The organism is Brevibacillus sp. NPDC003359, from assembly GCF_042878995.1.
In the GTDB taxonomy this organism is placed as follows: Bacteria; Bacillota; Bacilli; order Brevibacillales; family Brevibacillaceae; genus Brevibacillus.
Genome location: NZ_JBIAOR010000001.1, coordinates 1056298 through 1113968 on the forward strand (window position 1 = coordinate 1056298; position 57671 = coordinate 1113968).

At 45.9% G+C, this 57671-nt stretch carries 61 protein-coding genes, 1 tRNA gene, 3 pseudogenes and 1 riboswitch (2 of these 66 only partly in view); of the genes and pseudogenes, 19 read left to right on the forward strand and 46 right to left on the reverse strand.

Annotated features, from left to right (window positions below; translation table 11 throughout):
• Positions 1-1345: the 5' portion of a class 1b ribonucleoside-diphosphate reductase subunit alpha gene (nrdE, locus tag ACFYU8_RS04625; protein ID WP_390295381.1), read on the reverse strand. It extends 740 nt beyond the left edge of the window; only the first 1345 of its 2085 coding nucleotides appear in the window; its start codon is at positions 1343-1345; the stop codon falls past the left edge of the window.
• A complete protein-coding gene (gene nrdI / locus ACFYU8_RS04630; protein ID WP_390295379.1) occupies positions 1332-1691 on the reverse strand; it encodes a class Ib ribonucleoside-diphosphate reductase assembly flavoprotein NrdI in 360 nt (119 codons plus the stop codon). Before nrdI ends, nrdE begins: the two co-directional genes overlap by 14 nt.
• Positions 1692-1852: 161 nt before the next feature.
• Positions 1853-2050, reverse strand: a riboswitch (cobalamin riboswitch).
• Between the two features lie 170 nt (positions 2051-2220).
• Here nrdI and ACFYU8_RS04635 point away from each other — a divergent pair.
• On the forward strand, positions 2221-3042 hold the full coding sequence (locus ACFYU8_RS04635; protein ID WP_390295377.1) for an alpha/beta hydrolase: 822 nt from the start codon (positions 2221-2223) through the stop codon (positions 3040-3042).
• Between the two features lie 31 nt (positions 3043-3073).
• On the opposite strand, the gene ACFYU8_RS04640 is transcribed toward ACFYU8_RS04635, so the two are convergent.
• From ACFYU8_RS04640 to tlp, 4 genes are all read right to left on the reverse strand, one after another.
• Entirely contained in the window at positions 3074-3586 is a 513-nt protein-coding gene (locus ACFYU8_RS04640) for an ACT domain-containing protein (RefSeq protein WP_390295375.1), read from the reverse strand.
• Positions 3587-3624: 38 nt separating this feature from the next.
• Positions 3625-3954 (reverse strand): hypothetical protein, encoded by a 330-nt coding sequence (locus tag ACFYU8_RS04645; protein WP_390295372.1) that lies wholly within the window; start codon positions 3952-3954, stop codon positions 3625-3627.
• A gap of 22 nt (positions 3955-3976) precedes the next feature.
• Positions 3977-5089, reverse strand: coding sequence for a tRNA 2-thiouridine(34) synthase MnmA (gene mnmA, locus ACFYU8_RS04650; RefSeq protein ID WP_390295370.1), 1113 nt, complete (start codon positions 5087-5089; stop codon positions 3977-3979).
• A gap of 140 nt (positions 5090-5229) precedes the next feature.
• Positions 5230-5448, reverse strand: coding sequence for a small acid-soluble spore protein Tlp (gene tlp, locus ACFYU8_RS04655; protein ID WP_390295368.1), 219 nt, complete (start codon positions 5446-5448; stop codon positions 5230-5232).
• A gap of 125 nt (positions 5449-5573) precedes the next feature.
• Here tlp and ACFYU8_RS04660 point away from each other — a divergent pair, with 125 nt between their 5' ends.
• Entirely contained in the window at positions 5574-5789 is a 216-nt protein-coding gene (locus ACFYU8_RS04660; protein ID WP_390295366.1) for a hypothetical protein, read from the forward strand.
• Positions 5790-5792: 3 nt separating this feature from the next.
• On the opposite strand, the gene ACFYU8_RS04665 is transcribed toward ACFYU8_RS04660, so the two are convergent.
• Positions 5793-6143, reverse strand: coding sequence for a DUF952 domain-containing protein (locus tag ACFYU8_RS04665; RefSeq protein WP_390295364.1), 351 nt, complete (start codon positions 6141-6143; stop codon positions 5793-5795).
• Positions 6144-6163: 20 nt separating this feature from the next.
• Entirely contained in the window at positions 6164-6409 is a 246-nt protein-coding gene (locus ACFYU8_RS04670) for a hypothetical protein (RefSeq protein WP_106840773.1), read from the reverse strand.
• Between the two features lie 165 nt (positions 6410-6574).
• On the opposite strand from ACFYU8_RS04670, the gene ACFYU8_RS04675 reads away from it, so the two are divergent.
• Both ACFYU8_RS04675 and ACFYU8_RS04680 read left to right on the forward strand, forming a co-directional pair.
• Positions 6575-7582, forward strand: coding sequence for a glycerophosphodiester phosphodiesterase family protein (locus ACFYU8_RS04675; protein ID WP_390295362.1), 1008 nt, complete (start codon positions 6575-6577; stop codon positions 7580-7582).
• Between the two features lie 72 nt (positions 7583-7654).
• Positions 7655-7840: a hypothetical protein gene (locus ACFYU8_RS04680; RefSeq protein ID WP_390295360.1), complete on the forward strand. Its 186-nt coding sequence runs from the start codon at positions 7655-7657 to the stop codon at positions 7838-7840.
• Positions 7841-7904: 64 nt separating this feature from the next.
• Here ACFYU8_RS04680 and ACFYU8_RS04685 read toward each other — a convergent pair whose 3' ends face one another.
• Positions 7905-8084: a P1 family peptidase gene (locus ACFYU8_RS04685; protein WP_390295358.1), complete on the reverse strand. Its 180-nt coding sequence runs from the start codon at positions 8082-8084 to the stop codon at positions 7905-7907.
• 136 nt (positions 8085-8220) lie between these two features.
• On the reverse strand, positions 8221-8781 hold the full coding sequence (locus ACFYU8_RS04690; protein WP_390297268.1) for a GNAT family N-acetyltransferase: 561 nt from the start codon (positions 8779-8781) through the stop codon (positions 8221-8223).
• A gap of 162 nt (positions 8782-8943) precedes the next feature.
• Between ACFYU8_RS04690 and ACFYU8_RS04695 the strand changes: the two genes are divergently transcribed.
• Positions 8944-9177 carry a hypothetical protein gene (locus ACFYU8_RS04695; RefSeq protein ID WP_390295356.1) on the forward strand — a complete coding sequence of 78 codons (234 nt, stop codon included), beginning with the start codon at positions 8944-8946 and terminating at the stop codon, positions 9175-9177.
• 200 nt (positions 9178-9377) lie between these two features.
• Here ACFYU8_RS04695 and ACFYU8_RS04700 read toward each other — a convergent pair whose 3' ends face one another.
• Both ACFYU8_RS04700 and ACFYU8_RS04705 read right to left on the reverse strand, forming a co-directional pair.
• Positions 9378-9629, reverse strand: coding sequence for a YolD-like family protein (locus tag ACFYU8_RS04700; protein ID WP_390295354.1), 252 nt, complete (start codon positions 9627-9629; stop codon positions 9378-9380).
• Positions 9630-9973: 344 nt separating this feature from the next.
• Positions 9974-10948, reverse strand: a complete 975-nt coding sequence (locus ACFYU8_RS04705) for a bile acid:sodium symporter family protein (protein WP_390295352.1) — start codon at positions 10946-10948, stop codon at positions 9974-9976.
• A 178-nt stretch (positions 10949-11126) separates the two neighbouring features.
• On the opposite strand from ACFYU8_RS04705, the gene ACFYU8_RS04710 reads away from it, so the two are divergent.
• Entirely contained in the window at positions 11127-11363 is a 237-nt protein-coding gene (locus tag ACFYU8_RS04710; RefSeq protein ID WP_390295350.1) for a hypothetical protein, read from the forward strand.
• Between the two features lie 135 nt (positions 11364-11498).
• Here ACFYU8_RS04710 and ACFYU8_RS04715 read toward each other — a convergent pair whose 3' ends face one another.
• The gene (locus ACFYU8_RS04715; protein WP_390295348.1) at positions 11499-11957 is read right to left on the reverse strand and encodes a YhcN/YlaJ family sporulation lipoprotein; all 459 of its coding nucleotides are present in this window, start codon (positions 11955-11957) and stop codon (positions 11499-11501) included.
• 613 nt (positions 11958-12570) lie between these two features.
• Between ACFYU8_RS04715 and ACFYU8_RS04720 the strand changes: the two genes are divergently transcribed.
• The 3 genes from ACFYU8_RS04720 to ACFYU8_RS04730 all read left to right on the forward strand — a co-directional run bounded on the left by ACFYU8_RS04720 (position 12571) and on the right by ACFYU8_RS04730 (position 14535).
• On the forward strand, positions 12571-13245 hold the full coding sequence (locus ACFYU8_RS04720; protein WP_390295346.1) for an O-methyltransferase: 675 nt from the start codon (positions 12571-12573) through the stop codon (positions 13243-13245).
• A 172-nt stretch (positions 13246-13417) separates the two neighbouring features.
• Positions 13418-13909, forward strand: coding sequence for a GNAT family N-acetyltransferase (locus ACFYU8_RS04725; RefSeq protein ID WP_390295344.1), 492 nt, complete (start codon positions 13418-13420; stop codon positions 13907-13909).
• 77 nt (positions 13910-13986) lie between these two features.
• Complete coding sequence (locus tag ACFYU8_RS04730; RefSeq protein WP_390295342.1) at positions 13987-14535, forward strand: GNAT family N-acetyltransferase; 549 nt, start codon at positions 13987-13989, stop codon at positions 14533-14535.
• 57 nt (positions 14536-14592) lie between these two features.
• On the opposite strand, the pseudogene ACFYU8_RS04735 reads toward ACFYU8_RS04730, so the two are convergent.
• A pseudogene (locus ACFYU8_RS04735) lies at positions 14593-15090 on the reverse strand (Gfo/Idh/MocA family protein); the annotation flags it as partial.
• Complete coding sequence (locus ACFYU8_RS04740; RefSeq protein ID WP_391365401.1) at positions 15084-15617, reverse strand: Crp/Fnr family transcriptional regulator; 534 nt, start codon at positions 15615-15617, stop codon at positions 15084-15086. The pseudogene ACFYU8_RS04735 and the gene ACFYU8_RS04740, both read right to left, overlap by 7 nt.
• A 330-nt stretch (positions 15618-15947) precedes the next feature.
• Between ACFYU8_RS04740 and ACFYU8_RS04745 the strand changes: the two genes are divergently transcribed.
• Together ACFYU8_RS04745 and ACFYU8_RS04750 are read left to right on the forward strand one after the other, a co-directional pair.
• Positions 15948-16292: a YkgJ family cysteine cluster protein gene (locus ACFYU8_RS04745; RefSeq protein ID WP_390295340.1), complete on the forward strand. Its 345-nt coding sequence runs from the start codon at positions 15948-15950 to the stop codon at positions 16290-16292.
• A gap of 292 nt (positions 16293-16584) precedes the next feature.
• Complete coding sequence (locus ACFYU8_RS04750) at positions 16585-17283, forward strand: DUF4386 domain-containing protein (RefSeq protein ID WP_390295338.1); 699 nt, start codon at positions 16585-16587, stop codon at positions 17281-17283.
• An 87-nt stretch (positions 17284-17370) separates the two neighbouring features.
• Here ACFYU8_RS04750 and ACFYU8_RS04755 read toward each other — a convergent pair whose 3' ends face one another.
• From ACFYU8_RS04755 to ACFYU8_RS04820, 14 genes are all read right to left on the reverse strand, one after another.
• Positions 17371-17628 (reverse strand): HPr family phosphocarrier protein, encoded by a 258-nt coding sequence (locus tag ACFYU8_RS04755; protein WP_390295336.1) that lies wholly within the window; start codon positions 17626-17628, stop codon positions 17371-17373.
• Positions 17629-17661: 33 nt separating this feature from the next.
• Positions 17662-18384: a KDGP aldolase gene (locus ACFYU8_RS04760; protein WP_390295334.1), complete on the reverse strand. Its 723-nt coding sequence runs from the start codon at positions 18382-18384 to the stop codon at positions 17662-17664.
• A 5-nt stretch (positions 18385-18389) separates the two neighbouring features.
• Positions 18390-19505 (reverse strand): DgaE family pyridoxal phosphate-dependent ammonia lyase, encoded by a 1116-nt coding sequence (locus tag ACFYU8_RS04765; RefSeq protein ID WP_390295332.1) that lies wholly within the window; start codon positions 19503-19505, stop codon positions 18390-18392.
• Positions 19506-19545: 40 nt separating this feature from the next.
• Positions 19546-20196 carry a DUF4310 family protein gene (locus ACFYU8_RS04770; protein WP_017249034.1) on the reverse strand — a complete coding sequence of 217 codons (651 nt, stop codon included), beginning with the start codon at positions 20194-20196 and terminating at the stop codon, positions 19546-19548.
• Positions 20196-20984: a DUF4311 domain-containing protein gene (locus ACFYU8_RS04775; RefSeq protein ID WP_390295330.1), complete on the reverse strand. Its 789-nt coding sequence runs from the start codon at positions 20982-20984 to the stop codon at positions 20196-20198. The genes ACFYU8_RS04770 and ACFYU8_RS04775 overlap by 1 nt, the downstream gene beginning before the upstream one ends.
• A 21-nt stretch (positions 20985-21005) precedes the next feature.
• The gene (locus ACFYU8_RS04780) at positions 21006-21344 is read right to left on the reverse strand and encodes a DUF4312 family protein (RefSeq protein ID WP_390295328.1); all 339 of its coding nucleotides are present in this window, start codon (positions 21342-21344) and stop codon (positions 21006-21008) included.
• Between the two features lie 3 nt (positions 21345-21347).
• Complete coding sequence (locus ACFYU8_RS04785) at positions 21348-21710, reverse strand: SFCGS family glycine-rich protein (RefSeq protein WP_390295326.1); 363 nt, start codon at positions 21708-21710, stop codon at positions 21348-21350.
• A 32-nt stretch (positions 21711-21742) separates the two neighbouring features.
• Positions 21743-22000: a hypothetical protein gene (locus tag ACFYU8_RS04790; protein WP_390295324.1), complete on the reverse strand. Its 258-nt coding sequence runs from the start codon at positions 21998-22000 to the stop codon at positions 21743-21745.
• A 104-nt stretch (positions 22001-22104) separates the two neighbouring features.
• A complete protein-coding gene (locus tag ACFYU8_RS04795) occupies positions 22105-23250 on the reverse strand; it encodes an amidohydrolase/deacetylase family metallohydrolase (protein ID WP_390295322.1) in 1146 nt (381 codons plus the stop codon).
• The gene (locus ACFYU8_RS04800; RefSeq protein ID WP_390295320.1) at positions 23180-25180 is read right to left on the reverse strand and encodes a BglG family transcription antiterminator; all 2001 of its coding nucleotides are present in this window, start codon (positions 25178-25180) and stop codon (positions 23180-23182) included. Before ACFYU8_RS04800 ends, ACFYU8_RS04795 begins: the two co-directional genes overlap by 71 nt.
• A gap of 257 nt (positions 25181-25437) precedes the next feature.
• Entirely contained in the window at positions 25438-27267 is a 1830-nt protein-coding gene (locus ACFYU8_RS04805; RefSeq protein ID WP_390295318.1) for a UbiD family decarboxylase, read from the reverse strand.
• Between the two features lie 73 nt (positions 27268-27340).
• Positions 27341-28042, reverse strand: coding sequence for a YjjG family noncanonical pyrimidine nucleotidase (locus ACFYU8_RS04810; RefSeq protein WP_390295316.1), 702 nt, complete (start codon positions 28040-28042; stop codon positions 27341-27343).
• A 129-nt stretch (positions 28043-28171) separates the two neighbouring features.
• Entirely contained in the window at positions 28172-28531 is a 360-nt protein-coding gene (locus ACFYU8_RS04815; protein ID WP_390295311.1) for a YmaF family protein, read from the reverse strand.
• Positions 28532-28635: 104 nt separating this feature from the next.
• A complete protein-coding gene (locus tag ACFYU8_RS04820) occupies positions 28636-29280 on the reverse strand; it encodes a hypothetical protein (RefSeq protein WP_390295309.1) in 645 nt (214 codons plus the stop codon).
• Positions 29281-29397: 117 nt separating this feature from the next.
• On the opposite strand from ACFYU8_RS04820, the gene ACFYU8_RS04825 reads away from it, so the two are divergent.
• Positions 29398-29925: an isochorismatase family protein gene (locus ACFYU8_RS04825; RefSeq protein ID WP_390295307.1), complete on the forward strand. Its 528-nt coding sequence runs from the start codon at positions 29398-29400 to the stop codon at positions 29923-29925.
• On the opposite strand, the gene ACFYU8_RS04830 is transcribed toward ACFYU8_RS04825, so the two are convergent.
• Positions 29872-30120, reverse strand: a complete 249-nt coding sequence (locus ACFYU8_RS04830) for a winged helix-turn-helix transcriptional regulator (protein ID WP_391365701.1) — start codon at positions 30118-30120, stop codon at positions 29872-29874. The two genes, ACFYU8_RS04825 and ACFYU8_RS04830, sit on opposite strands and share 54 nt — an antisense overlap.
• 78 nt (positions 30121-30198) lie before the next feature.
• On the opposite strand from ACFYU8_RS04830, the gene ACFYU8_RS04835 reads away from it, so the two are divergent.
• A complete protein-coding gene (locus ACFYU8_RS04835) occupies positions 30199-30573 on the forward strand; it encodes a DoxX family protein (protein WP_390295305.1) in 375 nt (124 codons plus the stop codon).
• Between the two features lie 90 nt (positions 30574-30663).
• On the opposite strand, the gene ACFYU8_RS04840 is transcribed toward ACFYU8_RS04835, so the two are convergent.
• From ACFYU8_RS04840 to ACFYU8_RS04850, 3 genes and pseudogenes are all read right to left on the reverse strand, one after another.
• Positions 30664-30777, reverse strand: coding sequence for a hypothetical protein (locus ACFYU8_RS04840; protein WP_221868562.1), 114 nt, complete (start codon positions 30775-30777; stop codon positions 30664-30666).
• A gap of 109 nt (positions 30778-30886) precedes the next feature.
• A pseudogene (locus ACFYU8_RS04845) lies at positions 30887-31153 on the reverse strand (substrate-binding domain-containing protein); the annotation flags it as partial.
• A gap of 559 nt (positions 31154-31712) precedes the next feature.
• On the reverse strand, positions 31713-32360 hold the full coding sequence (locus ACFYU8_RS04850; RefSeq protein ID WP_390295302.1) for a beta/gamma crystallin family protein: 648 nt from the start codon (positions 32358-32360) through the stop codon (positions 31713-31715).
• 197 nt (positions 32361-32557) lie between these two features.
• Here ACFYU8_RS04850 and ACFYU8_RS04855 point away from each other — a divergent pair.
• Positions 32558-32689: pseudogene (locus ACFYU8_RS04855) on the forward strand (Tn3 family transposase); the annotation flags it as partial.
• 464 nt (positions 32690-33153) lie between these two features.
• On the opposite strand, the gene ACFYU8_RS04860 reads toward ACFYU8_RS04855, so the two are convergent.
• Positions 33154-34215, reverse strand: a complete 1062-nt coding sequence (locus tag ACFYU8_RS04860; protein ID WP_390295300.1) for a hypothetical protein — start codon at positions 34213-34215, stop codon at positions 33154-33156.
• Between the two features lie 245 nt (positions 34216-34460).
• On the opposite strand from ACFYU8_RS04860, the gene ACFYU8_RS04865 reads away from it, so the two are divergent.
• From ACFYU8_RS04865 to ACFYU8_RS04885, 5 genes are all read left to right on the forward strand, one after another.
• On the forward strand, positions 34461-34673 hold the full coding sequence (locus ACFYU8_RS04865) for a CDGSH iron-sulfur domain-containing protein (RefSeq protein WP_390295298.1): 213 nt from the start codon (positions 34461-34463) through the stop codon (positions 34671-34673).
• A 305-nt stretch (positions 34674-34978) separates the two neighbouring features.
• The gene (locus ACFYU8_RS04870) at positions 34979-35224 is read left to right on the forward strand and encodes a hypothetical protein (RefSeq protein WP_390295296.1); all 246 of its coding nucleotides are present in this window, start codon (positions 34979-34981) and stop codon (positions 35222-35224) included.
• A gap of 53 nt (positions 35225-35277) precedes the next feature.
• Positions 35278-36261 (forward strand): zinc-dependent alcohol dehydrogenase family protein, encoded by a 984-nt coding sequence (locus tag ACFYU8_RS04875; protein ID WP_390295294.1) that lies wholly within the window; start codon positions 35278-35280, stop codon positions 36259-36261.
• Between the two features lie 98 nt (positions 36262-36359).
• On the forward strand, positions 36360-36752 hold the full coding sequence (locus ACFYU8_RS04880) for a YkvA family protein (protein ID WP_390295292.1): 393 nt from the start codon (positions 36360-36362) through the stop codon (positions 36750-36752).
• An 88-nt stretch (positions 36753-36840) separates the two neighbouring features.
• The gene (locus ACFYU8_RS04885; RefSeq protein ID WP_390295290.1) at positions 36841-37482 is read left to right on the forward strand and encodes a DUF3885 domain-containing protein; all 642 of its coding nucleotides are present in this window, start codon (positions 36841-36843) and stop codon (positions 37480-37482) included.
• A 13-nt stretch (positions 37483-37495) separates the two neighbouring features.
• Here the strand turns inward: ACFYU8_RS04885 and ACFYU8_RS04890 are convergent, their stop codons facing one another.
• The 12 genes from ACFYU8_RS04890 to edeI form a co-directional block, all read right to left on the reverse strand.
• The gene (locus tag ACFYU8_RS04890; protein ID WP_390295287.1) at positions 37496-38413 is read right to left on the reverse strand and encodes an aldo/keto reductase; all 918 of its coding nucleotides are present in this window, start codon (positions 38411-38413) and stop codon (positions 37496-37498) included.
• Between the two features lie 202 nt (positions 38414-38615).
• Entirely contained in the window at positions 38616-38903 is a 288-nt protein-coding gene (locus ACFYU8_RS04895) for a hypothetical protein (protein ID WP_390295285.1), read from the reverse strand.
• Between the two features lie 191 nt (positions 38904-39094).
• Positions 39095-39168, reverse strand: a tRNA-Gly gene (locus tag ACFYU8_RS04900).
• Positions 39169-39320: 152 nt separating this feature from the next.
• Positions 39321-42380, reverse strand: a complete 3060-nt coding sequence (gene edeA / locus ACFYU8_RS04905) for a cyclic peptide edeine export ABC transporter EdeA (RefSeq protein ID WP_390295283.1) — start codon at positions 42378-42380, stop codon at positions 39321-39323.
• A 129-nt stretch (positions 42381-42509) separates the two neighbouring features.
• Entirely contained in the window at positions 42510-43271 is a 762-nt protein-coding gene (locus ACFYU8_RS04910; protein WP_390297259.1) for a ParB N-terminal domain-containing protein, read from the reverse strand.
• Positions 43272-43295: 24 nt separating this feature from the next.
• Positions 43296-44264, reverse strand: a complete 969-nt coding sequence (gene sbnB, locus ACFYU8_RS04915; protein WP_390297256.1) for a 2,3-diaminopropionate biosynthesis protein SbnB — start codon at positions 44262-44264, stop codon at positions 43296-43298.
• A 46-nt stretch (positions 44265-44310) separates the two neighbouring features.
• Positions 44311-45279 carry a 2,3-diaminopropionate biosynthesis protein SbnA gene (sbnA, locus tag ACFYU8_RS04920; protein ID WP_390295281.1) on the reverse strand — a complete coding sequence of 323 codons (969 nt, stop codon included), beginning with the start codon at positions 45277-45279 and terminating at the stop codon, positions 44311-44313.
• A 66-nt stretch (positions 45280-45345) separates the two neighbouring features.
• Positions 45346-45582, reverse strand: a complete 237-nt coding sequence (locus ACFYU8_RS04925; RefSeq protein ID WP_390295279.1) for a phosphopantetheine-binding protein — start codon at positions 45580-45582, stop codon at positions 45346-45348.
• 25 nt (positions 45583-45607) lie between these two features.
• On the reverse strand, positions 45608-46651 hold the full coding sequence (locus ACFYU8_RS04930; protein ID WP_390295277.1) for a BtrH N-terminal domain-containing protein: 1044 nt from the start codon (positions 46649-46651) through the stop codon (positions 45608-45610).
• Positions 46652-46694: 43 nt separating this feature from the next.
• Positions 46695-50069: a beta-ketoacyl synthase N-terminal-like domain-containing protein gene (locus ACFYU8_RS04935; RefSeq protein WP_390295275.1), complete on the reverse strand. Its 3375-nt coding sequence runs from the start codon at positions 50067-50069 to the stop codon at positions 46695-46697.
• Positions 50070-50110: 41 nt separating this feature from the next.
• Positions 50111-51379 (reverse strand): ACP S-malonyltransferase, encoded by a 1269-nt coding sequence (gene fabD / locus ACFYU8_RS04940; RefSeq protein WP_390295273.1) that lies wholly within the window; start codon positions 51377-51379, stop codon positions 50111-50113.
• A gap of 16 nt (positions 51380-51395) precedes the next feature.
• Positions 51396-57671, reverse strand: the 3' portion of a protein-coding gene (gene edeI, locus ACFYU8_RS04945; protein WP_390295271.1) for an edeine biosynthesis hybrid PKS-NRPS EdeI. It continues 2388 nt past the right edge of the window; only the last 6276 of its 8664 coding nucleotides appear in the window; its start codon lies beyond the right edge, outside the window — the gene reads right to left on this strand; the stop codon is at positions 51396-51398.

Consider the following 57671-nt stretch of genomic DNA (forward strand, 5'->3'; position numbering starts at 1 on the left):
TCGCCTTTTGAACGCCTGGAGCGTTTTCTACACGCGTCATGTCGCTCACGGATGTAATGGCTTCGATCCCTTCGTGGACGGATTCACGGATCATTTTGCGTTCCATCACGTTGACGATATTGAGCGATGCCAGATTGCAGCTAATATCTCGACGGATGATATCCATTTCGCCGTAATTGGCAATCGTCGAAGTTTCCTGTAGCTGGAAGATCTCCGTGCACAGGTTGGACATTTTCACCGATCCGAGATCTTTCAGCGCATGGTTGTTGTTCGCATTCGTTTTGTTCATGATGTACGGATAGCCCGATTCCATTTGGATCATCGCGATTTTGGTCAACATCTCGCGTGCGCTCATCACTGTCTTTTTCTTGATGCGATCGTTTGCCAAGAGCTCCTCGTACATGTCATCGAGGTCCATATCATCCAGATGCACGCCGTATTCTTTGTACACGGAGTACGGAGCAAACACAGTCAATGGCTTATTTTCCTCAGCCAGCTTGTAGAAAACGTTTGGTACGATCAGGCCGATGGACAACGTTTTGATGCGTGCTTTTTCATCTGCATTGATTTTTTTGCAATCGAGAAACTCGTTGATATCCCAGCCGAAGATGTTGTAGTACGCTGCACCTGAGCCTTTGCGTTGTCCCATTTGATCCGCGTAGGAAAACGCATCTTCCAACAGCTTGAGAACTGGCATGACACCTTTTGCTGCGCCCTCGACGCCTTTAATCGGCTCTCCTCGTCCGCGAAGCTTGGACAGGTTCACAGCTACACCGCCGCCAATTTTGGATAGCTGCATACAAGTTCCCAAAATAAAGTTGATAGAGTTCAGGGAATCATCCATTTCGAGCAGGAAGCAGGAGACCATTTCTCCACGGCGGCTTTTACCTGCGTTCAGGAACGTTGGTGTAGCCGGCTGCAAGCGTTGATCCATCATGGAAACCGTTAAACGCTTAGCGAGCTCAAAGTTACCTTGTCCAAGGGACAGTGCCACTACGGCCACCCGGTCTGGATACTGCTCCAAATACATTGATTTATCGTTCGTTTTCAAGGCGTAATCTTTATAAAATTTGGAGATAGCCATGTACGAAGCAAATTGAAAATCAGCGTCATAGGCCAAACGGAAAACTTCATCGACCTGTTCAACAGTGTAAGTTTCATAGACGTTTTCATAGAAATCATTCTCGATCAAATAGTCCATTCGTTCTTTGACACTGCCAAAGGTCATCGTGTTGGACTGCACTTCTTCCATGAAGACCGCAACCGCTTCCCGATCCTTTTCCAGTTGGTAAAATCCGTCGTTGCCACGCTGCATCAGTTCGTTGTTCAATTCAATATGCCGCAATTGCTGCCACCCCACTCGTAAATTGTTCCACATCCCGGCCGGTACCGGACAGTTCAAATTTAGAAATCACCGGAACACCATATTCGCTCGCGATCGTATCCGCACTTTTGGCAAAGCTAGCTCCCCAGTTGCGGTTCCCGCTGGCGGATACCCCGCGCAGATGGACATGATTTCGCTTCAGGAAAGTCGCCACCGTCTCCGGCACTTGTCCGAATCCCGTCGTGTACGTAATCAAAATGAATGGCTCGTCCAACACCATATCTTGATCAATTTCCACATGTGGCAAATTAATTTTGTTGACGAATCTTCGGACGTTTCCTGTTTTTGAATCATAAGCGATTAACATGTCCCTCATCCTATCCTGCTATTTTTACTCTGTATGTATGATATTTAGCCAAAGTAAAAGCGCATCCGACGTTTACATGCCGAATGCGCGTGATGACTTCCATCTAGCAATTCGCCAATGCGAATTGAGCGCTCGAACACTTCCCTATCTCCCGTAGGTTAAACAGTGTAAGCGGTTAGGCAGGTCTCCTGGCTCTGGATCATCGCTCCATTTTCACCTTCCCGATCCTTCATGATCAGTGGCATTATTCGCAAATGGAACTCTCTCATTACAGTGGCGGGACCGCGTCGGATTCACACCGACTTCCCTATTAAGTCTACCAAATCTGGCTGGTAAACACCTTACCGCATCAATATGTAGTTGGTAAAACTTACTTTACCTCAATATATCGTAGGAGTCAAGCTCAGTATGCGCTCTTTTCGAAAACTAACTATTCTCGTTTTTCGGCTATTGCCAATCTCTGGTTTTCGTCCATATAATAGATTTTGTGCGTGTTGGTTAGCCATGGAGAGATTGGAGTGTAGCCCTCATGAAAAGCACTGACTATCAACCTGTTGTCATTCCTCGATCGTACAGTAAAATCATGACGTATCAAGAGCGTGACTATCACATTTTCGTAAGTATACCTGCCGATTCCCCTCCGGAATCAGGCTTTCCCGTCATATATTTGTTAGATGGCAATTCTCTTTTTGCAACTATGACAGAAGCGATACGGATACAATCACGCGGCCCTGAACGAACCGGCGTGTATCCTGCTATCGTCGTCGGGATTGGATATCCAACAGACGGGCCGTTCCATCCTGCCCGTTTCTTTGATTACACGTATGAGGTTCCCACCTCGGAGCTACCTGGCAACCCAAGAGGGGCGGAGTGGCCTCAGATGGGAGGAGCAGAGCAGTTCCTCGCCTTTTTGGAGGAGGAGCTCAAGCCTAGCATCGAAAACGACTTCCCCATCGATCGGACACAGCAAGCGATTTTTGGCCATTCGCTAGGTGGCTTGTTTGTCTTGCATGTACTTTTGTCGAGACCACATGCTTTTCAACGGTATATTGCGGGCAGTCCTTCCATCCACTGGAATGAGAGCGTACTGCTTGCGAAGGAGAGTCAATTACCGACCCTGCTGACCGATGACCTCGACGTCCATGCGCTTCTCACCATTGGGGAATTGGAAAACGATGGCCGATTCTTTGTCAAAGAAAAATCTCTGGCGATGGTCGAACGATTGTCCTCCATGGGCAACGGTCAAATCAAAGCTTCCTTTAAAGAATTTGCCGACGAAAATCATTCGTCCGTTTTGCCAGTCTTAATTAGCCAAGGACTTACATTCGCTACGAAAAAAACTGCCCGCTAAAAACGGGCAGTTTTTGTTTATCATGATTCGCTTACTGTAGAGATAGCACTTTGGTGATTTTGGGTAGCTCTTCGATGGCAGATACAATCGTCGGTGTAATCTCTTCATCGGTCACAGAGATAAGCAGGGCATTCTTCCCTTTTTGCTCGCGCGATACATTCAACTTAGATACATTGATTTGATGATCGGCCAATTTTCGTGAGACATCATAAATCACGCCCGGATAATCGATATGGTGGACCAACAATCCATGAGCCCCTGGAGGTATGCGACACGCGCAGTAATTGATTTCACTGATGTACACTTCTCTCCAGTCTTGCGCAAAGGTGTACTTGTTCGGTCCTACCCGCAAAACCGCCAAATGATTCGCATATTCGCCGGAGCTATGTTGGACAGAAACCTTCGTCCCGAGTCCTTCCACTAGCAGTGTTGCGATTGCCTCTTTATTTTCATGAGCAAGAATACTTAATTGTGCACCCGCTAGCTCTGACTCGAGTCTTCGAATCAGTTCAGCCAGTTCACGCAGTCCATCGTGTTGGGTCATGTGATGCCTTCACTCTCCCAGTCAGGTTTATCCTTGTTTTACGGCAGAATCCATGCTTCCGGCTCTTTCTTAATGGAGGATTCGTTATCAGCACGATACCAAGCCGTCAACGTTTGCCCATCCTTCGTATAGTAGATTCGGTAGATCGTATTGCCTTTTCCACCGTTGGTAAAAGGACTTTCCTCCAGCGGAACCGCTGTCACTCCACTCGCGGCTATAACCCCGCCGTTCTCCTTGATGACGTTTTGAATCGTCGCCATATGCTCTTTACCCATGGAGGCCATCCCGAAATAAGAAATGATCGCCAAGAGAACCGCTCCAGCCAAAAACGAAACGATAATCACTTTTGATTTTTTCGTAGCATCCACCGAGTGCTTCCCCCGTATTATCTTAGTTCTCTTTATCGACTAAGCGTACCTTGTCAATCATACCGCCACCCAAGCATACTTCCCCATCGTAAAAGACGACGGCTTGACCAGGTGTCACTGCTTTTTGCGGCTGATCAAAAACAACTTCTACAGTACCTTCCTCCAGCAGGTGAACGGTTACTCCCTGATCTGGCTGGCGATAACGGAATTTGGCTGTACAAGTAAACGTTTCGGATAGCTTCTTATCACTCACCCAGCTAACGTTGGTCGCGAGGAGGCTCTTCGAGTACAGCCGGATATGATCAGAGCCTTCACCGACAATCAGAACATTCCGCTCCAGATCCTTGTCTACAACAAACCAAGGCTGTCCACTTGTGCCATGACCTCCGCCTATCCCTAAGCCTTGTCGTTGACCCAATGTGTAGTACATCAGACCGTCGTGCGTACCGATGACGGCTCCATCTACAGTCTCGATATTTCCTGGTTTGGCAGGCAAATAGTTTTGCAGGAACTCGCGGAAGTTGCGCTCTCCAATAAAGCAGATCCCTGTACTGTCCTTCTTTTTCGCCGTATAGAGCCCGGCTTTCTCCGCGATCTCCCTTACTTGAGGTTTCGGGAGATGACCAATCGGGAACATCGTTTTGGACAGCTGTTCTTGTCCCAATACATTTAAGAAGTAAGTCTGGTCCTTGTTGTTGTCAGCTCCACGAATGAGTTTGTACTCGCCGTCGATGTACTTGACCTGCGCGTAATGGCCGGTGGCAATATAATCCGCCCCAAGATCCCTGACCTTGGAGAGAAGCTCACCGAACTTGATTTCACGGTTGCACATGACATCCGGATTCGGTGTACGTCCCCGTTTATATTCATCCAAAAAATACTGGAATACCTTGTCCATGTATTCTTTTTCAAAGTTTACCGTGTAATATGGAATGCCGATCTGTTCACAGACGCGCCGGACATCCTGGAAGTCTTCTTCCGCCGTGCAGTGGCCGAATTCATCGGTATCGTCCCAATTTTTCATGAAGATGCCGATGACGTCATATCCCTGTTGCTTAAGCAGGTAAGCCGTCACGGAGGAGTCGACTCCGCCGGACATGCCGACAACGACGCGTGTATCTTCTGGTCGCTTCATAAGTCTTTCTCCTCTTATTTTCAATTTGTACCATTACAGATTACCATGTTTCGCAAAACAAATCATGTTTTGTTGCACTTTTGCCCATAGAATGAAAAAACGCCTGACGCATAGTTGGCGCCAGACGTTTGGTAGCAAGTTTATGCCTGCGAAGATTCATCCTTGATTTCCGCGCGATATCCCTCGATGCTTTCTCCACGACGTTGGTTTTTTGCTTCGAGGTTTGCTCTCTCTTCAGCAGAAATCTCTCCAGTATTAGCCGCCAGGTAATCTTCGGACTCGCGAATGTTTTCTTCCGTATTGGAAATCATGTTTTGCAGTTTTTCTGCGTTGTCAGAACGGTCATCCGGCTTCGCCATAATCGATACGCCTCCTACAAAGGGTTATATTCAACACCTTTACCATTGTGCGCCAATCATGGTTTCTTTATGTACCCATGCTATAATGGAAGAAACGGATTAAAACGAAAAAGAGGGTTTCACCTATGGCTTCCTTAGATTTGTTGGAAAGAAAGCTGCTTCGAGTCATCTCTGATATTGATCCCGTCCGCCTGAAACGACAATGGGTGAAGGGGCAAAAGGTACCTGAATCCGAAGTAGAACAGCGCATGCGAATCGATCTTCTCTTGCGCAGACTCGACAAGCTACCTGAGGCCAAGCGTCAAGAAGTGCTTGCGCTACTCAAATGGTTTAACTGGTAGAGATTAGCGGATGGACGTTCCCAGACGCCACTGACCGTCTATCCGCTTCATTTGTTTCATATCCACGATCGCATCTTGATTCAGCGGTCCGTAGATGTGCGGATACAGCAATCCATCCTTCGCAGCCTCGTATTTAACCTCCGAAGTCGATTTCGTTTCATCGACAACGAGTACATACAACTCCTCGTCAAACTGTGCGTAGACGCGGTTTGCTACCTTTTCAAGAAGCGCGTCTCCTTTTGTCGCGTGGATAAAACCTTCCTGCTCGTAATCGCGCGGTAAGTAGTGATCCCGATCGATCCACTTTTCCCAGTATGCTTTTGGTACCATGCAGTAAATGATAGAGTCTTGCATGTTTCTCCTCCAATTATGAATTATTTTTTAGGCATTGCTTTGTTCAGGTGACGCATAGCTTTATCATAGAACATCTGATCCATTCGTCCCTGATCGTATCGCCATTGAATGAAGTTACGCAGAGAGTGCAAATCCACCCAGGCATCCTTTGCTTGTGGATTGCGTTCAGGTACGTCTCCTGTTACTTCACCGTCGTAGACAAGCTTCGCCATCTCGGTTGGGTGCATGCCGATCTGATAAGCGATTTGGTGTAAAGCGATTTTCATGGTACCTCCCCTTGCTTTCGCATGGATACATCTTATCTTTCGTCTATTGTGCCAGTCTTTTCGAACGATGCCAAGCCCCAAGCACTACTCCCAAAGGATGTACCTTCCTCCCTTGCGTTTTGCTACAATGAGCAGAGTAATTTAAGGAAGGGGCCATATCCCATCATGTCAAAACAACGAGATCAACCACGAAAGAAATGGTTCCAGCGAAAACGCCTCTGGATTCCCCTTCTTTTCATCGCTTTCCTGTTTCTGGGTAACAGCTCTTATCTTGCAAAAGAGCCAGAAGGCGAGCCTTTTTTACTTGCTCACCGCGGGATGGCCCAAACATTTCATATGGAGAACATCACCAATGAAACTTGTACGGCGGAACGGATTTATCCACCGGAGCATCCATATCTGGAAAATACGATTCCTTCCATGCAAGCGGCTTTTGATGCAGGCGCGGACGTTGTCGAGCTCGATGTACAATGGACCAAAGACAATCAATTCGCCGTGTTTCATGACTGGACGCTCGACTGTCGCACAAATGGTACAGGCGTCACGAGAGATTATACCTTGGCCCAATTACAACAGCTCGACATTGGCTACAATTATACAGCGGATGAAGGGAAAACCTTTCCTTTCCGCGGAAAAGGGATTGGCATGATGCCTTCTCTCGATGATGTGCTACAAACATTCCCTGCTCACTCGCTGCTTATCCATATCAAAAGCAACGACCCTCTCGAGGGGAAAGCGTTGGCGGATGTTTTGGCAGCATTGCCCCTAGAACGACTGTCACAGCTCTCTGTTTACGGCGGTGACAAGCCAATCGAAACATTGAAACAACAAATACCAGAGCTGCGTGTCATGTCCAAAGCAACACTAAAAAGCTGCCTCATTCCCTACATGGCAGTAGGATGGTCCGGATATGTGCCCGATGCCTGTTCACAGACTCAACTACATATCCCCGATCAGATTGCCCCATGGCTCTGGGGTTGGCCGAATCGTTTCATGGCAAGAATGGGAGCAAAAGACACGCGCGTTATTTTAGTCGCAGGCAGTGGAGATGTGTCACAAGGCTTTGATGTTCCGACAGATTTAAAACAAGTGCCCGCAAGCTTTACAGGGGGAATATGGACGAACCGAATTGATTTGATCGGTCCAGCTTTTCACGAAAACGTAGAAAAATAATGAAACGATCCTCTGACATATTCGTATATACTTATACGGAATAGACTTCCAACCTAAGTAGGAGTGATTGATATGCTCAAAAAGCTTTTGAAAAATTTACTCGGTAATCACTCATCTTCGCACAAGCCCCGGAAATACAGCAGCAGCGATTACAAGCATCGGAGAAAATACAGCTCTAGCAATCGGTACGGCCATTCCCATCACGGTAGCTCTCATTATAAAAGAAAGCGCTCCAGCCGTAGCTTCTTCAGTAGTTAAACAATTGTTTAACACTAATGAGTTCACAACAAAACTCCGCTAAACACTAGCGGAGTTTTTTCATCTAACGAGACATGATTTCTACGAAACGATCCAGTGGCAATGCATGTACGGTTCTGCTTTTCTGGCCTTTGATCGTTTCCGCCATGAACATGGAGTTCAAGATCGCTTCGTTGACCGCTTCGATCGCCGCTTCAAACTGTGCATCCAATTGTTCAGACGGAAACATTTTCACTGTACTCATTTGCTCGTCACCATACGAATAGCAATTCCCTGTGGAAAAGGTCAGGAAGAAACTCCTTTTACATCCGTAATCGCATTATACGCACCTGGTATACCTGACCCAATCAGTACGCCACATTCTCTCGCTCGTTTTCTCGTCATGTTGCTCTCCTGTCATTTTTGAATCTTCCCATAATAATGGTGTTGTAATAATTGCCATCGGAAAGAACTTTGTCGTTTTTGAGTACCCCTTCGACTTCAAAGCCAAACCGTTTGTACAACTCAATTGCTTTCTCATTCGTTTCCATCACATTCAATGTCATTTTGGTAATATGGTTGGAATCTGCCCAGGCAACCGATTCTTGCAAGAGATTTTTCCCAATACCATAACCCCAGAACTCTTGTAAAACACATACACCAAACTCTACTTTGTGAGCAAATCGATTTAAGTAAACACCTGCACATCTGGAAAAACCGACAATCCGATCCTGTACTACAGCTACTAAAAACAAGTTTCTTGGACTTTCTGCATCCGAATGGATGATGTGTTCGAATCCTTGCACATCGATGAAAGCCTCTCCACTTTCTCTATCCAAATTTTCAGTCTCTCCATCGATTTGCAGTCGCAGATCCGACAACTGTTGTGCATCTGCTTCCATTGCAGAGCGAATCGTGTACGATAACCCATTCACAGAAAGGAGTTGTTGGCTGATTATCATCATTTTTCTCCTATTGGTAAAATTTTGGTCTTTTATTCTATCATAGGTAGAAGTCTTTGTGAATCTTCTCTCTTCAAAAAGGGTTGTTTACATAACATTTATTATGTTCATTTATACGACAAGCTGCGGATATGCTACAATAAGGGAAAGGAGCGTGCTCGCATGAATTTTTCCAAATCATTTTATTATACGGTTGACCATTCCAAGGTAGAGGAATACAAGAAGATGCTTGATCTGATGAAAATCCCCTATATGGTGGAATCACCGATCGCCTTGCTGAATCAAGGATCGAATGAATACTCCTTCGTTTTTCCCAACATGTCAGGTCGTCTTTATGGAATGGTGAGCAAGTTATTTCAAGCGGATGGCAAGCCATATCCAAATAATGGAACATAGGCAAAAAAAAGGACCCAATTACTGGGTCAAAATAGGAAGTGGAGAGAATGTATGCTTATGTAATATATTCTAACATAAAAAAGCAACCATCAATCAAACTTTCGAATTTTCAATGTTTTTATGTTAGGATTTATTACATATACGCTTTAATAACAAAAAAAATCATACGACTAGTTTTTTTACGTGAGGTTTCCGTACATCTATGCATGTACATTGATAATTTTCTCCATCTCGATCCATTGACTACTCGTTTGGTTTGCTAATTGAACACGCCTCGCCTTCGGGTCTACCCATTTGACCACACCCCACATACTGCACGTATTCCCCCGCTCCCCCTCAAAGGACACACACCAGCTCACATTCAAGGGGTAGTTCTCTCTTGCCGAATCTCGTATCATGTACATAAATGCCTCTCTTTCTTCGTTCGTTACTTCAAAATTGCCGTTAGCCACGCTTTTCCACCCGCCTAATTACGAACATTTGTTATCGAGATACTCATCATGTGTGGGAAATTGTAATTACATTATAGTGAGTACGAACATAAGTTCGCAACACTTTTTTTCAATTCATTCTCCGATTTATTTGAGGTTCCTCTCTAAAAGTCTCTCCACTTGACTAGAGCGGATGCAACAAACTGACCAAAGGAATTGTTTTGGATTGAAGGCGCCACACATATCGCTATGTATGATAGTCCCGAATATGTAGGTAAGCTGTAACCAAAGAAGTGAGTTCTTTGGTAAGAATCTGTAAGAAAAAAGCCATTTTCCAATTGCTTAACGGAAAACGGCTCTTGCTCTTAGTTTGATAGTTCCTGTGGATGATGTTGTGGTCTTTTCTCGACTAGCTCCAAAAACTTTCCGAAGGTAGAAGCGAGTATTTGCTGGAAAAGCATGCCGAGAACAACTGGAAGAGCAACAGGAGCAGGAAAGTACGTGATCGCCATAACTGCACCTGCACTAATGTTTCGCATTCCACTATTGAAGGTTAACGTGACGATAACATCTCGCTCCCACCCAAATAGCCTTGCGATCCCCCACCCCATCAAATAACCCAAAATGGCCACTACCAGTACAAGGACCGCCATTCCCACCAGTTTGGCGTCCATCATATGAAAGTAAGACGACACCATCGAGCTGTTGATCGCGACGACAACACCCATTCCCATCTTAGAGAATGGCGCTAATTTGGGTGCCAGCGTTTTTTTGACGTTCCCTTTTGACAAATGATTGAGCAGCATACCGACAAGAGACGGCAACACGATCATATAAAATAAACCCTTCATCAGTTCAGCCAAATCCATCTCAACTGTTGCCCCTAAAAACAAGGACATTCCCAACGGAACAATCAATGGGGAGAGCATCGTATCCAACAAAATAATGGATAGCGTCAGTGCGATGTTCCCGAAATAAATCGATGACCACAAAAAACTCGTGATCCCTGTGGGAATTAAAGCAGCCAACAAAAATCCCGTGATGACATGAATATCATCTGGATAAAACAACGTAGCCATCGACCAAGCAACAAGTGGCATAAGTGCATGAAGAATCAACAAGTTGACGATTAAAGGAAGCGGTCTGGTTAGTACCTTTGCAAATTCTTTAAATCCTGAACCCAGACTGCCCGCAAATGTCATGAAAGCAAACACCCAAGGAGACAAAAAAGCAAATGGTTGCAAATGTGTCCCCGCTATTACGCCAATGGCAACACTACTCGGCGTTAGTATGGGCATGATTTTCTCAAGCGATCTATTCAGTTTGGCTAACCCGTTCATCTGATACACCTCAAGTCTCGTCCTTTGATGCTATTGATGTGAGGTATGTTATCATGAACAGATTGTTGTTACAAGACCAAAGTTCATTATTAGATTACATACGCTTCATTTATTCGTAATTTCACACTGCATACTTTCGCGCATGGGAGTAAAGCCTATGACGGAAAGGAGGTATTTTATGAACGGAATGGATTGGGTAGAATTTATCCGAAAAACCGAAGATAAGATGTATCACCTCCATCGAGCGATAGATGGAATCTGTAATGATCCCGACTATAAAGAATCCGTAACTACCTTGACGGAAGTGGTAAGAGATTATCAAGTCCTTGTGGAAAAAGCCAAGGGTGAATTACGCGGAATCGACCTCCATCGAGATCGAGAGCGCGAGCATCATTACGATCGTGATCACCACTAGCCTACATAGACTCCCAGCTAGGGAGTTCTTCTTTGGCAATTAATCACGGAATATTCAATCCGCTTTAATCGTCCGTTAAAAGAAACAACAAGAACCTCACTCTACCCTTGTAGGGTGTGAGGTCTTAATAGTAGGCTAGCCCTTCATTTTCTTTTCAATTTCTTTTAAGGATTTCTTCTTCTGGCATGCCGCTTTTACATCGGTTGGCCACTGTTCGTCACTTAGGCTTTGCAAATCTTTTATCAATCGCTTGTCAGCTGTCACATGGATATTAGCATCTGGGAAGGCTTCTTTTAATTTCTTTCCGACTTCTTTTTGAATCGATTCCAACTTGAACCGATTAAAATTCGTCACTTGAATAGCCACATCGAGCTCTTTATCGATTTGCACAGCCACTATTTTATCGATGCCCTTCACGCTGGCTGTAATCGATTTTGCGCGCTCTTCCCATTGATAATGTCTGACGGGAACAGGCATGCACAACGGTTCCGGTTCCGATTCCGTTTTTTGCTTCGTTTCTGTACCAGACTGCTTCGTACACCCCGTTACGGTCAAAGCAAAAGCCAGTGTCAGCACCACGAAAGTTGCCCGCACACAAAACACCTCCTGACCAATATCACCTGTTACTAGCTTGACCTTGATCGGAGGAAGTATGTAAAGAAAAAAGCGGTGACTCCTCTGCATAGTTTGAGTCACCGCGGACCCCAAGAACATTTCAAGTCCTATGTATAAGGATATAAAAAATCACATCAAAACGCGATAGGAGATAACTGGATATGACCTTGAATAAAAAAAATCCCAACCATCAAAAAGTGGTTGGGGCGTACGGGGTAGTACGCATATGTCATTACGTGAATGATATAAGCATATAGGACTTAGATTCTGTTGACAACGAACAATAGTAGGTATATTTACCTACAGATGGAATAAAAAAATTGCGCCGACTTTGACTGCATCATTTAGTCGAACGCGTGGAATAGAATCCCCAAGGTTGGATTATACTAGCTAGCTTGGATTACTTTTCTATTATGATTCGAAAGTGTCATTCACGCTATGCGTAAATAATGGTAACAGGTGAAAATTTTACCAAAAAAGCTTAATCCACCAAAGACACCTCCACTGAAATGTGTCATCCGGTACAAAAAAAACAGCCAGAAGTTTCTAATCGTGTTATGATATCCCTGTAAAATCTTGAGGAGATGAGATCATGAATAGAGAGCAATGGACAGCGGTCGATCACTATTTTACGGATAAATTACTGGAAACCGATTCCGTTCTAGACACAGTTCTCCAAGAGAACGCAGCTGCAGGCCTGCCAGCTATTGATGTCGCACCCAATCAAGGTAAGCTCCTTCATCTGTTAGCACGAATCCAAGGCGCTCGCTCGATCTTGGAAATTGGCACTCTCGGTGGATACAGTACCATCTGGCTAGCCCGCGCACTCCCTGCTGACGGTCGTCTCATTACTCTCGAATATGATCCTAAGCATGCAGAAGTTGCACAATCGAACATTACCCGCGCAGGACTGGATCATATCGTGGAAGTGAGGATCGGTCTTGCCCTTGATTCTCTCATCCAACTGCACAAAGAAAATCAGGGTCCTTTTGATTTTATTTTTATTGATGCAGATAAAAAAGGAAACCCCGACTATTTCCAATGGGCATTGAAACTCTCTCGCAAAGGGACAGTGATTATCACGGATAACGTTGTACGAAGTGGTCAAGTTGTAGATGAAACAAGCACAGATCCCAATATTGTCGGAGTACGCCAATTCACCGATTTGGTTGCTGAAGAGAAACGTGTCAGTGGAACCGTTGTACAGACAGTAGGCAGCAAGGGCTATGATGGCTTTGCGATCATGCTTGTCACCGAGGATAACTAGTCTTTTTCACTTTCAAAGGTTGTAACGAGTAGGAGTGTGTACGTTTTGTTTAGGCTTGGTTTACCTAGCTTTATGCTCATCGCTAATGTCATTTTGGTTCTCACGATACTGTCGTTAATTATTAAAGTGTTCGTGAAAAGAGAATAGCTGATGTTTATGGAGGTGCTTTTCCTTGGAGCCTTTGCATGATCAGCCCCTTTATTTACGAGAAGTAACCGAGGCAGATCTCCCTGTATTTTTTACTCAGCAATTGGACAAATCCGCTCATATGATGGCGGCATTTACTGTCAAGGACCCTGCTGATATAGATGGATTCGCCGCGCATTGGGCAAAGATTTTGAACGATGATTCGATTGTGAAAAGAGCCATTCTTATGAATGGGCAAATTGTCGGTAATGTTTTGTACTTTGAGCTATTTGGCTTTCCTACAATTGGATATTGGATTGACAAAAGCTGTTGGGGCAAAGGAATCGCGACAAATGCACTTTCTCTCTTTTTAGAAGAACTCCGAACACGTCCTGTATATGCGCGTGTCGCTCATGACAACATCGCATCCATTCGTGTCTTAGAAAAAAACGGTTTTCTGCCTTTCGGTGTAGACCGGGCATTTTCGGAAGCACGAGGCGAAGAAGTGGATGAACTCATTCTGATCAAACAAACATGAGGTCAGAGGCGCTTACCTTCAGCGCTTCTCCTCTTTTTATGCAGTCTTCATTTTCTAATCCGAAAGGGAAATGCTACATGCAAGCGATGATATCTGCCATGCACTTAGAAACAGAACACCTTATCATCCGTCCTTACGTAGAAGATGATTTAATGGAATCTTTTGAACTTATGCAAAACCCAGATTTGTTTACTTACCTGCCCATGGATGTAATGCCTTTGGAAAACTACAAGCGCTTATTTCGTTGGCTACTAAGCAGTTATGACACCCCTTTTGACAAGCCTTTTAAATATTCTGTGGCCATACGAGAAAAGACTACTGGCAAGTTCATTGGTTGGTGTGGTGTGGGCGTTCTCGATTTTCTGGCCCCGGAAAAAGAACTCTATTATTTAATTGGACGTGATTATTGGGGGAACGGATACGCTTTTGAAGCTGCCTCCGCTCTTACTGCGTACGCATTTGATGTAATCGGATTGGATAAATTGTACGCAAAGGCACACTCAGACAACAAGGCATCACTGCATATCATTGAGAAACTCGGCTTCTCATTTGAACGCGTCTTAGAAGGCTTGAGTGGGGACGACGAGGACTGCAATGGTGAGTGGTTGTATGTTTTGACGAAATAAACAAGAAAGCACAAAAAAAGGGACTACTGCTTCATAAAATGCGCCATTTCTCCCACAAAGCCCCGCAAAATAAACACTCCCGACAACCCCGTTTTCAAATTGCACGGAGAGACTGTTCGCAATCCTTCGATTATCGTGATTGCTAAACCCAGAGACTTGCGATACTTCACCAAACAAGTATCGCATCAGATCAACCATGTGAATGGCGACAAGCTTCATAAGCTCTTCCTCGTTTGTACAAAACGGCGTGCTGTCAACAGCGAATGTCAATTGAAAGGAACGCGCCTCTCCCAGTGTCCCCCCTGAAATCAGTTCTTTTATTTTCATGTAGCAAGGTGCATAACGTTTCATAAACCCCACCATCAGCACAACTCCGGCTTGATCGGCTGCATCTGCGATCTGAGTCGCTTCTTTCGCATTCCATCCCAGCGGCTTGTCCACGTACACATTTTTGCCTGCACGAATGCAATCCAGCGCTAAGGAAAATTGATCATGTGGTTGAGCTACGATTACCACTCCATCGCAATGCTCCTGTTTGAGCATGCTGGTCACGTTTGTTTAAATTGATCTACCGCTTGCATCAGCCTCCGAAGCTGCTCTGGTTCGATCACAATTTTCCCCTTCGCGATGGACAAATAGTGGTTCTCTCTCAACCGTTTGATTACTCTGTTAACCGATCTGATGCTAATACCCAAACGCTCAGCCATATGCTGGCGCTTCAAGGGTATAATCGCCGCCTTTTTGTCGACCGTATTCTCTTGAGCCAGCTGGATCAGAAGAGATGCCATATTATAGAGAATAGGATAAAAAATGTTTTCTCCAATTGTGGAAGACCGGTGATGGACCTTGTTGGCAATCGTTCTGGCGAGTTCTTTCGCAAAGACGTGACTACTTTCAAAACAAGTGAGGAAGTCTTCACGACTCATCTGGAGCGTCGTGCAGTTCGTAACCGATTCGACTGTATAATCATAGCGGTGAACCCCCGCCAATAATTCTGTATCGCCAATCCATGTATAAGGTTCTGTATCGGTAAATGCATAGACATTGACATTGCCATTGTCAAACTCGTTCACGATCCGCATCGTTCCTTCTCAGTTGATATATACATGACGGATGACTTCGTCTTTTTTGCAAATGACAGTATCCCTAGGAAATTTTCTGCCTATAAAACGGTTACGGATCTCAGAGGGTATCTCCGTCAACATGCTATCCAGCTTCTCGTACTTTTTTAAGTATTCGTCAAAATCTTCCTACATGTGTTATAATAAAAGGACAGTATTCTCTTCTTACCGAATTTTTGAGTAACCAACACAATTGAACGCAGCAGTGCTTAAGATGATCTCCTGATTCAAGGAGGATCATCTTTTTTGTTTTTTCTAACAAACATTACATAGCGAAAGGTTGTAGATTCAATGGAAGCATTACCTTGCCAAGGCTGTAAAGGATTGTGCTGTGGTCCTGTTCCCGTAACAGAGAAGGAATATAAAATCATACACAAGAAATTGAAAGCGCTCCCAAAAAGACTTCGTGACGATCTGAAAAATCAACCGCGAATGTTCGGTACTTGTATCTTCTACGACATGCACAAAGATCAGTGTGGCATTCATAGCGTTCGACCGGAAGTTTGTCGCGCTTTTGGCTATCACAAAGACCTCGTCTGTTTTCGCAAACCGGAATTGGCGACGAAGGAAACGATGACCTTCAAGGTGAGGCATATTGGGTATTTGAGTATTGATATAACCTGGAAGCATTTTTAATGAAATAGAGCTGAGAGTATCTCATAATCAGTTTTCCTGACTTTCATCGGATTCATGACAAACAGGCGAGCTCGTTTAGCAATGCAAACAGACCGGAACCCCTTATGGTACATTGAAAATTAATTGTAGACTCAACGTCAAAATGAAGCAAATCATGCATATAAACTGAATAATAAAGGTATAGATCGATCGCTCCTAAAAGAGGAAATGTCATCATTGCTACATCTTTGACCTCTTCATTCACACGTCCCGCAACCATCCGCCAAGGGTAGGTATGATAAGGAGGCTAATTATGTTGAGGAAGAGTAAAAATTCAGGTAGAAGGTCTGCAGTCATTACTGGAGTGTTATTAATAGCCGGAGTGGTTACAGGTATATTTAGTGTTGTCCCTGTTATAGATGGAGCAGATTACCTTGTCAAGACTTCTACAAATGAAAATCAGGTACTAATAGGAGCTTTTTTCCAGTTATTAATGGTTGCTGCATATGTTGGTATTCCTATTGTGATGTATCCGATTTTAAGTAAGCATAATAAAGGCTTCGCACTTGGATCTGTTGCTTTCGGTATCATTGCGGGTGTGTTCATAATAATTGGTGTTATCATTCTTCTGTTGCTATTGGCATTAAGTCAAGAATTTACAAAAGTTGGAAATCTGGATGTATCGTATTTTCAGACCCTGGGTGGCTTGTTACGGGAAGGCCGTGATTTAGTAAACCATGTGGCAACGACACTGGCATTTGTTTTGGCTATGCTCTTGTTTACCTGCATCTTTTACCAAACAAAATTAGTTCCACGTTGGTTGTCAGTTTCGGGTCTGATTGGGTCTACCTTGTCCATATTGGCAAGCTTATTATTTATGATTCGCTTCATCGGTCTGGATGCAACCTACATGATGTTGAACATTCCCATAGCCATTCAACAATTGGTTTTGGCTATATGGCTAATCATTAAAGGATTCAACACACCGAAACAGAATTCTATATCCAATTAAGATGAAGGATGAACTTTTAGACATAGAGGGATGTCTCACGACTTGTCACGTGAGACATCCCTTTTTCGTTTACACACAGCCAGCCAATTACTCCACACTTACCAAAACGCGCTCCAACGCATCCAACGCCTGCTCTGCGTCTGCACCATCCGCAGTCAAGATGACCGACTGTCCTTTTGAAACAGCAAGGGACATGACCCCGATAATACTCTTGGCATTCACCTTCTTCTCATCTTTGTTCAATCCGATTTCACTGGAAAAGGAAGCTGCCACTTTCACAAACAAAGTAGCCGGACGCGCGTGTAATCCCTGTGTTAACTGGACGATAACCTGTCTCTCTCTCATTCGATTCACTCCTATCCCTTTCTCGTAAAATGGCTACAGACCTTCTATAGCAGCCAGCAGTTCTTCTACTTGGTCCAAACGCGTCAACCCCGTTTCTTTGTCGACGATCGATGTGTAAATGTGCGGAATGACCTGCTTTGCACCTGCTGCCAGGCATACCTCCACAATCGGACGAATCGAAGCTGCATCGATCCCGCCTGTCGGCTCAAAAACTGGAATCCCGTAACGTACGGCTGCTTCTGCCATCGCCTTGATTTCATTCAGCCTTTCCAGCCCATCGACTGGATAAAATTTGACTGAGTGAACGCCAATCTCCGCCAGCATCGCAGCGGCTGCATCGCAAGAGAGCAATTCTGACACTTTGTTGCTTATTGGTCCCGTGGTGACTTGAACCTTTCCTGATTGTCCACCAGGGGCAATCAATGCATTCACGATGGTATGTGAGTTGCCGACTGCCTGTAGTCCCCCGAGCGTATAGCCTGCTGCCGGAAATACTTGATTGACGTGATCCGGTTGTGTCTGCACCGCGACTTCTGCGACCTTCTTCCATTGAGTAGGATCACCTGCGCCCAGCCCTACTGACACTGGTACACCTGCTTGCTGATATTGTTCCACTGCGGCTATTGCTGCTTCTACGGACGCAAATCCTTTAACCAAGATCCCGATCAAAGCCCGGCCATCCGCTATGGAGCAAACTTGTTTCGCGTTCTCTACATCCCTTGCCAAAAGGTTTAATCGAATTTTCGGTGTGCCCACTTTTGTTATTCTCCTTCTCCCTGTTTTTGCAGAAGCTCCTTCATTCGCGCTGCAATGATGTGCTCCTGTCCTTCGTGAAACGGTCGTGGATCAAAGGCAATCATTCCCGTATTCACATAATGGTTGCGGGTAAAAATAGCTGGATTTCCTTGCTCCAGTTGCCGTATCAGCTCCGGCGCCGTCATTCCCGTCACGCGTTCGTCAAGCTGAACTTGCACACGATAGATCGCCCTGCCAGCCTCATCCTGTGCAATCGTTGCTCTTACACCGGGTAAGCTGTTCAGTTCTCCTGCCAGCCACTCCACTCGCCTGCGCTGCTCGGGAACGTTTTGCTTTTCAGGGTCGTACTGTCCAAGTGCTACAAGCAAACCGGCAATGGATTCCTTTCCTACCTTCATAGCACGACCGACGCCTTTATACTGCGCGCGACATGCTGCAACCAGATCGGCACGACCTGTAATAAAACCAGAGGTTGGTCCGCCGATTGCTTTTCCGCCACTGTAAATGATCAGATCGGCACCCATCGCCACGTAACGCCGCAGATCCTCCTCCGCCGCTGCGTCTACAATGACCGGAAGTCCAAACTCACGACCGAGTTGAATCATCGTGTCTAGCGACTGCATCCCTTTTTGAATCGCATGATGAGATTTGACATAGAGCAGTGCTGCGGTCTGATCATCAATGGCTTCTCGCAAATGGTCTTCTTCTACGTGATTGGCATGCCCGACCTCTACGACTTTTCCACCCCCCAGTGCAATCATCTGTTGAACAGACGCCCCGAAGTGCACCGCGTGTCCTTTTTGTATGATGATCTTGTTATTCAACCCTTCGGAAAGAGGAAGCCGCTCGATCAGACTCAAATGGCAACCAGCTATAACTGCCGCTACACTAATGGCAATACCTGCAGCAGCTCCTGAGGTAGGACAACCGTCTTCTGCGCCTGTCGCCTCTGCGATATGACGACCTGCTACCATCATCAGCTCACTGATTTCTACATAATCCATGGCGGCTTCTCCCATGGCCTGTGCGATAGAGGGATGGACGGCACTTGCACCCAGTGCCGTCATCTTACCGCTTGCATTAATGACTTGCTTCAACCCTAGCTGCTGATAGATTCCCATGGTTTGCCCATCCTTCCTGTGAAAACGCTTGGCGATTCTCTTATTGAGTCGGGATCGGGAAAATGGCGCCGAGGATCATGGCCCCGATAATCGCACCGCCAGCGATCGGTTTGTTGTAATAGTAGAAAATCGCTGCTCCTGCTGTTGCACCGAGTCCTACTGGAATCGAAGCCATAATCGCAGAAATGACAATCAACGGACCTAAGTAACGACCTGCAGCGTTTCCAGCTCCCATCATGACATCCGCACCAAAGGTGGAGTTCGATGCATTGATCGTATACTTCCGAATCAAAATAATCACGGTTCCAATGATGAAGCCCAAGAGCGCACCTGTCGCCAGCGCCAAAGGAAAGGAAGTCAATGGAGCTGTAAAGCCTGCTCCCAGCATCAATGCTGGAACACCAATCCCGATACCTGTTTGCAACGAGCCGCCAATATCGAGAATCCCAACCAGCGGTCCCTCCAAAACACGGGCGAACAAAAAGCTCGCACCAAACGCAGCAGCCGCACCGTATCCGCCACCCTTGATCCCCGCCTCCAGCATCGCAACGATGGCAATATCGTTAAATGCCCCGACATGATACACATAGTACAAATGAGTACCCGCAAAGATTCCTGAAGACAAGCACGCCACAAAGAGGGGAAATGCCCATTCTGAATACCAAAAACCTTTTGCCTGCAATTCACCCATTACTTTTTCACCACCGATCCGAATGTTTCATGAAGCTCTATCAACCACTGTGGAATGTCTACAGACATGCTCCTCAAGAGCGCTACGTCAAAGCCACGGAAGAAACCACTGAATACAAACAAGAGAATGACTGCAATAAACATGGATTTCGTAATTTTGTTCCAGCCACTGTCATCCAGGCCTTTTCCTATCAAAATACCCAAGACGATTCCTGGCACGGCATTCCCCATGACCAAGTGCGACATACCACCTAAGACCGTTCCCCACATCCCTGTCCGTTTGCCTGCATCCATCGCCGCCATCCAGAACACTATCGGCATGATCGGGTTGATCAACCAGTTCGCAGCCGGGACCAGTACCTTCGTCGCTACGAGCTGCATCGATTCAGGAATCGCCGTCGCGGTTGAGTTCAGCAGGGTGACCACAACAACACCGACCGCTGCCCCGGCAATCGCCATTTGCTTCGGATTGTGCAAGGTCTCTGCGACATTCTTGTTGCGCCAGAGGAGCACGGCAGCTGCCCAGTTCGGGATGACGCGATGATCCACATCTTGCGTCAAAGCACCAGCACCAACAACAGACGCCCATGAGTTAAACAAAAAGCCTAGACCAAATGAAAAGTGGGAAATGGGATCGCCCGCACATGCGTTCAGCTCTCCAAAAGTCCGGAATGCTCCCATCCCTTGGACATTGGGTGCATGGAACATCCTCGCTGCCCCCGCACCAACACCAAAGCCGACCAATGCCCCGATGACGATCGACTTCAACACAATCATCAAAGTAACCATGAACCTACCCCCTGTTAGCTTCTATCGCTGACGAACCAACTGCCCCACACCTGCAGTCTGCTCGGTCTGCTGCTGAAACGAGATGTTTTCTATCTGCACCATTCCCAACCTCACTTGAATATCTACGGTGATGTCATACCGGGTTCTCTTTTTCGGGAAAAACAATCCAAAAAAACGCTCATGCTTCACTGTTTCTGTCGCAGACACAATGGAAACTCCTACAGGCTCGATCCGCACGACCAAATCATTCGTCTGTCTCGCCACGACATGCTTGATTTGGGAAAAAATCTTGTTGAAGGCTCCCTCTTTGGTATCGGCACTGCCAGATAATCTCAAGGTCTGCGTCGTCTCCGTGTACATGGATTACTTCCCTCCCAGCTTGATGTATTCTTCCGCTATGCGTCTGCCCAGCTCTTCTGTATCCATGAAGCCAAAGCCAATCACTTTTTTGCCGCTACGTAAGGCAGTAATGCCAGCATCTACCGAGCGCAAGCCGTACTCGACGGGAAAACCATACTTGGTCTTGGCAGTCAGTGCCCCAGCCCCACCACTTCCGCAAAAGGACAGCCCGAGATCTGCACTCTCGCTGACCATGACATCTCCTACCTTCATATCTGCGCCAACACCTGGAATGACGATCGCGGTCCCACCAGCAGCTTCGATTCCTTTTGCAATGTTCTGTCCTTTTCCAAGACGATCACCAATCACGATTTTTACCTTAGACATATACATACCCTCCTTTTATTCACAGCGATGTTTTAAGATGGCCCCAACTGTATCGCACGGATAGCTTCAAAATGGACAGCCAACAGAAACGCTTCTGTATCATCTACCTGCCACGCATTCTTTTCTTCCGAGAGGACTTTATGCGAGAGCGTAACCATATCGGGATGAATTTCGGCGAATAACTCCGCTTCAATCACAGGCAGCCTTTCACCGTTTGTCATCCGTCGTACAAATGCCAGCACATGAGCCCCAATGGCCAGCCAGCGATCTCGCGGTATGTGAATCTCCATGAGGCGGAACTCCTCCTCAATTTTCCGGAGAATCTCCTTTGATTCAGAAATTTCAGATAAATAATCCGATTTTGTCTCAGCTAATTCCTTGAGGATGTCATCAATCATTTGCATGTCAGTACCTTTCCCGAAGTAATTACTTGATAGGCAACTACTCTTTCCTTTGTCTCCAACGTTTTTTGTTCACTGTCTATCAAGATAGTCGGCTCTTTTTTAATTTGTAAAATGGATACGTCCGCGCATGCCCCTACTCTCAACGTTCCGATCTCGTTTTCCAGTCCGAGAATTCGTGCGGGTGCAAACGTACTAGCCGCAATCACATCGTCGAGAGAGTAGCCCATGGCGAGAAACTTTGTAAGTGTGAGCGTCAAGCTATGCACGGGACCCTCGATGTTGCGTCGGTGAACATCCGTGCTAATGACATGTGGCGCAATGCCTTGGGCCTGCGCATGACGCAGTGTTTGAAAGCTGAAGCTCGCTTCGCCGTGTCCGATGTCGAGTAAGACGCCCCGCTCCAACGCGTCTTTCGCCTCTGGAATCAACTCACCGCGCTCGTCGAACATCCCTCCTTTTTTTCCGTGGAAAGCATGTGTCACGACGTCTCCCCGGTCTAGCCGAGGCAATATTTCCGTGAGTGTTGGCGGAGCGTTTCCGATGTGCACCATCATCGGTACGCCCGCTTCCCTCGCCGCTTCCTTGGCTACGAGCAAGGGATGGATCCCGTTTTGCTTGACGACAGAACTGCTCATGCGGGCTTTAATCCCTCGTAATATCGGCTGTTCTCTTATGAGCGCTGCCGATTCTCTCGGGGTTAGCCGCGACATGTCTGCGAGCTCCCCGCCACCTGTACACAAGCCGTCCCCTGAAATATTCAGAAATGCCAGAACACGAGTAGCAGAAGGATACACGGCTTCTTCGAGAAAAGCATCAAACGACCATAGCCCGACACTGCCAGCATCTACTACGGTTGTCACTCCTTGCTCCACACCAACTTGATCCGCGGCAACACCCAAAAATGTCTTTGTTGGAAAAACGTGAGCATGCAGATCGATCAGACCGGGCGTCACCAAATATCCCCCTGCATCGATCGTCTCCTTGCTTTCCAGATTCAACGCTTGCTCATCGGTTGTTTTTCCTTTTTCATATAACCCAACGATTCGCCCTTCCCGAATGGCAAGATCATAGTGCCCGTTCAGGTTCTGGGAAGGATCGATGACCCGTCCGTTGCGTATGAGTAAATCCACTTTCACTCTCTACCGTCCCCTTTCCTGAAAAATAGCGCATAATGGCCGTCACTTCACTTGCTGGAACTTGGAGATTTGCCTCAGCCATCAATTGGTTCAGCTGTTCACGCCATGCCTTCCATTCTTTCGATTCTGCCTCAGCAGACGATTCCCACTCCTCTTGATAGGGTGAGCCAAAAGCCAATCGATTCACCATCAATAGCAGATGCAGCGTAAGTCCGCTTGCCATTTGTTCTGTTACGTACTCCCGAAAAGCAGTCACGATTTTTTGACTGATCTCATACCCTTTGCAGATGACATCCTGGGACAGTCTCTCCACCACTGGCAAATCAGACGGATTGAGATCAGCTGTCAACGTGGGGAACCAGGCTTCCTTGCGAGATTTAACATCCTGCTGCCGATTTCCTCCCTCCACTTGCAAGGCTTCCAGACAATTCTGAATCTGGTTGATATCTTGACGTGTTGGAAGAGGACTGACAATCACAACGGGCACCTCTGCTTTGATCGGCAGTACACTGATGATGACATCGACGCGACGACTCGCCAAATACTTCTCTACCTCTGAGCTGGAACACAGGCCTACGACCCGAAGTGAACGCAATTCACTTTCCAGGTACGTTTTCAAAAACCGTGAAGTCCCTCTTCCTGTTCCGCAAACGACGAGCGCATCTGCCTTTTTCTGCTCCAGCCAGCGATCATAACCTGCTTGGAAATGGAGCACAAAGTAAGCAATGTCTGCATCGAGCCAATAGACCCCGCGCTGCCAAAACACTTCTTCACAAGAGCGTTTGACCGCATCAAACATGCGTGAGTATGAACGGCGAATCTCCTCAGTCAATGGATTCGCAAAAAGGACTCCCTGACGATAACGGTTCAAACTGTCATCCAAGTGAGCAAATAAAAGTCTGCCCAGCTCCTGATCCTCGTACAATGGTGCTAGCATCCGGCTACTCACGGCTTCCGTCAGCTCCTTGGTTACCTGGAAAACGTCCATAACAATCCTACCTGCACGCGCCTCTCTTGGCACCTGTTCGGTCCCTAGCAGCGGAAGGCATGCATACGCAATCTCGTGTTCGGGGATATCAACGTTCAATCGCTGACATAGTGCTCGAACTTCAGTGGAAAACGACTCGTACCCGCTCCAATGCGTCGCTTCTCCCATCTCGGCATCATCCGCAGTGACCAATTGCCCCCGCTGAACACGATGGACGACAATGCATAAACGAATGAGCAAACTAATCAGTGCTCGGTCTGCCAGCGTCTCGGCAGCAGTATTCATCCATGCTTTGATGCTGTGAATGATCGCCCCTAACTCTGTCCGGCTGATCAACCATTTCTCTAATAACGGACCTGTTCTCGCTTCTTGTCCGTATTCTGGAAAAATCCCCTGTACCATCCGATACATGTCGATTCCATCGAGCAAATCGTGAATCAAATTTTCGAGAGCATATCGCTTATGTCGCTCACTCCCGTCCACACGTACACCGTACCTTTGCTTCGTGACGAGCTCAAGACGCCAGCCATCGAGCAGCTTTTCCGCGTCCTTGACATCGGCAACGACGGTATTGCGACTAACTCCCATGTGATCGGCCAAATCGTTCATCCGCTGGTACCCTTCCGATAGTAGAAGGATAAACAAAAAATGCTTGACCCGATCCTTTTGCGGCAGGATGAGTGTCTTGCTGTCATCACTTTGCAAGTTTTCCTTCAAAACATTTCGACGCTCTTGTACTTCCGTGATCCACAGCCCTTTATTCGGTTGAGAATGGAGGATGACATTTCGTTCCTTCAGCCATTGCCTGACGTTCTCCAGATCGTACTTGACGGTCCGTTCGCTTACCTGGAAATCATGCGCGACATCCTTGATTTTCAGCGGATAGTAGCTGTCGAGTATCACCTTCAGTAATGCATGGGAACGTGTGGTTAAAAAGACCATTCCTTTCTCCTTTCCATAAAAAGCTGTGTCCTTGCTTGAGATTCATTATAGAAAACGCTTTCTCAGTGGTAAAGAACGATTCCTTTCCCCATCAATCGTGCAATTTTTGCAATTATCAGTTTGGTTCGACAGAAATGAAAAAGATGACCCCGGATAAAACTAGGAGCCATCGTCTCTTCATACCTTCATCCAAATAGTACCATTCCATAGAAAAGGTCCGCAACGAATGGTTACGGACCTCTACTTGTAGGAGATGCTTACAGGATTCCACCCAGGCTTGCACCTTTGACAAACAGTCGTTCGATATTTTTCTCGACAGTTGGATCTGGTATCAATGGCGGTGCTTGATGTGGCTTGGTGCGCGCATCAATAATCAAATTATCGCAACCCCAATGCTTGTTCTCGTAGTAGCTGTTCACGCCGTAAATATCATGGGATGGATTGCTTCGCGTGAAGGTTGCCCACAGGAAGTTTTGTAGAGACGCACTCATGAATGTACTGTCATCGCAAAGGATGATCATCGGGCAAGATGGGAGCGGCCCTCTCGCTTGAATGGCGTCACACAGATTCTGTAATTGCTGCTGGGCGTTTGCATAATCGGTAAATGCAGGACCTTGGATCGACACCACACCTGGCATGATCAAGCGTGCATTCTCAAACTCTCGCAAATCCTTCAGTGCATCAGGCACCTCTTTGCACAGCTCTCTTTTTTGATCGCCGTAAGCTGCGAGGACAACCTTGCTACCACTGTTTAACCCCGTTCCGGAATAATCCAGCGTATCAATGGTCGTGTTCGTATAAAAATGAACATCGCGATGCAGGTCGATTCTCTCCAAAATATAGGTGATAAAATCAACTTCATCATGCGTCGTCAATGGTCGATTTTCTTCAGCCGTAATGAATAAATACTTGGCCAAGCTCAATTGGCCCGTCCCTAAAATGCGGTTGGCAATGGTGAGCATCTCTGTCGGCTGTTTGACTTGCTGATAGGGCGTATATCGCTCGCTTCCGATTGCAAACAGCAACGGATGTACACCAGCAGCATCTACTGCATGGACTTCTTTTACACCCGGGATTTCTTGTTTGATCGCATCGCCCGTTAACTCGTGAATCAGCTGACCGAACGACGTATCTTCTTGTGGCGGACGGCCTACAACCGTGAATGGCCAGATGGCATTCGGTTTGGCATACACTTTCTTGACCTTCATCACAGGGAATGGATGGATCAGACTGTAATAGCCAAGATGGTCGCCGAATGGTCCTTCTGGTTTCGTATCTCCAGGATAAATATCTCCTGTGATCACAAAATCCGCATCATTGCTTATGCAGTAGCCATCGATATAGCTGTAGTGAAAACGACGCCCAGAAAGCAAGCCTGCAAAAGTAATCTCGCTCAAGCCTTCTGGCAACGGCATTACAGCCGATAAGGTATGAGCAGGCGGCCCGCCTACGAAGCAGCTTACTTTCAGCGGCATTCCCTTTTTGGTCGCTTTGTCTTGATGGACACCGATTCCACGATGGATTTGATAGTGCAAGCCAATTTCTTTGTTTACTTCATACTCATTACCAGTCAACTGCACACGGTACATACCCAAATTGGAATTCATGATACCAGGCTTGTCCGGATCTTCCGAATAGATTTGGGGCAACGTGACAAAAGCTCCGCCATCCATCGGCCAGCTTTGGATGAGTGGAAGGTCTGTTATGCTGATTTCCTGTGCAGTAACAGGCATGCTCGTCGATTTTTTTGCTGGCAATGCTTTTAGAGCTGCAAAGCCGTTCTCGATATTTTTAAATGGCTGCTTTAGCGCTTTCATCGGATCATTGCGCATGGCAATTATATTTTCAGCGGATTGCCATGTGCTTCTGAAAATAAACTTGCTTCGCTCGATTGTGCCAAAAAGATTGGATACCGCACGAAATTTTGAGCCTTTTACATTTTCAAACAGCAATGCTGGCCCCCCGGCTTCGTACACCTTCAAGTGAATCGCAGCCATTTCCAAATAGGGATCTACTTCTTCGCGAATACGGACCAAATGTCCGTGCCTTTCCAAGTCAAGAATGCACTCTTCTAAATTCTGATACATATCTATAGGGCTCCAATCACTAGATTCTAGATTTACCTGTAGATCAATACCTTCTAATCATACAGGAAAGATCCTACAAATTCACGTTACCCTTCCGCACAATTTCTTGAAGCTCGCGCAGTTCTCTGATTTCGTAGGTTGGCTGAATGCTCGTCTGATTTTCTTTGCCCAGAGGGTTGAACCAGCACGTATCGATCCCGTAATTGGCTCCCCCTTGTATATCGGAGGTCAACGAATCTCCCACCATCAATACATTCGCCTTTTCCGTCAATTGCAGTTTGGAAAACGCATATTCAAATATTTCCCGATCCGGCTTCTTGTAGCCGACCTCTTCGGAAATAATCAGGTGCTCAAATGAGTTGCAAAGCGGTGAAGCAGCAATTCTTGCCGTTTGCACAGAGACGAATCCATTCGTAATGATCACCAAGCGGCAATCCTCCAGACTGTTGCACAATTCAACTGCTCCAGTTACCAGATGCACTTCTTTGCCCAAGGATCCGAGATAGGCGCTGCCGAACGCCTCTGCATCGACGTCTAGCTGAACAGCTTTGAAAAGTCTTCGAAACCTCTCTACACCTAGCTCTGCTAGAGTGATCCGCCCCTTTTCTAAATCCTCCCACAATCCTTTACTGATCTCTTTGTAAGTCGCTGCATAATCAGACGATCCTGTAGCGAGTCCAAACTGGGAAAACGTCTTTTGCAAAGCATTTTCTTCTGTCGTTTTGAAGTCAAGAAGTGTATCATCTACATCGAAAAATATGACTTGATAGCGCATGGCAACCTCCATAAATCTTTACTGATCAAGTATTCGTACAAACTAACACCTTTCTATCATATCAAAAACAGAAGGCCAAACTGCATACAAAAAGCCTCGAACTGTACATTCGAGGCCGTGAAAGATTTTTTAGAGGAGCGGCTTCTGGATCAACGTCGCGAATTTGAACCGATGGACGTGACCATCGTTAAACGTGGTAGTTCCTCTCACAAAATGAACATGCTTCCCATTTCCAACCGGAATTGCGGGTCCAGTTACAATTCGCACGCGATGGAGATGATTGAAGAAGTCTGTATTGGACCGAATGACATGAACGTGGCTTTTTCCTCTTGGGATTGCTTGACCAGTGACGCCAGCAAAACGGTGATTATGTCGATCTGCTCCTTCTTCTGCAAGCTGCGTGCTACCTAAAAACTCATGAACATGTCTCTGAATTCTTCTTGTACTTTTACTTTTCAGCTTCCATTTTAATCTATTTTTATTAGCCATTGTTATCATCCTTCCATCCCTGGCTTGCTATCACTGTATTCGGTGTGACAAGGATGCGGACTGGTCAATAGCTTGTTTTCTACGAATATCCATACTACCCTAGCTTAATTCGCGCTTTTTCCTACATAACTTCCTACAATGATGATCGAATTCGTGTATCCACCACTTACATTATCGAAACCTGAGAGCAGGGTTGGAACTCCCACAATTTCAACCGTATCATCTTCGTAGATATCTAATCCGCCTGGGTATACAACTTGGTAGCTATCCTCCTGGTCATTGATGACATGCAAGACGGAAAGAGTTCCCATTTCCGGTATTTCTTCCTCCTCGATGCTCAACACCGTTCCTTTATCTTGAATCATCGTGCCAGCATACTTGGATATATTTTTATTGATATGTTTCGATTGCACATTTTGATCGACGAATTGCTGGGCTTCCTTCACTTTATCCCCAGTTGCCGGAAACAAATGAGCATGCTTTGCTAAAAACGCTTTGGATCCCGGTGGAAATTCTTCTCCAGCTTCAAACCCATTCACTTCATGTAAGGAGAGTACAGCCATCGAAAGGTACGTAGCCACTTGGTTATTTTCTGATTCCGCAGCAACCTCTGTACTTTCGCTCGTGGAAGAAGAGCCTTGTGTGGCTAAATTGGAAAACACGGATGACGTACTTGAATTCGTTGAACCACATCCCGTAACGAGAATAAATGCAACAAGTATGAATGCGTAAGAAAATGAAATTCTCATCGAACTCAACCTTTCCTATTATTTCCTCCCCTTGATTATCTCATGATATTTATCTTGCAGGAAGTACACTCTTTCCTTCCGAATTATTTATCTACATGGCAGAAGGAAGGTGGAGCAATGAACGCACTATTAGTGATTGATGTGCAAAACGGAATTGTGAGTTGTGGGGATTACAACGAAGAACTTTTTTTGATGGAGCAGGTGATCAAAGATTTTAAGGAGAGCAATCGCCCTGTCATTTTTATCCAGCATATAGATGATGCAGAAGAAAGTCCACTGAATAGACGCTCTATCGGTTCTGAAATACACCCTTCAATAAAAGCCTATTCCGACCACTTGATCGAGAAGCAAACCCCTAGTGCATTCTTCCAAACGGAACTCACGCAAACCTTAGAAAAATTAGGAGTCGATCATCTTTTTATAATTGGTTTTGAGACTGAGTTTTGTTGTATGTTTACGGCGATCGCTGCCTATGATCGCGGATATAAAGTGACATTCATTACGGACGCAACTGGAACAACAAATACAGCCGATACATACGGTATGCAAGGATTAGACATTCAGCAATTCGTAGGAAAAGTCCTCGGTTGGTCAAGTGTGATTGAAGTAGTAGACTACAAGCAGTACGCTGAAAAATACAAGTGATGTGAGCAGATGGTATTGCTCGCCATCGATTTCCCAGTGTGGATTGGATGGCGAGTTTTTATATTCGTGCCATTTTATTTTTGGATACGCGCACATTAGATTCAAAATCGTCTGCAAGCTCTCCCCTTCCTCCGTAAGTGAATATTCCACTTTTAAAGGAACCTGATGATAGACGATTCTTTGCAGAACCTTCAGTCTATGCTATATGACAAAAGATGTCATAATGGGCGGTTTATACTGAATCCATCAACGAAATGATTGGAGGATTTCAGTATGGTAGGTCTGCGTAGTATCGCAAAATGGGTAATGTTAGTAGGGTTGTGCTTGATGTTCCTTTCATCTGGTATGAACAAGCTGATTGGACAACCAGAGGCAACACTCGCTTTTCAAGCATTCGGGTTTCCCCATTGGTTCCAAGTGGTGATCGGTTTAGGAGAAGTGCTCGGTGGACGGGGTCTAGTTATGAAAAAGTATGTGCGTTACGCCGCCTATTCGCTCGCAGTCATTATGCTTGGTGCTGCAATCACTCTTCTTCTACACGGTGATACGACTACTGTTGCGATTCTGTTTGTCTTACTCCTTGTTTTCTTGCTTATCGGTCGCCAGAGTGGTAGCAACAAACAGCCGAATAATGCTACGCCGATTTAATCCGACTACTCGCAAAAAAGGCCGCCAGTTCCCACCCGTAACCAGGTGAGGGATCTGACGGCCTCCCGCTTTTTCTTCAAGCTCGTTTGTTTACAAATGCTTTTTTATAAAGTGTAGGAGGGTCTGGCCTTGTGCGGTAAGAATCGCTCCCTTGCCTTCGCATTCCCAGCAGGATTGCTCTAAGTCATCCATCGAAATCGTCATGAGACAAAACCCTTTCCCTGATAAAAATAACCATACCTTGTCCTGATTTTAACTGTTCAAGGATAATAAAGTGTTAGACTGGCTTAGTTTATTAAACTCTCGAACCCAATTAATTATTCTCCTCCTCTATTGCGATAACCTCCCTTGCTGCTTCTATGAAAGATAATATGATTGGTGAAAGCCACTTGTCTTAATGCCATAACATCTGTGTATACACTTGCAAGTCCGGAATTTGCCATGGAAGAGCAACAAGTTCGCCCCGTTCAACTTCCGCTTTCGTTGTCATTTCAGGAAGAAAGGCAATACCGATTCCCGTAATTGCACATTGTTTAATGGCTTCGGCATTTTGAAACTCTAAATACGTAATACTATTTAACTACCCCGCCTGATTGTAATATAAGGTCACCAGAACTTACTGGTCGACCTCCTTATTGTATGGTCGTGCTAGCTGAGCAATCCTACCCGTTAGCTTAATCTAAACTCCATTCCTGCTACTTTTTGTTGTCATTCCAATTGATTGACTTATAAAAATCGATTGCATTTTGATACTTCTCTGCCCCCCCAATTCCATACTATCAATGCTATCCTACCTGCTTTTTTCCATAAATTTATCAACACCAGTATGGACAAAAAAGTAAGATGGAGATCCAAAAAAAGAAACATAACTCCCTCAAAATCCACCTCACTCCTCCACCTAACGAACTAATCAGCAAACTTTAGATAACCTAGATAGGATACTCTAACAACAAAAACTAAAGGTTGTAACATAAAAAGTGACCAAATGAATGGTCACTTTTTACTATTGGATGGTTTTATTTATTTTCTCGTAGGCTAACGATGGATGAAAAGCCAGTAGCTGATTATTGGTGTACCTGTTGTTTTATTAGTTGACGATGAAAAAAATGGAGTGCAAAGACATGAAGAACTTTAATTTATTAGCGCTTTGTGATTAATATGCTTGATGTAATGTCGTTAAATCCATGGGGAACCAAATCGAGAATCTGAGTGCCCTCTTGATAAGCATTACCACTAAAACTCAAACTTCTTCCAGTAAAGTTTGCATGTTCGAATATCGTTATATCATATGGTCCGACGATACGAATGGACGAAATCTTGTCATTAAGTGGGATAGTGCTCGCGCTTGATGTTACCTTGATCCAATCGCCGCTCATTCCGTAGTTATCGTACAAGTACACTCCATTAAGCTCTTCTTGATGTTCAGAAACATAAAGAGAAGAAGCTTCATCGTTCCCAATCTTTTCGTCACTCATGTCACGATCACTGAACAAATAAGTAGTGCTACGTCCAGTCCAATTTAAGTGTTCGAAAACAGTTACGTTGTATCGATTATCTAAAATCTTGATCGAGGAAGCTTTGTCATTGAAGAATTTTTCATCAAGTTTATTAATTCTACTGCCCGCGTATAGACCTAAGCAGTAACCTTGATAGTCTGCATCTTCGCACAAATATGCTACTGGTGAACCTGGACTTGTCCCATTCGCTGATACTGGACCTGACCCTAATGCAATGAATGCCAACACGAACGTTGTTAAAGCACTTATTAACTTGACTACACCTTTCATTTTAAATCCCTCCTATTAGCTAATGTTTCATACAGACATATGCTATTACAATTTCCAAAATATGACAATACAATTTTTGTAAATTTTTGTCTGTTTGTAAAACTGTCTATTTACTAGAAAAGTCCCCTTTTCCCCAAGCTATGTACTCTATTCTTCCCCATACTGATCTTCCAGAACTCCTACTTGAAGTAAGCAGAGCGGGTAGTGGTGTCACCTACTGCAACTTTACCAGTGACCAGTTTACAGGGTTTCATGGAATCGTTATACCTGGCACAATCAAAGACTCTCTCTATCTTTTATCAGGAATTTTGGAACAGCAAACTGTCTTGCAAGGATGTAGCCCTAGATAGATTAAAGCTGGCTGGACAACAGTTTACTATTTTTGAAATTCAGAGACTGTCTCCGTTAGGATACGGACATATACACATTTTGGAAAGATATTCGTTCAGCGTCTCGGATGATATTGAATAAGGTAGATTACGCCCATTGCTACACAAACCCCAACAATGGCTGCTACTACCAAGGGTACCTCCAATATGAAAAACTCGAGTTCCTTAGCGTACAGGAAATCGAGTTTTTTTACATTCAAGTCCCTAGCATGGGTTTTATGACATTTGTTCCGGTACCCCCAAAAGAATACATGCGGGTGTGGCGACGTTTGCCACTGCTCGAAGTTCCTTATCCAGAAACAAATTCGGAACTTAAACTTATTCTGAGCAAATGAAAATTTACATCAAATTTGATCATTCAATTGCATTAATCATACTGATATGATCCGCACTAGACCTTGTTCCTACAATTCATCTTCAGTGTCAGCACCCTCCGCTATTTCACGGGATATGAACTGCATGAACTTCGTGAAGTAGCGCTCGGATGCTTCCCAGCGTGTGGAGTTTATATAAGAAATGTTCTCGCGCCCGTACTGGTTAGGAGGCTGATAGTGCTGGGAAACCAATTTTTCATTGCCTAACGTATAGAAATAGAAGGCTCCATCGGGAGTCTGAATTTCAATTCGGGCATCCAGCTTGTCCCCATCCTCGTCCGAATGTGCCTGCCGAAAACGATAGTATTTGGAGCCATCCCAGAACCCGTCGTTTTCCTCTCCTGCCGGATCCAATGCCTGAATCGTGGGGTGCTGCAAAATTCCCTCCAAGTAACGCCTGTCAACGCCCGGCAAATACAGCTCAGCTACATTGACGCAGGTTAGCAACATGATCCAGTAGTAGGTAATATCCGACAACTGCTCCTGTGGCTCATCGGTAATGTCCTCCCATACCGCTCCTTCATCCGCCGTTTTTCTTTGCAGACTAACGGCATGGTCTTCTTCAAGATAAATAAAATAGTGGTTATGGTCATCCTTAATGTAGATGCCAGGGTTCAGTTTGCCCTTCTCCGCATCAACATGCTCCCGATTAACTTTGAGGTAGACACCTTGCTCCTCAAAATCATAATAGTGCTTGTCATCCAGCACCAAAACAGACCGGGTCAGTTTCATTATATTGTCTTCATTGAGCGTGTTATCGATAACGTATAGCTGAACAGGCCTTTTTCTCTGGAGAGCCTCATTCAAATTTTTTAATGCGGGGCGACCTTCTTTAAGAATGGAAATAAGCATGCCGAAAGAAAAACCAACCTCATCGTCATCTTCGACTAACAGATTTCCCTCGATGTAGATTTCCTGACCGCCCACCGCCATGTTTTTAGCAGTCAGATCCCCCATTACCATAAGCCCTATGGCGCCATCCGTATCTGCATTGTAGAGGTTGTCCACCGTAAGATTCCCGTCAATGAAAATAAGCGTTGTCTCCTGCTGCTGTGGAAACGGCTTCTCCCAATCTAGATCGAGGGAAGACAATGTTAGATTCCCGTTATAGTAAGCCGCAATACGATTTTCGGTAAAATCTTGATAGAATCGTGCCCACCAGGAGTCCTCGGGAAACTTTAACATTAAAAAACAAGATTAACTCCGTTGCCGTCACTTATGATACGGTTCACTTTCGTGACTGTGGGCTCTTCCCATGTAGACAAGTAATTATTGACCACATACCCTTCTACTCGAGAGCATAGTAGGTAAAGATAGTAAAAAAGGAGGGATGACATGTGGATCAAGAAAAAGTAACCATCAAGATTAACGACAATGGATCAATTCGTGTTGTTACTGGTGCGGTTGAATTGCTGGATGGAGCAGGTGACAAGTATGAAGTCGGTTCATCTTTTTCACTCTGTAGATGCGGGCAATCCGAGAAGAAACCGTTCTGTGATGGCACGCATAAACAAGTAGGTTTTGAAAGTGCACCACGAGCAAAATCATGATTTGAAAGAGCGCAGATGCGCTCTTTTTCACATATCAATCGCTTTTTATGTAAATTTGTTTCCTCATTAAAATGTTGGTATAATTTTGAAGAATGTTACTGGAAAGGTTTTGATTACATGCTGTACTTTTTAAGTTTTGTGGTCGCTTTGTTTCTCGTAAGCTTTTTTAATACACTGCGACAAGTCATACATAACCCGAATCAATATCTCACTTCTGCGGCCATCACTGCATTTTTAGGAGCGGTCTTATTTTTCTGTATTGTCCAGATTATCTAAAACTCCGCAAGCGAAAGTGGGCCTATCTCATGAAAAAGACCCCCATCTGGTTTACTGTTGTTTCCATGATGGTTATCGTTCTCGCAATCGCTACACTGATAACGAGTGCCCAATTTTTACGAATAGCAACGATGCTGGGCTTAGCCATTATCATGGCAGCACTAGGTACTTTTGAGAGGAAGAAAAAACATAAGATCGCGTACCTGTTCTTTTTTGTAGCTGCGCTCCAAGTTCTCGTTTTGATTGACGGGATTTATTTTTTATACCTTAGATAACGACGAACTATTATTCGTTCGGTTATGCCTGAAAAAGTAAGGAGTGCACAACCATGTATGCACAAGTTGTACGATTTGATCAATTTGGCGAACCCCATAAAGTATTGAAGGTTGAACAGCGGCTGATTGAACCTCTCAAGCAAGATGAAATATTGGTGAAAATGAGCGCACGTCCGATTAATCCTTCTGACCTTATCCCGATTCGTGGTGCCTACAGACATCGCATCAACCTTCCCGCTATTCCTGGGTATGAGGGCGTAGGTACCGTTATTGATACAGGTCCTTTTGCTCCCCGCTCTCTTATCGGGAAACGTGTTCTGCCTTTGCGCGGTGAGGGTACTTGGCAAGAATACGTAAAAACGACAGCCGAGCTAGCCATTGAGGTTCCCGATTCGATCCAAGATGATACCGCCAGTCGGTTGTACATAAACCCCATCACTGCATGGGTCATCTGCAAAGAGACGCTTCAACTGTCTTCACATCAGGTTTTGTTAGTCAATGCAGCCAACTCAGCGATTGGCCGCTTGTTTATTCAGCTATCCGCTCTTTTCGGTTTTAGGGTGATCGCCATCGTCCGAAACGCAAGATATACCGAGGAGCTGATGCAGCTTGGAGCATGGCATGTCATCGACAGTTCACGTGTGTCTATCTATGATGCCATCATGAGTGTAACGAACGGACAAGGTGCTCATGCGTCTATTGATTCAATTGGCGGTCCAGAAGGTTTAGAGCTGGCGCTGTCTACACGTACCGGCGGGATTTTCTTGTCTTTAGGGCTTTTATCGGGAGTTCAAGTAGATTGGTCGATCATCTCGAAAGAGCTTGGCGTTCTCCCTCAATTGTTTTTATTACGCCACTGGAATCAACGCGTATCCGTGTCTACCTGGCACGAAACGTTTGAGAAAATCATCGAGCTCGTACAGAATGGGAAGCTCATTTTGGCAGAGCCTGGAGAGAAATTTGCTTTGCATGATGTTAGAGAGGCAGTCCAATTTGCGGAGAGCCGTCATCGTACAGGGAAAATCATCTTGGTGTAATCGCTTGGGAGCTTTTCTACGAGCAAAACAAATGACACCGAAGCCAAAAATGAACGTTTTCTCACCCTTTTTGGCTTCGTTAAAACATAGGAGGTCCTATGGCGAAACATGAAAAGATGTTTCTTAAAAATTATGAATCAAAAGCATCTGAATATCTGAACGATAAAGAAAAAGCATCTAATCTCTTAAAGAAAGCAATAAAAAAAGCAGATAAAAAAACAATCGGAGATGCTTGGGATAATTTACAGTTACTTTTTGGTATTTTCGGTGATTGGACCAGCGGAAAGTACCGAGCAATCCCTGTTAAATCCATACTGATGATTATTGGCGGGATCTTGTACTTTGTTTCACCCATAGACGCAATCACAGATTTTATTCCTGTTGCTGGTTTACTAGATGACGCAACAATCATTGGATTGGTGTTTCGACAAGTGAGCAGCGACCTTACTCTATACAAAGAGTGGAAGCAAAAAGATTTTTTACAGGAATAGGAAAATCCCATTCCATAGATGGTAGGAGAGTCTCTGTTCTCTCCTATTTTATGTTCTCCGAATCATTTTAGTAGAGCGAGGTGCTTTAATGACAGTACACGAGTATTTACAGCATACATTTCCGACGTTAGTGCTTAGGCCACCTTTATTTTATAGCTGGGATATTGGAATCCGTTTTGAACTAGGCGTGAACTATGATCACCGCAACGTTTATGAAAATTGCCCCTATTTACACGGGGTTTATACGCGAGCGATAACTTTATTTAAGACTTTACATTCACCTAACGATGACATCTATATCGTAGTGGACGTAAACGATTATGGAGACGGTGGGGCTTTCAAACGTAAATTGAATGTCTTTTCCAAGTATGTGAAGAAAAAATCACTTTTGTATAAGCTCCAACATCATACAATTCCTTATGTCTTTCCAGAAGACGATGAGGATCAAGCCTATCGAACGCATCGATTCGCTTTGAAGTGTAAAACATCCGACCTTGCATTTGTTCCCATGATAAAAGCAATCTGCCGTCAGGATATGGGATTAAAACCGCGTATTTTTCATCGGATATACTTTATCAATACCAGCAAACATACAATCTTTCGTATCTATGACGATCGAGGCTGTGATTTATTAGCCACTTCTCCTGAAACAATCAGAGGTATTTATGACAGCTATGATCAGTGGATATTAGACTATGACAGAGCCAAGATCGATCAGGTATTTTCGTAAATAGAATCATCAGTTAAGGCAACACATTTCCGGCAGCGCGATAGATGTCATACCACTCTTCTCGCGTCAAGCGAATATGTGCTGCTTTCACGCAGTCTTTCATGCGGTCGATATTCGTCGTACCAATGACAGGTTGCATGTTCGCCGGGTGTCGTAGTAGCCAAGCAATGGCGATTGTGGTGTTAGTTACTTCATATCTAGCTGCAATTTCATCGATTTTCTTGTTCAACTCGGGAAATTTCTCGTTCCCAAGGAAAGATCCTTCGAAAAATCCATGCTGGAACGGTGACCAAGGCTGAATCGTAATATTATGCAGCCTGCAAAAGTCGAGTACGCTGCCATCTCGGTTCACAGCCGAGTTGTTCTCCATATTGACGTTGAAGCCTTGCGAGATCATGGTCGCGTTCATAATGCTGAGCTGCAACTGGTTAGCGGCGATTGGTTGCTTCAAATATTTGTTTAACAGTTGGATCTGCATCGGATTTTGATTGGAGACGCCAAAGTGGCGTACTTTACCCGCGCTTTCCAGAAGATCGAAAGCTTCCGCTACTTCTTCCGGTTCGACAAGAGTGTCTGGACGATGCAACAGCAATACATCCAAATATTCAGTTTTTAAGCGTTTCAAAATGCCCTCCACTGCATTCACAATATACTCTTTGGAAAAATCGAACATGCCGGGCCGGATGCCACATTTCGATTGCAATAGGATACGCTCGCGAACGCTAGGACTCATCTGAATCGCTTCTGCAAATACTTCCTCACATCTGCCTTTTCCATAAATATCAGCATGGTCGAAGAAGTTCGCCCCTTGTTCAAGCGCTGACTGTACGAAGCGCTCCGCTTGCAGCTTGTCTAGTGACCCAATCCTCATGCAACCGATTGCGATGACCGGTACTTCTAACTTGCTCGTGCCGAGTTGTATCGTTCTCATGTCGATCCTCCGGTTCTTTTAATGGAATGTACGATAATACCTGAATGTCATTTTTTTCATTTTGTCATGGATGAACAATCGTTTCAATACCGTGGCTCGGAATGGATGAGGAATAGAAAAATGAACAAACAAAAAGTCCTTACCAAATTACCATGGAAGGACTCTTTGCTTGGTGTAACTTCCCTGTACACCAATGATTCTTCTATTTTCGGTAGTAATATTTCGCCCATTCGTTAATGATTTGTTGTTCCGTCTTCGCCTTCACCCGAGGTAAATCGCTTGTCTCCCAATCTCGAATGGCATCCCGATATGACTTGTAAAACCAGAAATCATTGATAATCCATGAGCAAAAAATTTTCCGATACATGCATCCAGTATGAATTCCAGACCTGTATCTTCTTACAGCCTTACTTGCTAACCGTTTTGCGAACTTTTTTGCTGGCCCACTCTTATCCTTTACAACCGAGAACTTCTTATAGCTTCTACTCATCACTAACCTCCTTTTTGGGAAGTTAATGACCGTAGTTCATCTCCTTCATTGCATACCCTCCTTCGGGTTTATCTACATGAAAATACTCACGAACGACTTAAAAGTTTCGCTTCCAAGCGTGTTTTTCTACAATTATTACCACAAAAAAAAGAAAAGCCTTTTTTCCTCAAAGACTTTTCTTCCATTTCGTATGGAGCGGGTGATGGGAATCGAACCCACGCCGCAGGCTTGGGAAGCCGGAGTTCTGCCATTGAACTACACCCGCAATATGTTGTCGCATTCCATTCCAACCGTTTCCAATTATATAACTATCTGAATAATTTGTCTAGCACCTCCAATCGAATGAAACCGTGTCAACTAAGCAAGAAAAGACCGCCAGGAATCATCCCCGTTCGGTCTTCTCTGATCGGTTTGACATCAGGCATGCGCAAACGTTTGCTGTGAAATAATTCGCCCACTCTCCATTTTCACTACCTGGTCAGCAAGGTGAAAGTAGCGATCGTCATGTGTGATCGCAATTACACATTTGCCCTGTCTTTTCATTTCTGGCAGCAATGATTCGTAAAAGAATTGACGATACTCTGGATCTTGGTCCGCTGCCCACTCGTCAAAGAGGAAAATGGGCCGGTCTCTTACCAGACTGAGCATTAAGGCAAGACGCTTTCGCTGACCCGTAGACAGCTTCGTCGTGCTAAACGTCCCCGTTTGGTCCACTGCTACTTTGTCAGCGATGCGAAGCACCTCTAAATATTTGCTCACTTCTTCTTGCTTCGCTTGGTAATCGATTCCGTACATCTTCTCAAACAAGTAGAAATCACTAAAGATAGCAGAGAAGAATTCGCAGCGTTGATCAGCATTCACTTTTTGTCCGTTCATGAAAAACTCGCCCTCATCCTGCTCGTACAATCCGGTAATCAGTTTGGCAAACGTTGACTTCCCGCTTCCGTTACCGCCAACAATAAAGACGGTCTCCCCTTTTCGGCAGGAAAAGTCCAGGGGCCCCACGGAAAACTCTTCACCCTCATTGTTTTTGTATCGGAACTGCACCTGTTCAGTTGAAAACGTCTCAAAGTCTTGCGTTTTCCACTCAGCCAAACTTTCCTCTTCTCTTCTCGTTTCCACTGATAACGATTCAAGCAATGCATTCAGTCGTTGCCAGCTGATCTTGATGCGAATCAGCTCCGGTACCGCATTCAAAATACCGTGAACGGGCCCTGTCATATACAGAAAGACAAACACATAACTAACTAGCATCTCTTTTTGAAGAGAAGGGAAGAGAATCGGGAATAAAAAGGCAACCGTACCGATCACCACGACGAATAGCAATTCCCCTATCAAATACACGTTCACAAATTTAAATTGGCCTGCTGATTTCTTTTCTCGATAGTCAGCGCAGCTTCTTTCCATGTGTTCTTCGAATTCTTTTCTTTGCGCCTGGGTGAGATACAGCTCCTTGAAGCCCCCGATCATATCGGTAATATAGGAGAAAAACACATTTTGGATGTCTCTCGTTTCCTCCCATACTTTGTTTGCAAAGCGACCTGCCAGCGTGTATAGTCCCACAGCCACAAAGATAACAGCCAAGCAAAACAAAAATCCGTATAGATCCAGCGAGCCAAGGTAAATGAAGCAAAACACGAGCGTAACCGCACTGGTTAACGCCACGACGACACTATTGGCAAACGTACTAATGGTTTCTGTATCATTATTCAAACCCGCATATATTTGACCGTTATCGATTGTCTCGTACTTTTGATAAGGTGTCCTGAAAATTTTGCGAATCAGTTCCATTCTTTTTCCGTAAACCACTTCATTCGTGATCACAATCAGTCGACTACGCATCATTTTCTCCCCAACGATATACAGCAAAATACCCAGGAGAAAATACAAGAAAATGGATGCATGAAACTTGTTCGTAGAAGTGAGCGCAAGATTAATCATAAAAATAATCAGCGCATTTCCAAACCCGCTGATAAGTCCCTGGATGACAATAGACGTCATGGATGTTTCTTTTGATTTCGGAAACAAACGGATCAACGTGATATAGACATTAAACAGAGCTAGAGCTGTCACCAATGCGTACATGGCGTAAAAAATGCTGATTGGAAGCCATACCTCGATGAAATGCCACGGCAACCCCATAAAAAAAACATCTGGCAAATAGTACAAGGCGGCTGTCAATACACTTCCCATGAGAACAAAAGCAACAAAAGATGCAAAACAGATGCGCCCTGCATTCGAGGCAAGTTTTCGTTCGCCTCGAAAGAATTGGACCAAAATCTGCACGATTGCCCCACTTAGTAACACCAAAAGGATACCAAGGATCACGAGAGAAATGCTTGCCAGACGATCTGCTTGAAGATTGGTGTCAGACACGACCTCTGGAACTTCTTTTCCTTGTACGAGATTGACTGCCCCTTCTGCGATAACGAATGCGTTCAAAGAGTTTGTATTGGTCAAAACGACAGCTCCCAGCTTTTCCTCTGGGCGAAACACCATGTACGAAGAATAAGCAGGGTTGTTGCCGCCGTGCGAAATTTGCCCGCCACCATCCTGATAAATCATCCAGCCTGACGCATACGAGGAACCGTCTGCAGCAGGAGCTACTGATCTGTCAGGAAGATGTGAGGCGCGCACCAATTCTGCTCGAAATGCAGAAGTCTCAACTCCTAGCTGAATCTGCAACCATCGTTCCATATCGTTCAGGTTGGATACGACATAACCAGCTGGCGTGTTTCCACGATAATCCGGCGCATCGTACACTTTTTGGAAAAAAAAGCTGACCTTGTGCCCTCTTGCCATATCCTCCTTGGGTGCCTGTGCCTCCAAAAAGGTATGGGTTAGTCCCAATTTTGCAATGACTTGTTGCTGTACATACTGCTCAAATGATTCTCCGGTGACTTTTTCAACAATATAGCCAAGTATGTCATAGTTAAAAGTGGCATACTCATACTCTGTTCCCGGCTTACGAACCAGTTCTGTATGATTGAGCGCTCGAACTGTTTCTTCGATTGCCTGCTCGCTAGAAGATATAGGTATGGAGCCAATACTTTCAAACGGAAACCCACTGGTATGGTACAGCAAATGCTTGATCAGGATTGTCTCCGGTTGTCCTTTATATGTAACAGTAAACCACGGTATAAAGCTCTGAACAGGATCATCCAGAGAAAGACGTTTTTGCTCGACCAACTGATGAATGGCTAGCGCCGTAAAGGCTTTGGAGTTCGATCCAATTTCAAACAACGAGTTAGCCGTTATCGGTTCTTGCTTGTCGATGTCGGAAAATCCAAGCGATTGCTTGTAAACGGTTTTCCCCTCTTTGACGACAACAACGGCTGCACCCGGGATTTTTTCCGACTCCATTGTTTTTTTGACCAGTTGTTCGATTGCCGTTGCGATTTCGGTATCTTTTTGATCGCTATTCTCGGCGTAAACGGGCATGCTCCATTGAAGTACGAGAACCAGACACATCAGCAAGAAGGCTAGTTTTCGTTTCGACTCATCTATAATTTTTTGCAGAATGATCCTCTCCTTTTTGGCACTGCTACTGTGAGGTAGACCGCATTTGATAGAAACCGTGGCGAATCAGACTCGCCACGGTTTCTATTACGCATCGCACATATACACGGGTTTCGAGTAGAGGCGCAAGGATTCTCTCCATTTTTTTACCAAACGCTCCCACTGTTCAAGCTCGATTTGCTCCTGTTTCAATAGGCTAATCGGAATACACAAGTTTAATAGACGCCCGTCGATTTCAAAACGGGTGACACCCGCAGGCAGAACATGCCCATCCGATACGATACGCTCCAAGTCCGCCAGACTGATTAGCGGGAAACGTATCAAGGCGGTTCCTACTTCCGGCCAATCGATTATCCCTGTAGGCAGACGTTGTACGGTGTGGCTATAGTTGTAACTATCGACTAACTGACGCCAAAGCGTCATTCGCCACATATCATCCTGCCGATTTTCATTGGGATACAAATATAAGCGCTCTTTGTTCCCTTTCTTCATTTCCGCGATAGGCTTTTCCCGTAAACGCTCTGTTTCCCACCGAAACACAGAATCTTGCTCCACTGTTTGCAACCACGCAGCGACAGGTACAATATGATCCCACATGTCTAAGTGAAAATCCGCATGATCAACAACTTGAATGGGAATGTGTTTGCATCCGAGCGCTTGAAGAGCAAACGTCCGATGTGCACCATCGATGATCAAATACTGTCCGTTTTGCATGAGAATAGCCAGCGGTGGATGGCGTAAAATCCCTTCCTCATCAATAATCTGTCTGGTCTTAAGAAGTCGCTTGTTTTCATGTGACTCGTGCAAACAAATACGAGATGACTCTACCAGTTTTAGATTTGCCAGCACATCGTACAAAATGGTAACCTCCAGTTAGTCTTGCAAGTGAGTCCCGCTCCCCTGCGAGAGTGCTTGTTTGTAATAATAAGCAGCAATGGCGATATCAAAAATCGCCATCCCCATCGGATTAAACATGATGGGCTCATCTTGCGGAAATTCTTTCATCTGATCCAGGCAGACGATATCTGTGATGGATTTTGTATCTTCTTTTTGCAGCCCTCTCTCTAGATGCATAATCTCGATGTCCGTGTTCTCGCGGCAGACCTCAGTCCAGTCGTCTACGATAATAGAGCGGGTATAGTCTAGAATCTTTGGAGTAAAATCACGTAACGACACATTTAACAATAAGGAATTGCGTTTCGGCTGCTTGTCAATAAAACCATGTGGTGAGACCGTGCACGTAATGAACACATCTGCCTCGCAATAAGCTTCTTCCCACGTCTCGGCGATGACGGTTTTTTCTTTGATCTCTGCCGGAACATGCTCCATCTGGATGCCAGCAATGTCATAGAGAACAACCTTGGAAATCTTGTCTCCTAACAAGTCGGTTACCATTTGTAGGTGAAGTCTGCCTATCGGACCAAATCCGATGATTCCCACCGTGATATTTTGCAGAGGACGTACTTGTTCGTAATGCTTGATGAGTAGACCGGATACAGACGCTGTTCGAATGCCACTGACGAGGGCCGTATTAATTGTTGCCACAGGCTTGCCCGTTTTGGCCTCATTTAGGATGGTAATCGAATGCGCGCGTTGGATACCCTCTTGGAGGTTTTTCGGGAAACTCGCAATCCACTTGATTCCTGCCATATAGATGTCTCCGCCGACAAATGCGGGCATGGCAATAATGCGGTTTGCCATGTCATGAAACCGCAAATAAGGTTTAATCGGTTGTGCATAATCTTCCTTATTCAATGAATGAACAGTATGTTCAATGACATCAATCGTTTCCTTCCAATTCTTGCCGATCTTTTCAATATCACTCGTGTTTAGATATAACATCATACAGCCCACCCTGCTTATCGTAGTTAATTTTATTGGTCACCACTTAATTGCCAACGAAAGAATGCTTTTGCTGGCTCAGCCACTTCACCCATTCCTGGTTGTATACGGTATTTACGTATGGCATACCACCGTCAGGACATAAAAAGACTACATTTGGCTTTCCTGCGCACTCTCGATTTTTGAAGTAGCTTTCAATAGCCCTATAGGAAGTACCCGAAGAACCTCCCGCAAAAATACCATGCTCCGCATACAACTGATAGCAAGCCTTGACTGTGTCTTCTTCCGACACATGAACGACCTCATCAATGATCGCATCTTTGAGTATGTCAGGCCGCATGCTCGACCCGATTCCCGGGATATATCGTTTTTGCGGCTCTTGTCCAAAGATTACCGATCCTTCTGTATCGACAGCAATAATTTTGATAGCCGGAAACCGCTCTTTTAATCGCTTCGAAATTCCCGTTATCGTGCCGCCAGAACTCACGCCGATAAAAGCATAGTCCAAATCTTCAAAGCTGTTAGCAATCTCTGTTCCTAGTCCAAAGTAATGAGCACGAGCACTATCTGGATTTCCATATTGATTGGTCCAAAACGAATTCTTCGTCTCGTTCAGCAGACGATTGACCGTTTGGATGCGCGTTAGGAGAAATCCTCCTGTCTCGTCACGATCCGATACTTTTACTACTTCATGGGAAATTAGCCTGAGCAAATTCTCATATACAGGATTAATATTTGGGTCAATAACCGGAATAAATTTAATGCCGATTCTCTTGCACAATGTCGCCAAAGAGATCGCAAAGTTCCCCGAAGAAGACTCGATTACGGTAGTTTCCTGCGTGATCTCTCCTCTTTTGATCGCCTCCTGTAAAATGTAAAAGGCCGGCCTCACTTTCACACTTCCCATGAGGTTGTTGTATTCCAGCTTGCAAAACAGATTGATGTGCTCATGCTCAAGTTTGATTAAAGGCGTATTGCCAATCATGTGACTTATGGACATCATTTTATTTAGCATGTTGAGCCCTCACTCCCGATTTTTCCCGTCTTCGTCTGATCGACCGTATGCATCCTGGACCTTCGATTAGGCAGACTTTGCATCCATTTTTTGCTGGATGTAACCTGCCAATGTTTTCATATCTTGAAAGTTTTCCAAATGGAGCATGTCATCATCGAATTCAATGCCAAACTCTTTTTCAACCTTTACGACCGACTTGATGAAGGTCAAGGAATCAATGTACTCCGTAAGTTCTCCGCCTTCGTTCACGTATTCAGAAAACAACTGAAGGAGCGTCTCGTAAACTTCTTTTTCCCTTTCCATATGAGTCCCTCCAAGTGGTAGATACTTACACTACAACGCCAACCCGTTCCAGTACTTCTCTTGTTTTGGCGACCGCCTCGAATTCCTGCGTTTGTATACTCCTGACTTTTTGCAGAACGCGATGAACCATGTCACTGCGATTACTGTCAAAAGCCTTAAGAATCATATTGGTCGTAATTTTCCATTGATGTCCGATACTCTGATACGCCTCGGCAAGATCTGCAAAGTTCTCGTACTTCTCACTGATTGCATGCAGGACATTGGCATACATCGTTCGAGTTTGTGCCATGCTGATCAAGCTGTGGTTAAGGATATCAAGATGATCATCTGAAATCTCCACTCCACTAGCGAGAAAAGTCTCTACATCTTCGAGAAAAGCGTCAAGGGATTGTAGACCCACCTCGACGTTGACATCATCGGGTACATCCAAGTCCTGCTTGATTTGACTTATTTCCAAACGACCCTCGAGTACGCACAGATTGCTCCTGACCGCTTCCAGCAACTGATCGGGCGTCGGGTGAAGGGAATCTGAAAGGATCAATTCAAATGATCGATTGTGCAGTGGATACCATTCGCCTGTGCCTGCATCCCGATAGGAAGAGTTACTGGCCTGCAAAAATTGCTCGATGGGCAACATACCTTTGTAGCGGTAGTAATCATCGACAATCTGAAGCTGGTTATCTTCTCTTCCGGTGACAATGATGCTATGCATTTCAGGGAGGTCCTGATAATAAGGGTTGTACGGGAGTTCTGCCATATTGCAGAGGACGATTGTCGGTACCTCCCGTTCCAATCGTTCTTGAATATTTGCCCAAAATATGTCGTCTTCCGGTTCAGCCCGTCCTTCTACGCGAACATTGTGAATCCAGTGCAGTTCTGCAACTGTTCTCATGTATTGTCCGTTCAAATCACCATAGGGAGCATTCTCTGTCTTTAGATAGATGGCTCCGCACTGCTTCCAGGCTGTTTCCAAGGCGGAAAAGTTCAGGTATTTCAGAACCGTGTAGATAGAAGCGCCGATGCAATCCAGGTTCGCGTGCTTGCTAGGTTGAATCTCGTTGAGAGACATGAGTTCTCTCCTTCCTGTCTATCGTATTGGTAAACACATGCGACTATCGGATATCCGAATCACGTTCTCGCAAGGCAAACACTTGTTGCAGAAATTGACTAGTGAGAGACCTCAACTTATCGACAGCAGCTTCTATGTCGGATCGCTTCAACATTTTTTCTTTGTATAAGCTAAGTGCATAGCGATTCACCACGTTATTAGATGTCTGCAAAATGTCCTCCGCCAGTTCGCGTACAGACTGATCCGCCTGTGGAATGTACCCGTCCAATAATGTTTCCATCCACAGTTCTTTCCCGCCCAATTGAACGTACAGCTCGTTAAGATTGGCTTGATCAAAATAGGTGTCTGGCTGCTCAGTAAGTGACAGCAACAGCGTATGCTCACGACCAACTTGCTGTTTACTCTCGATCTCTTTTAATAGACGCAGCATCTCCTGCTCGGCGCTTTTACGCAATATTGCTTCGTCATCTGTAACGCGATCGAGCACCATGATCAGCCGGGAATGCGGCTCTATATTTGCATAGATCTCCTCAAGCGTTTGGTACGTTGTGGAAAATTTATCGTACTGGATTCGTTGAGCTTGACCTCGCGTCAAATGATTGTGATTGATGATCGTATAAACCTGCTTGTCATGGTCATAGCCAGTGATGACGGTGAGATGATCGGTATGTTCCTTCTGGTATTGCGGCGTGTAAAAGGTATAGTATTCGTCAAACGCGACCATTACTGGCTTACCTTGATCCAATTGGCGAATAATCGACTCATGCAATTCATCCAGACGAGCGACAGGCACGAGTTTGACCCGATAACCAAATTTGTAAAGCATCTCCTCGTCCGACAAATATCCCATAACCTCAGCATGCTCCCGATACGAATAGGGGTACCCCTCTGCATCAAGCTGATAGCCACGCTTCAACCCGAGAAAAAGTTTAAAATACGGAATTAGATGGGCATCCTGCTCCTCCATTAATAAAGCGAGACCCCTATCATAACAATTCCATTGACGCCAGGATAAATGACTGACATCGGCATACGTGGTGCGTTTGATTTGCGTACCGTGCACTGGTTTCGTGTTTCGTTGTTGAACAGTTTGGGCTGCAGTAGCAGTAGCAGCTGCCTCTGCTTTCGCAACCTGCTCTTCTTCATTCCGAGCCGCATCCAGATAGGCAGCAAACTCGGAAATGGTCAAATGAGTAAGCAGGTCTTTTACTTCTACTTCTCTGTTCATCCGCTTAGAGATTTCGCTGATCACTCTAATCGCGATGATCGAGTCCCCACCCAGATCGTAAAAATTGTCATAGACATCTATTTCTTCAAGCCCCAGAACATATCCCCAAATGTGAGCCAGCTCTTGCTCTAAAACAGTGTAGGTATCGTGTTTCCTCCCACGTACCAACACGGTTGGCAGCTTAGCGTCCCCAGATTTTTGCGGTGTTTCATTGTCGTTTTCTCTCCCGGCATCTTTGCTACGAGAAGGAAGCGAAGAGATGTCCAGCCAGCAGCGCTTGCTCTCAAACGGATAAACAGGGAGGTGCACACGGCGTGGCTTTATAAATGTATATAAGGCACTCCAACGCACGTCAGCCCCGCTTACATACAATTCTCCAAGCTCTTTTAGATCAGATAACTCTTTGTTTTGCGCCAACAAAAGTTTTTGCAAAAGAGCATTGGCCGCCTTATTCATCGCTTGTTGTTCTGCCTCTGCCAGTATCCCTGGCTCTCTATCTGCCTTTTCATGGGAGATAACCTTGTGCCAGCCAAAGAAAATATCTGGTTCAGAAAGTGTTGTCCAATCGCTCGCGCACAGCTTGTTGATTTTTGTGGAAAAATCATCCATGTCCCTACAAATAAGGAGCAAGCGGTAGCCGTAGTGACTACGCCCCGTATTCGCCGTAAAGCTGAGACTTTCCAATGTTGGTAGTTCCTCCACAGGCTTGCCGGTCCACTTCTGAAAGCGGAGCAACAGGTTAAGTAAGCTCTCTTTGCTTTTAGCGGATAAAGCGATAGCCTGAAACCCTTCGTCTTGCTTGGGAGGCTGTATGAATCCCGGTGCCTCTTCTACTACGAGGTGCACATTGGTTCCGCTCATCCCAAAGGAACTGATTCCAGCCCGTCGCACGCTTTGCTCTGGTTCCCATTCTGTCAATGTGTCATGGATGTAGATGGGAGATTGTTCAAAAGGAATCATCCGATTAGCGCGCTGAAAGTGTAAATGTGGTGGTATCTGCTTTTGTTTAAGAGACAGGATCACCTTGAAAAGACCAGCCATGCCCGCTACGTGATCCGTGTGACCGATGTTCGTCTTTACAGAGCCGATCCCACAAAATTGGCGCCGATTTGTGTATGGGCGAAAGGCTCTCTCCAGTCCGTCCATCTCCATAGGATCACCAAGCTTGGTGCCTATACTGTGCACCTCGATATAGGAAAGGGTTTCGGGGTCAATTTGCGCGTCTTTCCATGCCTGCTGAATAACTTCGGCTTGTGCCAACGAATTCGGGGCCGTAAGCCCGAAAGAATGACCGTCTTGATTGGCGGCGCTTCCCTTGATCACGGCATAAATCGAATCCCCGTCTGCAAGAGCCTTTGTCAGCGGTTTGAGCAAAACGGCGCCAACCCCTTCACCGACACCCGTACCGTCTGAATCATTGTCAAAAGGGCGCGTACGCCCAGATTGTGATAGAATCCCCAAATCATTGCTGCCATCTTGTAAAGACAGCAAGATGAGCTTGACACCGCCTGCCAGCGCCATCTCACACTCTCCTCGACGAATCGCTTGGCATGCCAGATGAACAGCCATCAACGACGAGGAGCAAGAGGTATCCACAAGCATGCTCGGACCTTTGAGATCAAGCATGTAGGAGATGCGAGAAGCGATCACCGATTTCATATTGCCAATGATTGAGGTTGACAACGCTTCTGGTTCCAGCTCCCGAATCATTCGTCTATACTCTTCACCAAAATCGCTACTAAACCCCAGATATACACCAGTACGGCTGCCCGCGAGCATTGTCCCACCATATCCGGCGTCCTCAATCGCCTCCCAGCATGTCAGCAGGAATAGGCGCTGATTCGGATCCATCTGGCTGGCTTCCTTAGGAGAAAGGCCGAAAAATTGCGGGTCGAACTTATCAATTTCATTCAGGTAGGCAGCTTCTCGAAATTGAATTTGCTCCATCGTCAACCCTTTGGCTAGTAACAATGGAATCAAATCGTTCTGGCGCTCTTTGGGAAGCTCTCGCACACAATCTTGACCAGCTTGCAACAGACGCCAAAAATCTGTCAGGTTTTCTGCGCTTCCGAATCGGCAAGCAGCACCAATCACTGCAATATCGTGTTGATTGGATTTGCTTTCTGTTGAATGAGCATCCGTCTGCTGTTTATTTAATTTGACTCGGTTCAGTCCTAATGGCTTGCTCACTGAGTTCTTCCTCCTTGGGACCTCTGCTCACCTGATTCGACTTAACTTGCTTGCCATTCATTGCCGATCTCAGGAAATCGCTGTTGCACGTCCGTTTTGCTGGTTAGCTGTTCAAAGCGCATGGCTTGTTCCGTGTCAGGAGCCTTTTTTGTTTGCAAGATCAAACGAAGCAGAGAAATAGCTTCCTGTACATCCCTATAGCCACCCTCTTTTTCTCCTTCTTCCAGCTGTTGCCTCAGTCGTTGAAGAGCTTGATAGGGAGCGATCACCCCTTGCTGGTAATCTTCTTCATCGAGACCACGGTTTTTGGTGCAAACGGCAATCGCGATGCAAGAATCGACCAGTTGGGCAATTGCTGTATGATTACGGATCGTGGCATCCTGACGCTCTTGATGATAACGATTAATCTCGCCCTGCTTGTCAAAGGCAAAGGCACGAAGGGGATATCCTTTGGCCAAATTGGTTAGCACATTTTTCGGACCGAGCTCAATTACAGTGTTTACTCCCTGTTTTACCAAATAGTCCATTGTAGATTGCCAGCGCACAGGGCTAGTTGTCTGCGCAGTGAGCAAATCGACAAGTTGATCAGCACGGACATAAGGCTCTGCTGTCACATTGGAAATCACTGGCCATTTGGGATCGCAGTACGTGTATCGCTTCAGTTCCTCATTTAATTGTTCTGCGGCTTGCACCATGAGTGGCGAATGAAAAGGCGCGCTCACTTTGAGACTGACAACAGAAGTCGAGCCATGCTGCTTGCACGCTTCTTCTACTTCCCGCACCGCATGTGCATGACCGGAGATGACGATCTGATCGCCGGAGTTATGGTTGGCGACCACGACGATCGCATCGCCACGAGAATGTGCCCGACAAATCTCCTCGACAAGTTGAGCATTCAACCCGAAGATTGCTGACATGGCTCCGACACCCTGCGGCGTTGCCGCCTGCATAAACTGACCTCGCCGATAGACAAGGCGGACGGCATCTGCAAACTGGATGGCACCGGCACAAGTCAGGGCTGTAAATTCGCCCAGACTGTGACCGGCCACCCACGTCGGTTCGATGCCGATTTCCTGTGAATAAACGCGGAAGGCTGCGACACTTGCCGTCAGGATTGCCGGCTGTGCGTGCTCTGTTTTGGTCAGTTCTTGTACATCCCCTGCAAAACAAAGCGTTTGCAGGTTAAATCCAAGCGCATCACTTGCTTCTTCAAAGGTGCGAGCGGCAATGGGATGGGCCTCACATAATGCTTGGCCCATTCCGACATATTGCGAACCTTGTCCCGGGAATAAGAGTGCGAGTCTGTCCATTTTTAATCACCCTTCTCTACGTCATATATTCATTCACTAGCATCTTGAGCAATTGCTGGTAATCCTGAGTCATCTCAGTAACTTTTTCTGCTCGGAGGCAATCAGGGTCGAATGCACACACGATATCAATCACGTCATTTCCTTCCTTTATCCAGAAGGTAAGCTCATGTTCATGGTGTGTGAACGATGCATCTGTAAACTCAGTGACTCTGCCGAAGAATGGAATAATGGTTCCGTCGTTGCGATCCGTCCGCAATTTTTGTAGCCACAACGAGGCATCCTCCGTCATTTTCTCGATGAACTGTCGTTTTTGCTGCACCTGCTTGAATAAATCGAAGAAGGTGTTGACCTCTGACATGTTCACTCGGAATGGATAGGCATTCGTCTGCATCTCCTTGGCAACAGCCACTTCTATATAAAGATCCTGCTGTTCTGTCAACTCTGCCATGAGGTATAGATACATCGAAAGCAAAACGTCGCTCACCTCAACAGCTTCCATTTGACTTACTTGCTGCACGTTTGCAAACAGTTCATCCGTAAGTGAAAATTGGAACCAGTTCGTGTGCGCATTCACGTCTCCACTAGCCCAATACTGAGGTGGCAACTCTATCAGCGAGACACGGTCTAGCTCCTTCAACCAATAGGCGGCCGAATCGGTTTCCACTTGTTCATCATCCAGCTCTAAAACGGCATTCCGCAAAAAGTTGGTTAGGCCAAACAGCGTAGGATGGGCAAACAAATCGGCAATTCGAACCCGTCCAGGATACAGCTGTTCAAGCTTGGCATGAACTTGCACCAGTAAAAGCGAGTTACCGCCGATGTGGAAGAAGTTATCCTGCATACCGACCGTTTCACGCTTAAGCACTTCCCGCCAAATGTCAGCCACCTGTTCTTCCAGTTTCGTAGCCGGGGCTTGATATTCTGTGGGGTTGTCTTGGAGCGCATCAGGCTCTGGCAATGATTTGCGATCCAGTTTTCCATTTGGTGTCAGCGGCCACACACTCATATGCGTATAGAAATGTGGAATCATGTAATCGGGTAAACTTTTGCTCAGCATGGCTCGCAATTCATCGCTGTCCAACGTTCGCGTTCCCATATAGTACGCAGCCAGGTAAGGATTACTGGCGGTATCTCGCACACTGACCACCGCTTCCGTAATTTCCGGATGCTGACAAAGAGCGCTTTCGATCTCACCCAATTCAATCCGATAACCGCGTACTTTGCACTGAAAGTCGGATCGTCCCACGTATTCGATACGCCCGTCCGGCAGCCATCTCGCGAGATCACCTGTTTTGTACATACGTTGACCAGGAATAAACGGATGAGGGATATAGCGCTCAGCCGTCAGTGTTGGTTGGTCAAAGTAGCCTCTCGTTACCCCATCCCCTGCAATGTAAAGATCGCCAGTGATCTTCATCGGCTGCACTTGTAGATGCTCATCGAGGATGTACACTTGTGTATTGGGCAACGGTGCGCCAATCGTTACCGCCTCTGCGTCGGTCAAGTCCTGTATGGTAGACCAAATCGTTGTTTCAGTCGGACCGTACAGATTGTAAAGTCTCGCCTTGGTCTGTGTGCGCAGCCGTTGGAACAAAGACGCAGAAAGGGCTTCTCCTCCAATCAGAATCGCTTTCAGGCAGTCAAGTGCTTGCAAGTTGCTCTTCTCTTCCAGCATGAGCTGTAGACGGGAAGGCGTCAGTTGAAGGAAAGTGATTTCTTCCTGCAAAATCAACTCCTTGAGCACCTGCGGGTCGGCTTGCTGCTGTTCGGTTGCAATGACCACTGTCATCCCTTTCGTCAGCGGCACAATCGTTTCGAGCAGAAAAATATCAAATGAAATCGTCGTCACAGCCAGCATTTTGTCTGCGCTGGCAAAATCGATGTGTTCCCCGATCCCCGAGCAAAAGCTCATCAAATTGCCGTGTTCAACCATAACTCCTTTAGGCTTGCCTGTAGAACCCGATGTGTAAATAACATAGGCGAGATCGCCAGGTGCAGCCTGTGGCGAAAGATTGAAGTCGTCTTGCGTCTCGATCTGGGAATCGTTTACGTCCACTCGGACTACACTTCCCCACTGCTTCTCGTCCAGAGAATCGTGGGTTAAGACGAGGCGAGTCATGCTATTTTCCAAAACATAAGAGATACGCTCTTCTGGATATTGCGGATCAATCGGAACGAACGCAGCCCCTGCTTTCAAGATCGCCAGCAATCCAACCATCATTTCCACAGATCGATTTGTCAAAAGTCCCACGCAAGTATCAGCAGTGACGCCGTGTTGCTTGATTAAACGGGCTACTTGGTTTGCTCGCTTATTTAATTGTGCATAGGTGACTTTCTCGTCTCCGCATGTTGCAGCTAACGCGTTCGGCTGTGTTGCCGCTACTTCTTCAAAGAGCTGGACGACCGTTTTATCACGAGAGTATTCCAAACGCGTGTCATTCCATTGCTCAATCAGCAGCGAGCGTTCTTCTGCTAGCAACATGGACATCTTGCCGATCAATTGTTCAGGATCTTCCACCATCTGCTCTAGAATCTTCTGGAAGTGTGTGGACATCGACGCGATCGTCTCTTTACTGAACAGCTTGTTGCTGTATTCGATATCGACAATCAGGCGCTGTTCTCGCTCAATGATGTCAAAGGTCAGATCGAACTGGGCAGAGCGTTGTTCAAATGGATAAGGAGAGAGCGTCAGCCCATTTGCACTCATGCTTCCCTTCGCGTCGCCAGTATTTTGCAAAATGAACATCACATCAAACAGTGGGTTGCGCGCCGTATCTTTTGGCAACGTCAGACGATCCACCAGCATTTCGAACGGATAGTCGGCATGCGAGAGCGCAGCCAGTGCCCGTTCTTTTACTTCCTGAAGGAAATCTGCCACGGTTCGATCACTTCTCGGGAAGTTTCTCATCGCCAGCGTATTCAGAAAGACACCAACGATGTTTTCCAGGTCTGCATGATGACGGCCAGCCACCGGCGATCCAATGATAATGTCTTCTTCGCCAGCATATTTCGCCAGCATAATGGTGAGCGCTCCCAGTAGCGTCATGTACAAGGTTGCCCCATTGTTTTTTGCCAGTGTCAGTATCTTCTCTGTCATCTCTTGGGGAATCTCAAAGGTCAGGAGATCTCCCTCAAAGCTCTGAACGGACGGTCGAGGGTGATCCGTAGGCAGATTAAGCACAGGAAGTTCTCCATCCAACTCTTTGAGCCAGAATATCTCCTGAGCGGCCAATACCCCATTGCCTAGCTGCTCTGTTTGCCACACGCTGTAGTCTTTATATTGAATCCGCAGTTTTGGCAACTCGAGTCCCTGATACAATTGGAAGAACTCGCGGATCAAAATGTTGATGGACACGCCATCGGAAATAATGTGATGCATGTCGAACAGCAATAAATGCTTGTTTTCATCCATGCGAATCAGCATACCGCGAACAAGCGGTGCTTTTGACAAGTCGAATGCTCGAATGAATTGTTCGACTGCTCTCTTGGCTTCGTTCTCGTCGATTTCACAATACGCCAATGTAAAATCTACGCTCGGATGAACGGTTTGCATCAACTGTCCATCCACGATGGAAAATGAGGTGCGCAGCGACTCATGACGCTGTACCAGCGTGACAAATGCGCGTTCGAAAGCCTCTCTGTCCAGCTCTCCTTCGAGCTGCATGACGGTAGGGATGTTGTAGGCAACTGCCCCTTCCTGCATTTGTTCCAGCACATAGATTCTCTGCTGAGAAGAGGTGGCGGGGTAAGCTGCTCGATGCTCCGCTACTAGGATCGCTGACACAGCTGTTTCTTCATTCGGAGCCATCAACACAGCCAATTGACGGATCGTCGGTGTCTGAAACAGGTCGGTGATCGTAATCTCTTTTTTCAGCTGCTTGGAGACCCGGGAAACGATACCGATTGCCAAAAGCGAATCGCCACCCAGTCTAAAAAAGTCGTCGTCGATGCTTAATTCGCTGTAACCCAGCACATCGGACCAAATCTGTCCTAAGGCTTGCTCCAACGTAGTGTAGCGATCGCCTTCCTCCCTGCCAGACAAAACAACACGGTTTTGCATGGTTACAACTGAGGGTGCTTCCGGTGCTTTACGGATTTGTCCGTTTGCAAAGATCGTTTCACCAAGCTTTACTTTCAAGGATGGTGCCCATTCTTTCAGCACCTGCAAATCAAATTGTCCAATGATCAGATGCTCAGCGTGGCAAGACAATGATGCATGAAAGGCTTGGATCGCCCCATCCATCGGCATGTATCCGATAAAACCAGGTCCTGTTATGCCTTCAAACGCGTACCAATTCAAAGCGATTGTCGGTTTTCCTGTTCGATTGCGAGCTGCACTATAGGCATCCAAGAAGCAGTTGGACGAGACATAGTCACTTCCAGTCGCTCCACCCCAAATCGAAGCGAGAGATGAGAAGATCACAAAGAAATCCAGATGCTCCGGTTCAGCTATCTGATCGAGTATGACTGTGCCAGCCATCTTCGCTTTCAAGCCATTTTGAAAATCGGAAAACGTCTTCGTCTGAATCGTCTCGAAGGTGATATGCGCCGCGGATTGGATAATACCGTTGATCGGTCCGTAACGGGCGCAGACTTGCTCGGAAATATCCTCCATCTGTTGACGGTCGGAGACATCAGCAGCATAGCAGACGACTTGTGCTCCCATTTCCTGTAGCTCAAGCAGAGCTCTCAGCTTTCGTGCCTCGGCAGCACTGCAGTCTGGATGCTGTAAACGCTCTTGCCACTCGTGGTTAGGTGGTAGTGGAGAACGATTAATCAGCACGAGCGTCACATTGTTCTGAGCGGCCAGATGCTTACTAAATGCCAATCCGAGTTTTCCGGTACCTCCGGCGATCAAATAAACGCCATTTTCACGTATCTCTACTGGCCTTTTCGGAATCTTGTCGATATCGCAGCGATTCATCTCTGGTACGAGGCGATTTCCTCTATAGGCAACCAATGTGTCATCCCGATTGGAGCGAACTTCCGCTAGAAGCTGACCCGCCAACTGCGATGCAGACAGCCCCTCTGTCGCGAGATCCAGGCTAAAGCACTGCCATTTAGGATTTTCCTGCGAGATAACTTTGGCAAGACCGAACAAGGGAGCTTTTTCAGGAAAAACAGGTCCGTTGTCATCTACTGCTTGTGCGTAGTTCGAAACGATCCGTACATCAAGCACCTGCTTCAGATCGAGTTCAAGCAACGCTTGTGTCAAATGAAACAGACTGTAGACTCCCAGATGTTGCGCTGACTCAAGAGCATCAAGCTGTCCGAGATCATTTAGCTGCTGGGCACCCGCGGTCAGGCTCCATAAGTGAACAATGCCAGTCAGCTTTTCCTTTTTGTCTCCGAGTCTCTCGAACACACGCCGCAGATCTGCCGGCTCACTGGGATCCAGGATGAACTCGTGCGAGGAGAGGGAAGTAAATGCCTCACCGCTGCGAAGTTTGAACACTTCATGTCCGTCCGCAGACATCGCGTCAGCAATGGTTTCTCCCACACCGCCTTCATCTTGAAACACCAACCAAATCCCTGGACGCTGCGTCTGATGATTCGTTGTCAGTTCTTTCGTTTGCCAATTGAGCTGGTAGATCCACTCTCGATATTCTTGTGGCGTATACGCTGAATGTCCGATCAATAACGCTGAATCAGACAGATCACGTAACGCTTCTGACGATGGATAAATGGCAACCGATTGATAGTTCGTATCCCGAAGCGCCTTTTCCCAACGTGAGGGATCCATCAGTCTGGTTTGCTGTCGCAACTCGGTGTCCTCGTGCTGCCACCAGTCAGTAGCAAGCCCCCCGATCACATTTGCTGTTGAACGCTCTTTTACAAGCTCGATCGCAAACAGCAATCCTTGTTCTGCAAGCAACCGATGCAAGATCGATAAGGATGCCCGAACATCCTTCGTCCTGTGAATAGCGTTATTGGTGATAATCACATCGTATGCGTGTAGATCGAAGCCTTGTTCGGCTGGGTCCTCCTCCATATTGAACAGGCGGAACTGCACAAACGGGTACGCTTCTTTGAACTCTTTTTCTGCCTCTGCGAGAGGCGATTGGGCACGATCTGTAAATAGATAAGTGACATCTTGTTTCTCAATCTTCGGCAGCATGAGGCGAGTAAGACTGCTGGAACCGCCTCCGATCTCCAAAATTCGAACGGGACGGCTAAATGAATTTACGTACTGGGCAATCGTTTCCACTGCCATTAGTCCAGACGGGCTTCCAAGCGTAGTACGATCCGCATAAGACTTGAATAAGTCCGAAGTACCGTCCGACAAATGGAC

Coding starts and splice junctions, on each gene's coding strand:
- nrdI (WP_390295379.1), bottom strand. CDS start 1,691: ATGTTAATCGCTTATGATTCAAAAACAGGAAACGTCCGAAGATTCGTC.
- ACFYU8_RS04635 (WP_390295377.1), top strand. CDS start 2,221: ATGAAAAGCACTGACTATCAACCTGTTGTCATTCCTCGATCGTACAGT.
- ACFYU8_RS04640 (WP_390295375.1), bottom strand. CDS start 3,586: ATGACCCAACACGATGGACTGCGTGAACTGGCTGAACTGATTCGAAGA.
- mnmA (WP_390295370.1), bottom strand. CDS start 5,089: ATGAAGCGACCAGAAGATACACGCGTCGTTGTCGGCATGTCCGGCGGA.
- tlp (WP_390295368.1), bottom strand. CDS start 5,448: ATGGCGAAGCCGGATGACCGTTCTGACAACGCAGAAAAACTGCAAAAC.
- ACFYU8_RS04660 (WP_390295366.1), top strand. CDS start 5,574: ATGGCTTCCTTAGATTTGTTGGAAAGAAAGCTGCTTCGAGTCATCTCT.
- ACFYU8_RS04665 (WP_390295364.1), bottom strand. CDS start 6,143: ATGCAAGACTCTATCATTTACTGCATGGTACCAAAAGCATACTGGGAA.
- ACFYU8_RS04670 (WP_106840773.1), bottom strand. CDS start 6,409: ATGAAAATCGCTTTACACCAAATCGCTTATCAGATCGGCATGCACCCA.
- ACFYU8_RS04675 (WP_390295362.1), top strand. CDS start 6,575: ATGTCAAAACAACGAGATCAACCACGAAAGAAATGGTTCCAGCGAAAA.
- ACFYU8_RS04680 (WP_390295360.1), top strand. CDS start 7,655: ATGCTCAAAAAGCTTTTGAAAAATTTACTCGGTAATCACTCATCTTCG.
- ACFYU8_RS04685 (WP_390295358.1), bottom strand. CDS start 8,084: ATGAGTACAGTGAAAATGTTTCCGTCTGAACAATTGGATGCACAGTTT.
- ACFYU8_RS04690 (WP_390297268.1), bottom strand. CDS start 8,781: ATGATAATCAGCCAACAACTCCTTTCTGTGAATGGGTTATCGTACACG.
- ACFYU8_RS04695 (WP_390295356.1), top strand. CDS start 8,944: ATGAATTTTTCCAAATCATTTTATTATACGGTTGACCATTCCAAGGTA.
- ACFYU8_RS04705 (WP_390295352.1), bottom strand. CDS start 10,948: ATGAACGGGTTAGCCAAACTGAATAGATCGCTTGAGAAAATCATGCCC.
- ACFYU8_RS04710 (WP_390295350.1), top strand. CDS start 11,127: ATGAACGGAATGGATTGGGTAGAATTTATCCGAAAAACCGAAGATAAG.
- ACFYU8_RS04720 (WP_390295346.1), top strand. CDS start 12,571: ATGAATAGAGAGCAATGGACAGCGGTCGATCACTATTTTACGGATAAA.
- ACFYU8_RS04730 (WP_390295342.1), top strand. CDS start 13,987: ATGCAAGCGATGATATCTGCCATGCACTTAGAAACAGAACACCTTATC.
- ACFYU8_RS04740 (WP_391365401.1), bottom strand. CDS start 15,617: ATGCGGATCGTGAACGAGTTTGACAATGGCAATGTCAATGTCTATGCA.
- ACFYU8_RS04745 (WP_390295340.1), top strand. CDS start 15,948: ATGGAAGCATTACCTTGCCAAGGCTGTAAAGGATTGTGCTGTGGTCCT.
- ACFYU8_RS04750 (WP_390295338.1), top strand. CDS start 16,585: ATGTTGAGGAAGAGTAAAAATTCAGGTAGAAGGTCTGCAGTCATTACT.
- ACFYU8_RS04755 (WP_390295336.1), bottom strand. CDS start 17,628: ATGAGAGAGAGACAGGTTATCGTCCAGTTAACACAGGGATTACACGCG.
- ACFYU8_RS04765 (WP_390295332.1), bottom strand. CDS start 19,505: ATGGGAATCTATCAGCAGCTAGGGTTGAAGCAAGTCATTAATGCAAGC.
- ACFYU8_RS04770 (WP_017249034.1), bottom strand. CDS start 20,196: ATGGGTGAATTGCAGGCAAAAGGTTTTTGGTATTCAGAATGGGCATTT.
- ACFYU8_RS04775 (WP_390295330.1), bottom strand. CDS start 20,984: ATGGTTACTTTGATGATTGTGTTGAAGTCGATCGTCATCGGGGCATTG.
- ACFYU8_RS04780 (WP_390295328.1), bottom strand. CDS start 21,344: ATGTACACGGAGACGACGCAGACCTTGAGATTATCTGGCAGTGCCGAT.
- ACFYU8_RS04785 (WP_390295326.1), bottom strand. CDS start 21,710: ATGTCTAAGGTAAAAATCGTGATTGGTGATCGTCTTGGAAAAGGACAG.
- ACFYU8_RS04790 (WP_390295324.1), bottom strand. CDS start 22,000: ATGGAGATTCACATACCGCGAGATCGCTGGCTGGCCATTGGGGCTCAT.
- ACFYU8_RS04800 (WP_390295320.1), bottom strand. CDS start 25,180: ATGGTCTTTTTAACCACACGTTCCCATGCATTACTGAAGGTGATACTC.
- ACFYU8_RS04805 (WP_390295318.1), bottom strand. CDS start 27,267: ATGTATCAGAATTTAGAAGAGTGCATTCTTGACTTGGAAAGGCACGGA.
- ACFYU8_RS04810 (WP_390295316.1), bottom strand. CDS start 28,042: ATGCGCTATCAAGTCATATTTTTCGATGTAGATGATACACTTCTTGAC.
- ACFYU8_RS04815 (WP_390295311.1), bottom strand. CDS start 28,531: ATGGCTAATAAAAATAGATTAAAATGGAAGCTGAAAAGTAAAAGTACA.
- ACFYU8_RS04820 (WP_390295309.1), bottom strand. CDS start 29,280: ATGAGAATTTCATTTTCTTACGCATTCATACTTGTTGCATTTATTCTC.
- ACFYU8_RS04825 (WP_390295307.1), top strand. CDS start 29,398: ATGAACGCACTATTAGTGATTGATGTGCAAAACGGAATTGTGAGTTGT.
- ACFYU8_RS04835 (WP_390295305.1), top strand. CDS start 30,199: ATGGTAGGTCTGCGTAGTATCGCAAAATGGGTAATGTTAGTAGGGTTG.
- ACFYU8_RS04840 (WP_221868562.1), bottom strand. CDS start 30,777: ATGACGATTTCGATGGATGACTTAGAGCAATCCTGCTGGGAATGCGAA.
- ACFYU8_RS04850 (WP_390295302.1), bottom strand. CDS start 32,360: ATGAAAGGTGTAGTCAAGTTAATAAGTGCTTTAACAACGTTCGTGTTG.
- ACFYU8_RS04870 (WP_390295296.1), top strand. CDS start 34,979: ATGAAAAAGACCCCCATCTGGTTTACTGTTGTTTCCATGATGGTTATC.
- ACFYU8_RS04875 (WP_390295294.1), top strand. CDS start 35,278: ATGTATGCACAAGTTGTACGATTTGATCAATTTGGCGAACCCCATAAA.
- ACFYU8_RS04880 (WP_390295292.1), top strand. CDS start 36,360: ATGGCGAAACATGAAAAGATGTTTCTTAAAAATTATGAATCAAAAGCA.
- ACFYU8_RS04885 (WP_390295290.1), top strand. CDS start 36,841: ATGACAGTACACGAGTATTTACAGCATACATTTCCGACGTTAGTGCTT.
- ACFYU8_RS04890 (WP_390295287.1), bottom strand. CDS start 38,413: ATGAGAACGATACAACTCGGCACGAGCAAGTTAGAAGTACCGGTCATC.
- ACFYU8_RS04895 (WP_390295285.1), bottom strand. CDS start 38,903: ATGAGTAGAAGCTATAAGAAGTTCTCGGTTGTAAAGGATAAGAGTGGG.
- sbnB (WP_390297256.1), bottom strand. CDS start 44,264: ATGTTATATCTAAACACGAGTGATATTGAAAAGATCGGCAAGAATTGG.
- sbnA (WP_390295281.1), bottom strand. CDS start 45,279: ATGCTAAATAAAATGATGTCCATAAGTCACATGATTGGCAATACGCCT.
- ACFYU8_RS04925 (WP_390295279.1), bottom strand. CDS start 45,582: ATGGAAAGGGAAAAAGAAGTTTACGAGACGCTCCTTCAGTTGTTTTCT.
- ACFYU8_RS04930 (WP_390295277.1), bottom strand. CDS start 46,651: ATGTCTCTCAACGAGATTCAACCTAGCAAGCACGCGAACCTGGATTGC.
- fabD (WP_390295273.1), bottom strand. CDS start 51,379: ATGGACAGACTCGCACTCTTATTCCCGGGACAAGGTTCGCAATATGTC.